The 57,671-nt window shown below is 59.8% G+C and carries 51 protein-coding genes and 2 pseudogenes (2 of these 53 only partly in view); 5 read left to right on the top strand and 48 right to left on the bottom strand.

Annotated features, from left to right (window positions below; genetic code table 11):
- From MOTHE_RS01345 to MOTHE_RS01330, 4 genes are all read right to left on the bottom strand, one after another.
- Positions 1-209 carry the 5' end (the start) of a Cof-type HAD-IIB family hydrolase gene (locus MOTHE_RS01345; RefSeq protein ID WP_011391801.1) on the bottom strand. Its footprint begins 610 nt before the window's first position, so only the first 209 of its 819 coding nucleotides appear in the window; it begins with the start codon at positions 207-209; the stop codon falls past the left edge of the window.
- Positions 181-2,022 (bottom strand): excinuclease ABC subunit UvrC, encoded by a 1,842-nt coding sequence (gene uvrC / locus MOTHE_RS01340; RefSeq protein ID WP_011391800.1) that lies wholly within the window; start codon positions 2,020-2,022, stop codon positions 181-183. The genes MOTHE_RS01345 and uvrC overlap by 29 nt, the downstream gene beginning before the upstream one ends.
- 13 nt (positions 2,023-2,035) lie before the next feature.
- Positions 2,036-4,951 (bottom strand): excinuclease ABC subunit UvrA, encoded by a 2,916-nt coding sequence (uvrA, locus tag MOTHE_RS01335; protein ID WP_053094575.1) that lies wholly within the window; start codon positions 4,949-4,951, stop codon positions 2,036-2,038.
- A gap of 150 nt (positions 4,952-5,101) precedes the next feature.
- Positions 5,102-8,800, bottom strand: a complete 3,699-nt coding sequence (locus MOTHE_RS01330) for a UvrD-helicase domain-containing protein (protein WP_053094574.1) — start codon at positions 8,798-8,800, stop codon at positions 5,102-5,104.
- Positions 8,801-8,944: 144 nt separating this feature from the next.
- On the opposite strand from MOTHE_RS01330, the gene MOTHE_RS01325 reads away from it, so the two are divergent.
- Together MOTHE_RS01325 and MOTHE_RS01320 are read left to right on the top strand one after the other, a co-directional pair.
- Positions 8,945-9,202: an AbrB/MazE/SpoVT family DNA-binding domain-containing protein gene (locus tag MOTHE_RS01325; protein ID WP_011391797.1), complete on the top strand. Its 258-nt coding sequence runs from the start codon at positions 8,945-8,947 to the stop codon at positions 9,200-9,202.
- The gene (locus tag MOTHE_RS01320) at positions 9,181-9,648 is read left to right on the top strand and encodes a type II toxin-antitoxin system VapC family toxin (RefSeq protein ID WP_011391796.1); all 468 of its coding nucleotides are present in this window, start codon (positions 9,181-9,183) and stop codon (positions 9,646-9,648) included. The genes MOTHE_RS01325 and MOTHE_RS01320 overlap by 22 nt, the downstream gene beginning before the upstream one ends.
- A 59-nt stretch (positions 9,649-9,707) precedes the next feature.
- Here the strand turns inward: MOTHE_RS01320 and uvrB are convergent, their stop codons facing one another.
- The 15 genes and pseudogenes from uvrB to MOTHE_RS01255 form a co-directional block, all read right to left on the bottom strand.
- Positions 9,708-11,699 carry an excinuclease ABC subunit UvrB gene (gene uvrB, locus MOTHE_RS01315; protein ID WP_011391795.1) on the bottom strand — a complete coding sequence of 664 codons (1,992 nt, stop codon included), beginning with the start codon at positions 11,697-11,699 and terminating at the stop codon, positions 9,708-9,710.
- A 16-nt stretch (positions 11,700-11,715) separates the two neighbouring features.
- Positions 11,716-11,946 carry a type II toxin-antitoxin system HicA family toxin gene (locus tag MOTHE_RS14170; protein ID WP_011391794.1) on the bottom strand — a complete coding sequence of 77 codons (231 nt, stop codon included), beginning with the start codon at positions 11,944-11,946 and terminating at the stop codon, positions 11,716-11,718.
- Positions 11,943-12,158, bottom strand: a complete 216-nt coding sequence (locus MOTHE_RS01305) for a type II toxin-antitoxin system HicB family antitoxin (protein ID WP_011391793.1) — start codon at positions 12,156-12,158, stop codon at positions 11,943-11,945. The genes MOTHE_RS14170 and MOTHE_RS01305 overlap by 4 nt, the downstream gene beginning before the upstream one ends.
- A 62-nt stretch (positions 12,159-12,220) precedes the next feature.
- Positions 12,221-12,340 (bottom strand): RtcB family protein, encoded by a 120-nt coding sequence (locus MOTHE_RS13975; protein ID WP_139560384.1) that lies wholly within the window; start codon positions 12,338-12,340, stop codon positions 12,221-12,223.
- A gap of 46 nt (positions 12,341-12,386) precedes the next feature.
- Positions 12,387-12,944: a cysteine hydrolase family protein gene (locus MOTHE_RS01300; protein WP_011391792.1), complete on the bottom strand. Its 558-nt coding sequence runs from the start codon at positions 12,942-12,944 to the stop codon at positions 12,387-12,389.
- Between the two features lie 99 nt (positions 12,945-13,043).
- Complete coding sequence (locus tag MOTHE_RS01295; RefSeq protein ID WP_162490013.1) at positions 13,044-14,216, bottom strand: S41 family peptidase; 1,173 nt, start codon at positions 14,214-14,216, stop codon at positions 13,044-13,046.
- Positions 14,217-14,273: 57 nt separating this feature from the next.
- Positions 14,274-15,407 (bottom strand): murein hydrolase activator EnvC family protein, encoded by a 1,134-nt coding sequence (locus tag MOTHE_RS01290; RefSeq protein WP_011391790.1) that lies wholly within the window; start codon positions 15,405-15,407, stop codon positions 14,274-14,276.
- A 26-nt stretch (positions 15,408-15,433) separates the two neighbouring features.
- Positions 15,434-16,321 carry a permease-like cell division protein FtsX gene (gene ftsX / locus MOTHE_RS01285; protein ID WP_011391789.1) on the bottom strand — a complete coding sequence of 296 codons (888 nt, stop codon included), beginning with the start codon at positions 16,319-16,321 and terminating at the stop codon, positions 15,434-15,436.
- Entirely contained in the window at positions 16,311-17,003 is a 693-nt protein-coding gene (gene ftsE / locus MOTHE_RS01280) for a cell division ATP-binding protein FtsE (RefSeq protein WP_053094573.1), read from the bottom strand. Before ftsE ends, ftsX begins: the two co-directional genes overlap by 11 nt.
- A 181-nt stretch (positions 17,004-17,184) precedes the next feature.
- A pseudogene (locus tag MOTHE_RS12630) lies at positions 17,185-17,346 on the bottom strand (PD-(D/E)XK nuclease family transposase); the annotation flags it as partial.
- Positions 17,347-17,448: 102 nt separating this feature from the next.
- Positions 17,449-18,360 (bottom strand): S-layer homology domain-containing protein, encoded by a 912-nt coding sequence (locus MOTHE_RS13400; protein ID WP_053094572.1) that lies wholly within the window; start codon positions 18,358-18,360, stop codon positions 17,449-17,451.
- 62 nt (positions 18,361-18,422) lie between these two features.
- Positions 18,423-19,394: an Ig-like domain-containing domain gene (locus MOTHE_RS13395; RefSeq protein WP_053094571.1), complete on the bottom strand. Its 972-nt coding sequence runs from the start codon at positions 19,392-19,394 to the stop codon at positions 18,423-18,425.
- Positions 19,395-19,502: 108 nt separating this feature from the next.
- A complete protein-coding gene (locus MOTHE_RS01265) occupies positions 19,503-21,101 on the bottom strand; it encodes an Ig-like domain-containing protein (RefSeq protein WP_053094570.1) in 1,599 nt (532 codons plus the stop codon).
- Positions 21,102-21,137: 36 nt separating this feature from the next.
- Complete coding sequence (locus MOTHE_RS01260; protein ID WP_011391785.1) at positions 21,138-24,569, bottom strand: Ig-like domain-containing protein; 3,432 nt, start codon at positions 24,567-24,569, stop codon at positions 21,138-21,140.
- A 234-nt stretch (positions 24,570-24,803) separates the two neighbouring features.
- Positions 24,804-25,049, bottom strand: coding sequence for a helix-turn-helix transcriptional regulator (locus MOTHE_RS01255; RefSeq protein ID WP_053094569.1), 246 nt, complete (start codon positions 25,047-25,049; stop codon positions 24,804-24,806).
- A gap of 135 nt (positions 25,050-25,184) precedes the next feature.
- On the opposite strand from MOTHE_RS01255, the gene MOTHE_RS01250 reads away from it, so the two are divergent.
- Together MOTHE_RS01250 and MOTHE_RS01245 are read left to right on the top strand one after the other, a co-directional pair.
- Entirely contained in the window at positions 25,185-25,532 is a 348-nt protein-coding gene (locus MOTHE_RS01250; protein ID WP_011391783.1) for a helix-turn-helix transcriptional regulator, read from the top strand.
- A 430-nt stretch (positions 25,533-25,962) separates the two neighbouring features.
- On the top strand, positions 25,963-26,997 hold the full coding sequence (locus MOTHE_RS01245; RefSeq protein ID WP_011391782.1) for an Rpn family recombination-promoting nuclease/putative transposase: 1,035 nt from the start codon (positions 25,963-25,965) through the stop codon (positions 26,995-26,997).
- Between the two features lie 166 nt (positions 26,998-27,163).
- Here the strand turns inward: MOTHE_RS01245 and MOTHE_RS01240 are convergent, their stop codons facing one another.
- The 16 genes from MOTHE_RS01240 to MOTHE_RS01165 form a co-directional block, all read right to left on the bottom strand.
- The gene (locus MOTHE_RS01240) at positions 27,164-28,099 is read right to left on the bottom strand and encodes a transketolase family protein (protein ID WP_011391781.1); all 936 of its coding nucleotides are present in this window, start codon (positions 28,097-28,099) and stop codon (positions 27,164-27,166) included.
- 243 nt (positions 28,100-28,342) lie between these two features.
- On the bottom strand, positions 28,343-29,134 hold the full coding sequence (locus MOTHE_RS01235; protein ID WP_162490111.1) for a transketolase: 792 nt from the start codon (positions 29,132-29,134) through the stop codon (positions 28,343-28,345).
- Positions 29,135-29,178: 44 nt separating this feature from the next.
- Positions 29,179-30,024, bottom strand: coding sequence for a YitT family protein (locus MOTHE_RS01230; RefSeq protein ID WP_011391779.1), 846 nt, complete (start codon positions 30,022-30,024; stop codon positions 29,179-29,181).
- Between the two features lie 95 nt (positions 30,025-30,119).
- Positions 30,120-30,377, bottom strand: coding sequence for a 4Fe-4S dicluster domain-containing protein (locus tag MOTHE_RS01225; RefSeq protein ID WP_011391778.1), 258 nt, complete (start codon positions 30,375-30,377; stop codon positions 30,120-30,122).
- 86 nt (positions 30,378-30,463) lie between these two features.
- The gene (locus tag MOTHE_RS01220) at positions 30,464-32,128 is read right to left on the bottom strand and encodes an ABC1 kinase family protein (protein ID WP_011391777.1); all 1,665 of its coding nucleotides are present in this window, start codon (positions 32,126-32,128) and stop codon (positions 30,464-30,466) included.
- Between the two features lie 64 nt (positions 32,129-32,192).
- Positions 32,193-32,885 (bottom strand): LexA family transcriptional regulator, encoded by a 693-nt coding sequence (locus tag MOTHE_RS01215; protein WP_011391776.1) that lies wholly within the window; start codon positions 32,883-32,885, stop codon positions 32,193-32,195.
- Between the two features lie 41 nt (positions 32,886-32,926).
- Positions 32,927-34,315: a radical SAM protein gene (locus MOTHE_RS01210; RefSeq protein WP_025773753.1), complete on the bottom strand. Its 1,389-nt coding sequence runs from the start codon at positions 34,313-34,315 to the stop codon at positions 32,927-32,929.
- 144 nt (positions 34,316-34,459) lie between these two features.
- A protein-coding gene (gene prfB / locus MOTHE_RS01205) for a peptide chain release factor 2 (protein WP_139560383.1) occupies positions 34,460-35,567 on the bottom strand; the annotation gives its coding sequence in 2 pieces (ribosomal slippage) (positions 34,460-35,497 and positions 35,499-35,567; 1,107 coding nt in all).
- A gap of 372 nt (positions 35,568-35,939) precedes the next feature.
- Positions 35,940-38,630 (bottom strand): preprotein translocase subunit SecA, encoded by a 2,691-nt coding sequence (gene secA / locus MOTHE_RS01200; protein WP_080997155.1) that lies wholly within the window; start codon positions 38,628-38,630, stop codon positions 35,940-35,942.
- A gap of 219 nt (positions 38,631-38,849) precedes the next feature.
- Positions 38,850-39,533 (bottom strand): hypothetical protein, encoded by a 684-nt coding sequence (locus tag MOTHE_RS01195; RefSeq protein WP_011391772.1) that lies wholly within the window; start codon positions 39,531-39,533, stop codon positions 38,850-38,852.
- 149 nt (positions 39,534-39,682) lie between these two features.
- Positions 39,683-40,210: a ribosome hibernation-promoting factor, HPF/YfiA family gene (hpf, locus tag MOTHE_RS01190; protein WP_053094567.1), complete on the bottom strand. Its 528-nt coding sequence runs from the start codon at positions 40,208-40,210 to the stop codon at positions 39,683-39,685.
- A 189-nt stretch (positions 40,211-40,399) separates the two neighbouring features.
- Positions 40,400-40,597, bottom strand: a complete 198-nt coding sequence (locus tag MOTHE_RS01185) for a cold shock domain-containing protein (protein WP_011391770.1) — start codon at positions 40,595-40,597, stop codon at positions 40,400-40,402.
- A 379-nt stretch (positions 40,598-40,976) separates the two neighbouring features.
- Positions 40,977-41,708 carry a ComFC family protein gene (locus MOTHE_RS01180; protein ID WP_053094566.1) on the bottom strand — a complete coding sequence of 244 codons (732 nt, stop codon included), beginning with the start codon at positions 41,706-41,708 and terminating at the stop codon, positions 40,977-40,979.
- Between the two features lie 114 nt (positions 41,709-41,822).
- On the bottom strand, positions 41,823-43,625 hold the full coding sequence (locus MOTHE_RS01175) for a helicase-related protein (protein ID WP_053094565.1): 1,803 nt from the start codon (positions 43,623-43,625) through the stop codon (positions 41,823-41,825).
- Positions 43,618-44,691: a GGDEF domain-containing protein gene (locus tag MOTHE_RS01170; RefSeq protein WP_011391767.1), complete on the bottom strand. Its 1,074-nt coding sequence runs from the start codon at positions 44,689-44,691 to the stop codon at positions 43,618-43,620. The genes MOTHE_RS01175 and MOTHE_RS01170 overlap by 8 nt, the downstream gene beginning before the upstream one ends.
- Positions 44,692-44,755: 64 nt before the next feature.
- A complete protein-coding gene (locus MOTHE_RS01165; protein ID WP_071522574.1) occupies positions 44,756-45,253 on the bottom strand; it encodes a hypothetical protein in 498 nt (165 codons plus the stop codon).
- Between the two features lie 2 nt (positions 45,254-45,255).
- Here MOTHE_RS01165 and MOTHE_RS13210 point away from each other — a divergent pair, with 2 nt between their 5' ends.
- A complete protein-coding gene (locus tag MOTHE_RS13210) occupies positions 45,256-45,420 on the top strand; it encodes a hypothetical protein (protein ID WP_155767714.1) in 165 nt (54 codons plus the stop codon).
- On the opposite strand, the gene MOTHE_RS01160 is transcribed toward MOTHE_RS13210, so the two are convergent.
- The 13 genes and pseudogenes from MOTHE_RS01160 to MOTHE_RS01105 form a co-directional block, all read right to left on the bottom strand.
- Complete coding sequence (locus MOTHE_RS01160) at positions 45,410-46,825, bottom strand: phosphoglucomutase/phosphomannomutase family protein (RefSeq protein WP_011391765.1); 1,416 nt, start codon at positions 46,823-46,825, stop codon at positions 45,410-45,412. The genes MOTHE_RS13210 and MOTHE_RS01160 overlap by 11 nt on opposite strands.
- A gap of 23 nt (positions 46,826-46,848) precedes the next feature.
- Positions 46,849-47,004 (bottom strand): hypothetical protein, encoded by a 156-nt coding sequence (locus MOTHE_RS14165; protein WP_422879653.1) that lies wholly within the window; start codon positions 47,002-47,004, stop codon positions 46,849-46,851.
- A gap of 9 nt (positions 47,005-47,013) precedes the next feature.
- Positions 47,014-47,610 carry a DUF421 domain-containing protein gene (locus MOTHE_RS01155; RefSeq protein WP_236683259.1) on the bottom strand — a complete coding sequence of 199 codons (597 nt, stop codon included), beginning with the start codon at positions 47,608-47,610 and terminating at the stop codon, positions 47,014-47,016.
- Between the two features lie 596 nt (positions 47,611-48,206).
- A complete protein-coding gene (locus MOTHE_RS01150; RefSeq protein WP_011391763.1) occupies positions 48,207-48,449 on the bottom strand; it encodes a hypothetical protein in 243 nt (80 codons plus the stop codon).
- A gap of 5 nt (positions 48,450-48,454) precedes the next feature.
- Complete coding sequence (locus MOTHE_RS01145) at positions 48,455-49,504, bottom strand: glycosyltransferase family 4 protein (RefSeq protein ID WP_053094564.1); 1,050 nt, start codon at positions 49,502-49,504, stop codon at positions 48,455-48,457.
- A gap of 15 nt (positions 49,505-49,519) precedes the next feature.
- Positions 49,520-49,951 (bottom strand): 3-hydroxyacyl-ACP dehydratase FabZ, encoded by a 432-nt coding sequence (gene fabZ / locus MOTHE_RS01140; protein WP_011391761.1) that lies wholly within the window; start codon positions 49,949-49,951, stop codon positions 49,520-49,522.
- 82 nt (positions 49,952-50,033) lie between these two features.
- On the bottom strand, positions 50,034-51,635 hold the full coding sequence (murJ, locus tag MOTHE_RS01135; RefSeq protein ID WP_011391760.1) for a murein biosynthesis integral membrane protein MurJ: 1,602 nt from the start codon (positions 51,633-51,635) through the stop codon (positions 50,034-50,036).
- A 16-nt stretch (positions 51,636-51,651) separates the two neighbouring features.
- On the bottom strand, positions 51,652-52,752 hold the full coding sequence (gene csaB / locus MOTHE_RS01130; protein ID WP_011391759.1) for a polysaccharide pyruvyl transferase CsaB: 1,101 nt from the start codon (positions 52,750-52,752) through the stop codon (positions 51,652-51,654).
- Positions 52,740-54,650 (bottom strand): DUF5693 family protein, encoded by a 1,911-nt coding sequence (locus tag MOTHE_RS01125; RefSeq protein ID WP_011391758.1) that lies wholly within the window; start codon positions 54,648-54,650, stop codon positions 52,740-52,742. Before MOTHE_RS01125 ends, csaB begins: the two co-directional genes overlap by 13 nt.
- Before the next feature lie 155 nt (positions 54,651-54,805).
- Entirely contained in the window at positions 54,806-55,753 is a 948-nt protein-coding gene (locus MOTHE_RS01120) for an aminopeptidase (RefSeq protein WP_011391757.1), read from the bottom strand.
- A 16-nt stretch (positions 55,754-55,769) separates the two neighbouring features.
- Entirely contained in the window at positions 55,770-56,441 is a 672-nt protein-coding gene (locus MOTHE_RS01115; protein ID WP_011391756.1) for an AroM family protein, read from the bottom strand.
- A 64-nt stretch (positions 56,442-56,505) separates the two neighbouring features.
- Positions 56,506-57,443: pseudogene (locus tag MOTHE_RS01110) on the bottom strand (DUF1177 domain-containing protein).
- A gap of 49 nt (positions 57,444-57,492) precedes the next feature.
- Positions 57,493-57,671: the end of an S-methyl thiohydantoin desulfurase family protein gene (locus MOTHE_RS01105; RefSeq protein WP_053095198.1), read on the bottom strand. It continues 913 nt past the right edge of the window; only the last 179 of its 1,092 coding nucleotides appear in the window; the start codon falls outside the window, past its right edge — the gene reads right to left on this strand; its stop codon occupies positions 57,493-57,495.

Below are 57,671 nucleotides of genomic sequence, written 5' to 3'. Positions count from 1 at the left end.
GCGCCGTGATAAACGATCAGGGGCAATTCCAACCCCAATTCAACGGCATAGGGCCGGGCCGAACTAAACATGCGCCCGGTTGCCAGGGTCACGGTTATACCTTTCTCCTTAACCTTCCTGATGGCCTCCCTGGCCCGGGGCTCGATGACGATATCGTCGGTCAGAAGAGTCCCGTCCAGGTCAAGGGCTACCAGTCGAATCTTCCCCATCACTTCTCCTCCCCAGGCCGGCCAGGATGCGGGCCGCCACGGTCCGGTTCATCCCCTCTACGGCCAGTAAATCTTCCAGCGTCGCTTTGCTGATGGCTGCTACGGAACCAAAATGACGTAATAATGCCTTCTTACGCTTGGGGCCTACGCCGGGAATGTCGTCCAGGACCGAGCGATAGGCTGTCTTTTCCCGCTTTTGCCGGTGATAGGTGATGGCAAAGCGGTGCACCTCATCCCGGAGGTGTTGCAGGATTTGCAGGGCCTTGCTCTCACGGGGCAGGCGGATGGGCTCGGAGGTGCCCACCCGGAATAACAGTTCCTCCTCCTTGGCCAGGCCAAAGGTGGGAATATACCCTACCCCCATGGCTTCCATGGTCTCCCGGGCGGCGTGGAGCTGGCCCAGGCCGCCGTCAATCAGGACGAAATCCGGCAAATCGGCAAAATGGGGGTCCTGTTCGGCAGCCCGCCGGAAACGACGGCTCAAAACCTCCTGCAGGGAAGCGAAGTCGTTGGGCCCCCGGACAGTCTTAATCTGAAACCGGCGGTACGCCGAAGGCAGCGGCCGGCCGTCAACAAAGACGGCCATAGCTCCCACCTGGGAGCTCCCCTGGAAGTTAGAGATATCGTAGGCCTCCATCCGCCGCGGCAAGCGCGGTAACTCCAGGATTTCCTGGAGTTCCAGGAGGGCCGCCCTGCTGCCCTCCTCCTGGCGCCGGCGGGTCAGCAGGTGCTCCTGGAGGAGGCTTACGGCGTTCTCGTGAACCAGCCGGAGGAGTTTTAATTTCGTACCCCTTTTGGGCACCCGCAGGTTAACCCTGCCGCCACGGAGCCGGCTCAACCAGCTGGCGATGGTGGCGGCATCCTCCGGTTCGTCGTGGAGGAGGATCTCCGGCGGTATCTCTACTCCCCGGCTATAATACTCTTTTAGCAGGGCCGCCATAACCTCCCCCCGGGATAACCCTTCGCTCCCTGTTAGGAAGAAGTGATCCCGGCCGATTACCTTGCCGCCCCGGCTAAAAAAGATGAGCCCCAGGGCAGCCTCCCCTTCCCGGGCGAAGGCGATGGCGTCGGCGTCTTCCCCGCTGGCGGCGGCCAGTTTCTGCTTTTCACAGACCTCCTGTACCGCCCGGAGCTGGTCCCGGAGCCTGGCCGCCTTTTCAAACTCCAGTCTCGCGGCGGCGGCTTCCATTTGCTCCTTCAGCTCCTTAACCAGGGCCGTATGCCTGCCTTCCAGGAACATAATGACATTATCGACCGCCTCCCGGTAGGTCTCCCGGTCGACCTGGCCGGCACAGGGGGCCAGGCAGCGGCCGATATGGGCGTTGAGGCAGGGACGGCTGCGGGGTTGCAGGGGGGTATCCCTGCAGGTCCGGATGGGAAAAAGGCCGCGCAGGAGCTTCAGGGTTTCTTTCAGGGAACCGGCGCTGGTATAAGGTCCGAAGTAACGGGAACCGTCACGGGTCACGGAACGCGTAATCTGGATCCGGGGAAAATCCTCCTGGGTGGTTATCTTGATATAGGGGTAACTCTTGTCGTCCTTCAGGCTGACGTTATACCGCGGCCGGTGTTGTTTGATCAGGTTGCACTCCAGGATCAGGGCCTCGACTTCGTTGTCCGTCAAGATATACTCAAAGTCGGCAACGTGGCTGACCATGGCTTGCGTCCGCGGCTGGTGCTGGCCGCGGAAGTAGGAACGCACCCGATTCCTCAGGGAAGCCGCCTTGCCGACATAGATTATTGCCCCGTTGGCATCGTGCATTATATATACGCCGGGGTGGTCCGGCAGGCGCGCCAGTTTCTCCTCCAGGTCCATGGTATCCCTTCCCCTACTCCTGCCCAACTACCAGGGGTAGCTCCCGGCGGCCGCGGGGTTCTTCCTCCGGCAGGCCTGCCGTCCGGGGTTCCAGGGCCGGCAGGCCCCGGTCCCGCTCCAGTACAGGAGCCAGGAAGCGGCCGGTATAGGAGGCTGCTACCCGGCAGACCTCTTCCGGCGTGCCGGTGGCCACCACCCGGCCGCCGCCCTCACCGCCTTCGGGCCCCAGATCGATGATATAATCTACCGATTTAATTACATCCAGATTATGCTCGATGACCACCACTGTATTCCCGGCGTCCACCAGACGCTGCAGGACGTTCAGCAGCCGCTCGATGTCGGCCATATGCAAACCCGTGGTGGGCTCGTCCAGGATATACATGGTCCGGCCCGTACTGCGCCGGGCCAGCTCCGTGGCCAGCTTCACCCGCTGGGCCTCGCCCCCAGACAGGGTGGTAGCCGGCTGGCCGAGGGTGATATAGCCCAAACCCACGTCCTGGAGGGTCGTCAGGCGCCGGTGCAGCCGGGGAATGGGGGCGAAAAACTCCGCCGCTTCGTCCACGGTCATGGCCAGGACATCGGCGATTGACTTGCCCTTATATTTTACGGCCAGGGTCTCCCGGTTATAGCGTTTGCCCTGGCAGACCTCGCAGGGCACATACACATCGGGCAGGAAGTGCATCTCGATCTTGATAATGCCGTCGCCGCCGCAGGCCTCGCAGCGGCCGCCCTTGACGTTGAAGCTGAAGCGCCCCGGCTTGTAGCCCCGGGCCCGGGCCTCGGGGGTGGCGGCGAAAAGGGCGCGGATATCGTCAAAAACGCCGGTATAGGTGGCCGGGTTGGAGCGTGGCGTCCGGCCGATGGGTGACTGGTCGACCTCGATTACCTTGTCCAGGTATTCGGTGCCGGTAAGGCCCGCAAAAGCACCGGGATTGGTACGGGCGCCGTTCAAGCGCTGGGCCAGGGCGCGGTAGAGGATCTCGTTTACCAGGGTGCTCTTACCGGAACCGGAAACCCCGGTGACGCCGATAAAGAGCCCCAGGGGAAAGCTAACATCGATACCCTTCAGGTTGTGTTCCCTGGCTCCTTTAATGGTCAGCCATTTGTCCCCCGGCCGGCGCCGCTCTGCCGGTACCGGGATACGCCGCCTGCCGCTCAGGTACTGGCCCGTCAGGGAGTTGGGGTTGGCCATAACCTCCGGGACCGTCCCGGCGGCCACCACCCGGCCGCCCTGTTCCCCCGCTCCGGGGCCGATGTCGATGATATAATCGGCGGCACGCATGGTATCCTCATCATGCTCGACGACGATGACCGTATTACCCAGGTCCCGCAGGTGCTTCAGGGTGGCGATGAGACGCTCGTTATCCCGCTGGTGCAGGCCGATGCTGGGCTCGTCCAGGATATACAGGACGCCCATCAACTGGGAGCCAATCTGGGTGGCCAGGCGGATACGCTGGGCCTCGCCCCCGGACAGGGTAGACGCCGTCCGATCCAGGGTCAGGTAATCCAGGCCCACGTCCAGCAAAAACTGCAGCCGGGCCAGGATCTCCTTTAAAATCTGGCGGGAGATGACCTTCTCGCGCTCGCTCAGGTTGAGGTTCCTTAAAAATTCAGCTGCCGCCCGGACATCCAGGGCCGCGAGTTCGCAGATATTGAGGCCCCCCACTTTGACGGCCAGGGCCTCGGGTTTCAGGCGCGCTCCCCGGCAGGCCGGGCAGGGCTGCTGGCTCATATAATTCTCAATTTCCGCCCGTGACCATTCCGACTGGGTTTCCTGGTAACGGCGTTCCAGGTTGGGAATAACCCCCTCGAAGGGAGCCTCATAGGCCCGCCGGTCGCCGAAACGGTTGGTATAACGAAATTTAATACGCTCCTCCCCGGAGCCGTAGAGGATTACCTGGAGGTGCTCCGGCTTGAGTTCCCGCACCGGCACATCCAGGCTGAAACCGTAGTGGTCCGCCAGGCATTCCAGCATCTGCTGGTAACCGTTATTACCGCGGCTCCAGGGCGCGATGGCCCCTTCCCGCAGGGTAAGGCTTTTATCCAGGATGACCAGGCCCGGGTCTACCTTCATGGTTACGCCCAGACCGGTGCAGGCCGGACAGGCCCCGTAGGGGTTATTAAAAGAAAAAAGGCGGGGCGTCACCTCCGGCAGGCTGACGCCACACTCCACGCAGGCAAATTTTTCACTTAAAAGGAGTTCCTCCTGGCCGACGATATCAATCAGGACAACGCCGTCGGCCAGTTTCAGCGCCGTTTCCAGGGATTCCGCCAGGCGGCTGGCTACGCCGGGCCGCACCTGGAGGCGATCTACGATTACCTCGATGGTATGCTTTTTATTCTTGGCCAGGCTGATATTGTCACTGGTTTCCCGAATCTCCCCGTCCACCCGGACACGGACGTAACCCTGCCGGCGAATCTCTTCCAGAACGTTACGATACTCCCCCTTGCGGCCCCGAACAATGGGGGCCATGACCTGGAGACGGGTACCCTCCGGATAGGTCAGCAGGCGATCCACCATCTGGGAGATCGTCTGGGGAGTGATGGGCCGGCCGCAACGGGGACAATGGGCGCGGCCGATATGGGCAAAGAGGAGGCGCAGGTAGTCATAGATCTCCGTCACCGTCCCCACGGTGGAGCGGGGGTTATGGCTGGCCGTCTTCTGGTCAATGGAGATGGCCGGGGACAACCCCTCGATAACGTCGACATCGGGTTTATCCATCTGCCCCAGGAATTGCCGGGCGTAGGAGGAAAGGGACTCGACGTAACGCCGCTGGCCCTCGGCATAAATGGTGTCAAAGGCCAGGGACGACTTGCCCGAGCCGGACAGGCCGGTAATGACCACCAGCTGGTCCCGGGGAATGGTAACATCGATATTTTTCAGGTTGTGGGCCCGTGCTCCCTTGATGACGATTTTATCCCTGGCCATATTGCACCTCCTGTTTTCTGCTTAAGGCTATAATTCCCGGCAGTATTATACCATAAATGCCCGGGGAAACATACCGCCGCCGGCAGCGCTCTCCCCCTCCACCTAGTTCGGGTAGGGGCGAGGTCTTCGCCTGTTATGCCAACCAGGACTTTAAAACAGGCTCAGTTGCTGATACTTCTCCTCATCTTTCCCGTTTTTCTTCTTACCCCTGGCATCCCACGTCTCCCTTACCAGGCAGTCTGCAGGTATCTCCCCCAGGAAGGGAGAAGGCTCCGCCGGTACCACCGTGCCCCTTAGCTCCCTCCTACGGGACGAAACCAGGACCAGCAGCTCCCGCGCCCGGGTCATGCCCACATAGAAGAGGCGTCGTTCCTCAGCCATTTCCTCAGGGCTTAAGGTTACCCCCGGCCCCTCTTTCAGGGGCAGCAGCCCGTCTTCTACCCCGGCGATAAAGACCGCCGGGAACTCCAGCCCCTTGGCGGCGTGAAGGGTCATAAGGGTTACCACTTCCGGAGAAGCGCCATTGTTCCCCGGCCGTTCGTGGTCGGCCTCCCCGACCAGAACTACCCCGCGCAGGAAAGCAGATAAATCCGGGAAACGCTCCGCCACCCGCAACAACCGGCTGATAGAGGGCTCATCCAGCAGGCCATGTTCCCCGGCCCAGCGGGCCAGGAGTTCCGCCGGGGATTGCTTGTCCAGGGCAGCGCGGTAAGCCTCCAGGGAGTTTATAAAGTTTTGCAGTTCGCCCGCCAGTTCCCTGATAACCAGCCAGGCCGGGACTCCCCTCTTAAGGGCCATTTCCCTGACCTGTATAGCAACCTCCTCGCCGACTCCGGCAGATCCGGAACCGAGGTATTTAAGGAGGTGAAAATCGTCCTCCGGGTTCACCAGGCAGCGGCAGAAGGCCAGGGCCTCCCGCACCGGGCGTTCCTCCAGGAAACTCTCCCGGCCTACGATGCGGTAGGGCAGTCCCTCTTTTAAAAAGCATTCCTCCAGGGCCTTTAGCTGGTGCCCGGTACGACAGAGGACGGCGATATCGCTGAAGCCATAGGCCCCATCGCTTCCGGTTTCCGGGCCTTCCCGCCAGGTGCCGCCGTCCTGCCCGTGGGCCTGCAACATGGTGGCTCCGCCGACCAGGCGCCCGATCTCCCGGACGATGGCAATACCCGCAGCCGTTTCCCCCGGGGCTTCCAGGTGGAGGATGGGTCCTCCCTCCGGGCGGGTGGCCACCAGCCCGCCCCCACCTGATATACCCGGGCCGGCTGCCGGGCTGGTGGTACTGGCGGTGGTAGCTGCCAGCTCACCCCCGGCAGCCGCCCTGAGATCGCCGCCCGGGTTATGGGCTACCACGGCGGCGGCTGCCCGGAGAATAACCGGCGTCGAGCGATAATTCCTGGTCAACCGGAAGACCCGGGCAGCGGGGAAGTCCTCCAACAGTTGTCCGAAAAAGCGATAATCGGCCCCGCGAAAGCCGTAGATGGCCTGATCGGGATCACCGATAACGAAAAGGTTCTTCCCGTCCCCGGTCCATTTCTTCACCAGCCGGTACTGGACGGCGTTGACATCCTGAAACTCGTCCACCAGGAGATGGGTGAAGGGAACGGGCCCCTGGAATGCGGGAGCACCTTCCGGCCTTAAGGCCGGAAGTTCCAGGGCCTTCAGGAGGATATCGTCGTAGTCGAGGACACCGTAGGCCGCCAGCTGCTCCTGGTAAGCCCGGTAGATTGGCCGGAGGTCGGCCGGCACTTCCGGAGAATCGGGCAGGAGGCCGCGGCTCTTCAAAAGGGAGATGCGCCGTTGTAGGCCGGGCAACCCCCGGCGCCCGGTTCCTTTCTCGGCCAGAACCCCGGCCAGGATCTCCCGGGCATCGGCTTCATCAACGACCGTCAGCCGCGGGGAAGCCGGAGTATCCGTCGTGCCCACTGGTTTTCCTTGAAGATCCGCTCCCGGTGACCCGGTGAGGGAAGATTGAAGGAGGTCCAGGCAGATGCTGTGAAAGGTCCCCACAGTCAGGGACTCCATACCGTCCCTGTCCCCCAGCAGGTCCGCCACCCGCTGGCGAATCTCAGCCGCGGCCTTGTTGGTGAAGGTGACGGCTGCGATCTCCCCCGGGGCGACGCCCCGCTCCTTTATCAGGTAAGCCAGCCGGTAAACCAGGGTGCGGGTTTTGCCCGTACCCGGGCCGGCTATGACCACCACCGGACCTGTCGCCGCCGTCACGGCTGACTGCTGCTCCGGGTTGAGGGCGCCGGTTAATCCGGGACCCCCGGACCCGGCAGGCACCGGGGCCGGGCGAATAACAGCGCTCGCGGCAGTCTCCGGGTGCCGGGTCCTCCGTCCCGCCGGTACCTGCGGGGCAAAGATTCCCCCCTGGCCTGCGCCAGCCTCCTCTAGAGTCGCGCCCGCCGGGCCTGTAGCGCCAATTTCCGGGTGTTTCTCCTCAATTGCCGCCACCGGGCCGGTTACGGCTTCCCCGGCAAACAGGCTGGGCTCCCCGGAGAAGAGCTGCCGCTCCTCCGGCCGGAGTAATAAAATCTTGCCGTACTCGCCGTCAAACCCCGGCTGGACATCAACCTCACCGGTCCGCATTCGCCGGACGGCCTCGGCCACCAGGGACCCGCCCACCCGGGCGATGGCCTCCAGGGGGGCCTCCCGTAGAACCGCCAGCTCCGGCCCCAGGCGGCCGATCAGGTCAAAATAAAGCCGGGTGACCCTTTTGGTAGCCACCCCCGAGCCCAGGGCGGCGGCGATCACCTCCGGCAGGGGGACCAGGCTTTCAAAGGGGCGGGCGGTGGCGGGCCGGAAACCCTCGCCACGGTCGGCCAGTTCCTCCACCCGGTGCAGGACGCCGACGGTAACCCTTTTACCGCAGACGGGGCAAACGCCGCCGGCCTCCCGGGTCTGAGCCGGCCGCCAGCGAACCCGGCAGTTCCGGTGACCGTCATAATGATACTTGCCCTCTTCGGGGAAAAACTCCAGGGTCCCCAGGAATTCCTTTCCGTCCCGGTCCCTGAGGGCCCGGCGGATGGACGGGTAGGAAAGCTCGGTATTGAAAAGGTTGGCCTCCCGGGCGAGATTACGGGGTGAATGGGCGTCGGAGTTGGAAACCAGGGTCAACCGGTCCAGGGCGGCCAGGCGCCAGTTCATGGGCGGGTCGGAGGAGAGCCCCGTTTCCACGGCGTAGATATACCCGGCCAGGTCCCCGAAGCACTCTTCCAGGCTGTCAAAACCCGACTTGGCGCCGAAGAGGGAGAAATGGGGGGTCCAGATATGGGCCGGGATGAAGACGGCTTCCGGGCAGGCCTCCAGGGTCATCTCCAGGAGCTGGCGGCTGTCCAGTCCCAGGATCGGCCGGCCGTCGGAGTGGAGGTTGCCGATCTCCTCCAGGCGGCGGCTGAGGGCTTCCGCCGCCTCAAGATCGGGCAGGAGGATGAGGTGGTGGATTTTCCGCACCCGCCCGTTTTTTTTGTATATGGTGCTGATTTCTCCCGAGATTATAAAGCGGACCGCGGGACGGCCGGAGGCCTCGCTGGGGATGCTTGAAAACCAACCGGCAGAGGTTCCCATGTCCGCTGGCCACCTCGCACCCTTCCCGGGCCCGGCCGGACCCGGTCCCGGCTCCTCATCTACCGGCCTGCTGAACTCTTCCTTGAGGCGGTAGAGGCCGTCTTCCGCCGGTTCAAGCTTATTTTTCAGTTCCTCCCGCCAGGCCGGATGGGTAAAATCGCCGCTGCCCACCAGGGTAACGCCTTTATAAAGGGCCCAGCGGTAAAGATTCTCCGGGGTGGCATCTTTGCTGGTAGCCCTGGAATAGCGGGAATGGATGTGAAGGTCCGCGATAAATTGCAACACTAATCACCCGTAATTATTTAAAAGTCTTTGTTCGCTACCTGACAGTCATAATTAGAAAATCTTCTTTTTCGTGTACGTCGTTGTCAAAACCACTTACTGATCTTATAATAGTAAGTAAGAAAAAGATTTGGAGGAAATGAAATGGATCAAGCTATCATAAAGGTTTCCAGTAAGCGCCAAATAACCATACCCGCCGCCATTTATAAAAAGCTTGGTATCCAGCCGGGCCAAAAATTATTTCTGGAAGTACATGGCGATAAGCTTATCATTTGGCCCAAAACTAAAAGTTACACTGAATTGCTGGCCGGATCACTAAAGGGTGTTTACGGCCAAACCAAAGAAGAGATAGACGTCTATGTCAGGAAGGAACGCGAAACATGGGAAAAGACGCCTTCTTAAACAAAATTGCCGGTTTCCAGCGCTTACTCCTCGATACAAATTCCGTCATCTATTTTTTACAGGGTATTAGCCCATACGACGCTATCTTAAATCCTCTATTCGGCCTTTTTGAACAACAAAATCTAGAAGCCGTCCTTTCTGTAATTACTGAGACAGAACTCCTGGTCGGGCCTCTAAAGAAAGATAATAAAGAAGCGTTGACTATGGTAAAATTATTCCTGAACGATTTTCCAGGCCTCAAGGTAATCCCTATTTCGCGCCAGATTGGCCAAATGGCTGCAGCCATCCGGGCCAGAACAAACTTGCGCCTTCCTGACGCCCTTATTATCGCCACGGCAAAACACACCGGGTGTGGGGCAATTATCGGCAATGATCTTGCCTGGTCAAAAATTGATACATCGGCAGCAGAACTACCGGAAGTAATTCTTCTGGACGCCTATGTCTAATGAAGTTTAAAACCGCAAGTACCAGCGTTTTTTGTTCGGCTTCCGGTAACCTGCTCCCATTACCCTGCTTGTAGCCGAAGCTCCAGGATGGCGTCCCGCAGCTCGGCGGCCCTTTCAAATTCCAGCCTTTTGGCCGCCGCCCGCATCTCTTTCTCCAGCTGACTGATAAGGGCCTTCAGTTCCCGTTTGCTCAATTTGGTCTTCTTCCTGGCGCCTTCGCCCGCGGTCTCGTATCGGGCCGGCTCCTCGGCCGCCCGGGTGGCCTCGATGACCTCCCGTACCGGCTTGCTGACGGTACGGGGGGTGATGCCGTGCCGGCGGTTGTACTCCATCTGGATCTGACGGCGGCGGTTGGTCTCATCTATAGCCCGCCGCATGGAGTCGGTGATGGTATCGGCATACATGATAACCTGGCCCTCGGCGTTGCGGGCCGCCCGGCCGATAGTCTGGATGAGGGAGCGCTCCGAGCGCAGGAAGCCCTCTTTATCGGCGTCCAGGATGGCCACCAGGGAGACCTCCGGCAGGTCCAGGCCCTCGCGCAACAGGTTAATACCTACCAGGACATCAAAGACTCCCAGCCGCAGGTCGCGGATGATCTCCATCCTCTCGATGGCGCCGATGTCGGAGTGCATATAGCGCACCTTGAGGCCGGCTTCCCGCAGGTAGTCCGTCAGGTCCTCCGCCATGCGCTTGGTCAGGGTGGTCACCAGGACGCGCTGGTTTTTAGCCACCCGCTTCTGGATTTCCGCCAGGAGGTCGTCAATCTGACCCTTTACCGGCCGCACCAGGACCTCCGGGTCCACCAGCCCGGTGGGCCGGATGATCTGCTCCACCACCTGCTGGGAGTGCTCCAGCTCATAGGGGCCCGGCGTGGCCGAGACGTAAATTACCTGGTTGATATGCCGGCAGAACTCCTCAAAGGTCAGGGGCCGATTGTCCAGGGCCGAAGGCAGGCGAAAACCGTATTCCACCAGGGTCTCTTTCCGGGAACGGTCGCCCTCGTACATGCCCCCTATCTGGGGCACGGTGATATGGGACTCATCGATCATCATAAGGAAGTCATCGGGAAAATAATCCAGCAGGGTGTAGGGGGGCTCCCCTGGCGCCCGGCCCGTCAGGTGACGGGAGTAATTCTCGATTCCCTTGCAGAAGCCGACCTCCCGCATCATCTCCAGGTCGAAATTGGTCCGCTGCTCCAGGCGCTGGGCCTCCAGGAGTTTGCCCTGGGCCCGCAGCTCGCGCAAGCGCTCCTCCAGTTCGGCCTGGATGCTCTCCAGGGCCCTTTCCATCTTGGCCTCTTCCACCACATAATGGCTGGCCGGGAAGACGGCTACATGGCTGCGCCGGCCGAGGATCTCGCCGGTGAGGGTGTCGATCTCCAGGAGGCGCTCGATCTCGTCACCGAACATCTCCACTCGGATAGCCTTCTCTGTAAAGGAGGCCGGGAAGATCTCGATAACGTCGCCGCGGACGCGGAAGGTGCCCCGCTTGAAGTCGTAGTCATTGCGGCTGTACTGGATGTCCACCAGTTTGCGTAAAATGGCGTCCCGGTCATACTCCTGGCCCTCCCGCAGGGAGAGCATCAGGGTGCTGTAGTCCTCCGGCGAGCCCAGGCCGTAGATACAGGAGACGCTGGCCACGATGATCACATCCCGCCGTTCAAAAAGGGCGGCAGTGGCCGAGTGGCGCAGCTTGTCGATCTCGTCGTTGATGGAGCTGTCCTTTTCGATATAGGTATCTGTCTGGGGCACATAGGCCTCCGGTTGGTAGTAGTCGTAGTAGCTTACGAAGTACTCCACGGCGTTGTCGGGGAAAAACTCCTTAAATTCGCCGCAGAGCTGGGCCGCCAGGGTCTTGTTGGGAGCCAGGACCAGGGTCGGCCGCTGTACGGCCTGAATGACCTGGGCCATGGTATAGGTCTTGCCGGTACCGGTGGCTCCGAGTAAGGTCTGGTGCCGGTAACCTTTTTTTAGCCCCTCCACCAGGGCGGCTATGGCCCGGGGCTGGTCGCCCCGGGGCTGGTAGTCGGATTTTAAAATAAAGGGCGGCATGGCGCTCCCCCTTACACTAACAATTCAATAAGTTCTTCAGTTCTTTTACCGTCAACCCACTTTGCCTTAAAATCGATTTTAAAGTACCGGGAGCAAGTTCCTCATGTAATGGTACTATCACTGTTCTAATATTTTCTTCCGATTTCCTTAGTTTTACATGACTACCCTTTTGGCTTACCTTGACAAAACCGCCTTTCTGCAAAGCACGAACGACTTCTTGGCCTGAAATAACTAGAAATATACTCATATGGCCATATTTACCTCTACAGGAGCAATAATCGGGCTGGCATTTATCCTCGGGTGCTCTTCATCCTCAAAATACAGCTCCAAAGCCTCTTTAAGATTAGATATAGCCTCTTCAATAGAGTGTCCCTGCGAAGTAACTTCTACCTCTAAACAGCGAGCGACATACCATTTACCTTCCTGGGTTATGGCTGCTGTTAAACGCTTTATTTCCATGGTGATAGTACTCCTTTCGTAAAACATTATCGCTCTATGGTTTTATTTTATTATATCATTGTTTAGCGGGCGATTAAAAACATATGTGGTGAGGGCTGTAGCCTGACCACCGGCCTGGTCAGGCCGGCCTCCGCCAGGGTGGCGACAACTGCATCGATATCTATAGGCCAAGGGCGCTTCATTTTCGTGTGCAGGCCGGGCCCTTAACCGGCTAACCCCGGCATGGTCTTATTCGGCCACCTGGAGCCCCAAAACCCGCCGTATCTGGTCCAGGGCCCAGCGATGGGCTCCGGGGTCAAAAGAGGCCATGCCTTGCGCCAGGATGCGGACGGGAATGTCGCGGTTGGCCAGCTCTTCAGCTGTAAAAAAACAGCAAATGTTGGTGCACACGCCCACCATTTCTACCTGGCTCACCCTTTCCCCAGGGCTGCCCGGAGTCAGCCCCAGCCAGGCATCTAAATCCGTATTGTAGAAAGCGCTGTAGCGGTTCTTTTTGCAAAATTTTATCTGCCCTGTTCCCTCATAAGGGGCAATTATCGCCTGCAACTCGGGGATTAGGGCCTGCCCCGGGGTTCCTTCTAAACAATGGGGCGGGAATTTTTGAAATTCAGCGTCACCGGGAATATGAGTGTCCAGGGTGAGAAGCACTTCCATTCCCCGAGACAGGGCTTGTTTTACTTTACTGCTTACAAAAGGTATTATCTCCCGCGCCGCTGGAAAACTTAAGGCTCCCCCTTCAGCCACAAAATCATTTTGCATATCGATGACAAAGAGAATATGGCGCATAATTTCCCCTCCTGCTGGCCGAAATTAATTTCAGGCCCCCGGGGACAGGGTCCTCCTGTCCCCGGGGGCCTGTACTACCTGCCTGCCCTCCCGGGCTCGCTATTTCCCCAGCACCTCCAGGGCCTTCTGCAACTGGACGTCCCGCTCCAGATCCGGGGCGTGGGCCAGGACCTGCTGCTCCAGCTGGGGGTCCATGGGAACGACATAGTCGGGGGTGATCCCCTTTTTGTTTATATCGTGCTTGCCCGGAGTCAGGTATTTTTGGGTGGTGATCTTCACCGCCGCATCGCCGGGCAAGGGAAAGATGGTCTGGACGATGCCCTTGCCGAAGGTCGTCTCGCCTACCAGGGTGCCGCTCTTCGTATCCTTGATGGCCCCGGCCACAATCTCCGCCGCGCTGGCGCTGCCTTTATTCACCAGGACAACCAGGGGAAGGGGTTGAGCATACCCCCGGGCCATGAGGGGCTCGCTGGTTTTCTGGTCGGCGATATAGACTACCGGCCCCTGGGGTACAAAGTAACTGGCCACATCCACCGCCGCCGGGAGGGCGCCGCCGGGGTTGTTGCGCAGATCCAGAATTAACTTCTGCATACCCTGCTGGCGCAGGTCGTTTAACTCCCGCCCCAGGTCGGCTCCTGTCTGTTCATTAAACATGGTCACGCTGATATATCCGACCCCCGGATGCCCGGGGAGCATCCTGCCGTCCACCGTCGGTACCTTGATAATCTCCCGGGTGAGGGCGACTTTCCTGGGGTTGCTGTCGCCCGCAGACAGGATGGTCAGCTCCACCCTGGTACCCGGCTCGCCCTGCATAAGGTTCGAGGCCGTCTCCAGGTCCATGCCGGTGGTATCGCGGCCGTCGATGGCCGTGATATAATCCCCGCTTTTAATCCCGGCCCGCTGGGCCGGCGTTCCTTTAAAGGGAGAAACGACCACCACCCGCTTGTCCTTTTCATCCAGGGTAATCAGCAGGCCGACCCCGCCGTAACTGCCGGTGACGCTCTCCTGCAATTTGCGGTAGGTTTCAGCGTCCAGGTAAGTAGAATAAGGGTCATCAAGGGCTTCAACCATACCCCTGATGGCCCCTTCCATGAGTTTATCAGTGCTGATAGGCTGCAAGGCCTGGAAGCGCAGCAGGGCGTAGGTCTTAACACCCTGCTCCACTTCCCGGAAGTGGGTAGCCACCCCCACTCCCACGGCCAGGGTCACCAACACGCAGAGGGCTAGAAGCCCGCGGCCGATCTGACGCCAGATCCTCGGCAAACCAACCACCGCCTAGTATATAGCATTCTCCCGACCCTACCCAATTATATGTAGCGGGTCCGGTTATTAGTAATAATTCATGGGATTAGTTGGCTCGCCCTGAAGCAGGACCATGAAGTGCAGGTGCGGGCCCGTACTCCAACCCGTAGATCCCACGCGGCCGATCACCTGGCCCTTTTTAACCTCCTGGCCATTCTGGACCAGGATGGCCGACAGGTGAGCGTACATGGTGGAAAGCCCGCCGCCGTGGTCGATGACGATATGGTTGCCGTATCCCCCCAGATAGCCGGTGGAAATAACCTGCCCATCCAGAGGAGCAATTATCTCTGTTCCCGCAGGTGCCGGCAGGTCGACGCCGTCGTGGAAGCGGTTGGTTTTCAGAAGGGGATGGATGCGCCACCCGAAGGGTGAGGAGATCTGGGTGTACCCCGGCAGCGGCCAGAGCATGCCCTTCGTCCCACTGGGCGAAAGCTTGCGGTTGCTTTTAGCCTGCTCGGCCCGGATCTTGGCGGCTATCTGCCGGGCCGTGGCTTCCATCTCGTCCAGGGCCGCGGCCACCCGTTTTTTCTCCTGCTCCACCTGGGCCAGGAGCTGGCGCTGGTTCTCCTGCCGGGAAGCGAGCTGCACCCTCTCGTTGTCTGCCTGGCGCCGGAGCTGGGCGATGTGATCCCGCTCGGCCTCCAGCTCGGCCTTCTGGGCGGCGATCTTCGCCTTTTCCGCCTTGATCTCGTCGATCAGGTTGATGTCGCCCCGGGCTATCTTGGTCAGGAGTTCCAGGCGCACCAGGAAATCCTCCAGGCTGGTGGACTGCAAGAGCACCTCCAGGTAGTTTACCCGCCCCACCTGGTAGATGTCCTTGAGCCTGGACCTGAGAATGCTCATTCGCGTCTCCTGGGCGGCTTCAGCCTTCTGCAGTTCGGCAGCGACCTGCTGGACCCGTCCCTGGGCCGCTGCCAGCTGCTGGTCCAGGCTGGCTATCTGGGCCTGTTTCTGCCGGATATCCTCCTCGATCTGCTGTAGTTGCTGCAGCAGGGCCTCTCCTTCGTCGTTTTTCTGCTGCAGGAGTTTCTGCTGTTCCTGGATGTTCTGCTGCAGTTGCTGCTGCTGTCGCTGCAGGTCATCTACACTGGCGCCGTGGGCCGGCACGGTGCCCAGGGCAAGGGCAGCCATCAGGAGCAGCGCTGTGGCTTTGCGACGCAAGCGTTCTCACCTCCTTTTAAGCTTCCTTATACCTTCAGGAAACGCCTGATAGAGAAGAGGCTTCCCAGGGCTCCTACCAGGGAGCCGCCGGCAACTAGACCCAGGGTGCTCCGCAGCAGCAACCCCTGATCACGGATGAGGGGCACGAAAACTGCCGCCGGGCCCACCATATTCAAAACCACACGGTAGCCCAGGTAAACCGCCACGGCGGCTACCCCCGAGCCGAGCAACCCCAGCCAGAGGCCCTCCAGGAAGAAAGGCCAGCGGATAAACCAGTCGGTGGCCCCGACGTACTTCATGATATTGATCTCCCGCCGGCGCGAGTAGACTGCCAGGCGAATGGTGAGGACGATCAGGGAAAGGGCCCCCAGGCCCAGCATCACGATAATGCCGACGCCCAGCCACCGCAGCCAGCGTACCACGGCAAAGAGGCGTTCCACCACCTCCTGGCCGTAGTTTACCTTTTCCACGCCTGGTATGGCCTTAATGGCCCCGGCTACACTTTGGATGGTCTGGGGATCAGCCACCCGCACCCGCAGGTAATCCGGGAGAGGGTTTACGCCGCCGGTCGCCGCCAGCAGGTCCTGTTCACTGCCGAACTGCTGGCTCAACTGCTTCAACCCCTCTTCCTTGGGCACCAGGGTGACCTCGGTCACCCCGGGCAGGGCGCGTACCTGGTCCTGGATGTGCAGGCTCACCTGGCGGGGGACGTCAACCTGGAGAAAAGCGGCGATCTCGACGTTGGACTGGAGATTGGCGGCGATGTGATTGACGTTAAAAACCAGGAGCAGGAAAGCCCCCAGGAGAAACATGGAGATGGCCACGCTGGCCGCGGCCGCCAGGCTCATCCAGATATTACGCCACAGTGAAAGGGCCGCCTGGCGAAAAAAGTAGCCGGCCGTCCTAAGCTTCATAACCGTAGGCCCCCTCCCGGTCGTCCCGCACCAGCCGGCCGTGCTGGAGAGCGATAACCCGCTTCCGCATGCTGTTGACGATGTCCCAGGCGTGGGTGGCCATGATGACGGTCGTCCCCAGGCGGTTGATCTCCTCCAGGAGTTTCATTATCTCCCCGGAAGTCACCGGGTCCAGGTTGCCGGTGGGCTCATCGGCGACCAGAATGCGGGGATTATTGACAATCGCCCGGGCTATGGCCGCCCGCTGCTGTTCCCCGCCGGAAAGCTGGTGGGGAAACATCCGCGCCCTGTTGCTCAAACCTACCTGGGCCAGGGCCATTTCCACCCGGGGCTTAATCTCCCGCGGGTGGGCTTCTACCACCCTGAGGGCGAAGGCTACGTTTTCAAACACCGTCCGGTCAGGCAGGAGACGAAAATCCTGAAAGACTATGCCGATATTGCACCTTAAAAGGGGGACCTCTTTCCTTTTCAGGCGGCTGATGCTCCGCCCGCCGATGATGATCTGCCCCCTGTTGGGCACCTCCTCCCGAAATAGCAGCCGGATAAAGGTCGTTTTCCCGGCCCCGCTGGGTCCTACCAGAAAGACAAACTCGCCTTTATCTATTTTCACGCTGACATCATCAAGGGCGGTGATATTCGGGGGATACTGCTTGGTCACATTGAAAAACTGGATTAAACTCAAACCATCACCTCCAGGACAAAAGAAAAAAAACAACTCTATGGGTTGTTTTCGACACAACCGGCAAAAATCCTTTTGGTTGACGGTTATTGCTAAAATTTGTCTGGCATTACAGACCCTAAAAACGCAAAAGGACCAGCTCCTCCTTTACCGTTAACCGGTCCTTTGGGAATTCCCCCGCAGTTCAATTTGGGGCGGCGTCATTCAGGTACATCATCCACGCCTCCAGGGCGTTCTTCGGCCTGCGTTTGATCGCCTTTATCTTCTCCAGCTCCAGGAAGTGGATCTCCAGGTCGTCGCACAGCAGCTCCGCGGTCTCGTCGTCCCGCATGTGAAAGGACCGGTGGTACCGCCCGTCGCCCTGAAACCAGTCAAAAGGCGGGGCATTTAATGCCCCGCCCTTTGCCTTTCTTTATAACGGCGATCTTCGGTTTGCTTATTGTTACCTTTACTGGCCTCCCTGGGTTCCAATCTTATCCAAGAGGCGCAGGATCATGGCCGCGGCTTCCGCCCGGGTGACGGGCCGCTCGGCCTGGAAGGTGTTGTCGGGATAGCCGGCGACGATGCCGCTGGCCACGGCCTGGGCCACGCTCTGGCGCGCCCAGTCAGGGATGCTGGCCGTGTCGGCGAACTTCAGCTCGGCCGGCGCCGGGGCGCCCGACTTCATGGCCAGGATGCGGACCACTATGGCGGCCAGTTCCGCCCGGGAGATGGAGCGGCCGGGCACGAAGGTGACGCTGCCGTCAGGCTGCGGATAACCTTTAATCAGCCCTTCCCTTGCCGCCGCGGCGACGACACCCCGGGCCCATTCGGGGATGGCGGCGTTGTCTTTAAACTTCAAGTCCTGTTCGCTGCCCGGAGCCAGCTTCAGCGCCCGCGCCAGGATGGCGGTGGCTTCCGCCCGGGTGATCTGGTTGTCGGGCTTAAAGGTGCCGTCGGGATAACCGGAAATGATGTCCATGCTCGCGAGGCGGCTGACCGTCTCGGCGGCCCAGTGGCCCTGCATATCCTTGAAGGTCACCGGCGGCGTTACTTCCTTAGCCGCGGCGAAGACGGCAAAAGTGGTGAGGTGGTCTACAGTGACCGCCACCGTGCCGGCGTTTTCGTCCACGCTACCTTCAAGGCGCACCCACTGCCCCTGGCTGGCGTCGTAATAGCAGGCCACAGGCTGCTGATCGGCGGCGAGCTTGCTTTTATCGTAGTAGAGGGTGATGGTTAGCTGCCCGTTCAGGGTACCGTTGTTCAGGGTCACGTCGACGACTTTGCTGATGAGGGTCATACCGGCCTGGGCGGCCAGGGAGTCGTCTTTTACCTCGGCGGCGATGGTCGCGCCCGTGCCGGAAACCGCCCCGGCCGGCACGTCAACGCGGGCGACGCCGGCGAGTTCAGCTACCGTAGCTGCGCCGGCCTGGATGGGCTGCTCTACCCGGTTGGTGGAAGGGGTGGTCGAGCCGCCGCCGCCGCCGGGAGGCTCACGGTGTAAATGGTGCTATAGGCCAGGTTGGCGGACGGCGTGATAGTAAGGACGCTGCCGCTTATGCTCTTGGTGAAGGCCACGCTGTTGCCGGAGCCGTCTTTCAAAGCGATGCTGTCGTAAGCCGCGCCGGCCTGGATATTTTCGCTGAAGGTGATGGCTACAGCTTTGGTTACAGCAACGCCCGTGGCTCCGTTAGCCGGATCGGTAGTGGTAACTGCCGGCGGTACTTGATCGCCCGCAGGCGGCTGCTGGGCCGTAATGCTCAGGTCGACCTGCCGCACGTCGCCCGGCTCCCACGTTACCGGGGAGGCGGGGGTGGCGTCGTAAGCCTGGCCGTTGATGACGACTTTGAAGGTAACGGTTTTACCTTTATCAGCATCGGTCCCGCTGGCGACCAGCTTGGGGTCGAGGCCGCCGGAACCTCCGTAGAAGCCGTTCTGGAAGTCCAGGGAGCCGACCTTCTGGCCGTCGATATAGGCCTCGACGCTGCCGGCGGCGACGTTTGAGCCGCCGGAGTTTTTAACGCTGCCGTAGTAAGCCGCGGGCAGGGGGGGAATCTCGACAACCTGCTGGGCTATCGCCCCGGCCGCAGCGGCCACCAGGGTGGCGCTCCCGCTGTTAGTGCCCGCAGGCAGGGGCAGGGGCTCGCTGAAGGAGCCTGAGCTGTCGGTCGCCACCTGGTCGGCGGCCAGGAGCTGGCCGTCGGCGCCGCTCAGGCGTAGGGCCACGGGCACGCCCACCGCTGGCTGGCCGTCAGCCTGGACCGAGCCTCCAGCCGTCACGGTGGCGTAGGGCGGGGCGCTGGTGCTGACTACCGGCTCGTTTAAATTGATGGTGTAGGCGGCGTAGGCCGATGTCGCGCCCAGGAGCAGCATCATCACCGCCGCCACTACCAGCACAAGCCTTTTAAAGGTCAATCCATATCCCTCCTCGCTCACAATAAAGACCGGCGGGCGGGCATCGCGCTACCGCCCGCCGGGGCAGCCGGGTCGCTCATGCCCCAGGTGCGCCTATTCGCGCCTTAGTTACTGGGCTGTGAATTGCGCTTGCGACGCCGGCACGATGGGGTTCATGGTCTGCCAGCCGTCCCAGACATAGGCTTTCACGGTGTAGTTGCCGGCCTTGCCCGGCAGGTTGAAGCTGGCGGAGTATTTCAGCGGGGTGTTGGCCGGTAGCGGACCCTCTACCGAAGCGTAAAGCGGCTTTCCGTCAGGGTCGTCTACCCTGATGATCACCAGCGCATTTGGATAGATCTGACTTACCAGGACGGGGACCTCTACCCGCACGCCGCCGCCGGCCTGCACCTGGCCCGGCTGGGTGCCCTGGACGCCGGGATAGACGTTCATCGCCGGTTTCGGGCCGGCGTAAAGGACCAGGGCTACGGCGTCAGCGGACTGCTGGCCGTCGGGGTTGCGTACGGCGACGGTGTAAACACCTGGCGGCACGCTGACGGGGAGGGTAAATGTTACCCGGCTGGAATCGCTGTAGACCGCGTTTACAGCAGATACTTCCTGCCCGTTCTGCAGCAGGACCACCTGGGCACCGTCCTGGAAGTTCTGGCCGGTGACGGTGATGGTCTGTCCGCTCTGGCCCGCCACGGCATTAGTCGGATCGACAGCCGTAACTGTGGGCGCGGGACCTGCAGGAGACACCTGTACAATCACTGCAACCTGGGCCTCTTTATCGCCGTAGGTGGCCGTTATCACCGTCTCGCCTGCGCTCGCCGCGGTGATCAAGCCTGTGGCACTTATCCTGGCCACGTTCTCATTCGCCGAAGCGTAGGTCGCCTCATCCGTCACGTCCGCCTCGCTGCCGTCGGAGTAAACCGCCTTCACCACGAGCTGCTTGGTCTCGCCCACGGTAAGGGTGAAGCTGGACGGCTCGACCTTCAGTGCCTGAAGCGTCACGGGCGCCGCTTCGGTTGTGAAGTTGAAGATGTAATCCTGCGCCAGGGCTTTGCCCGCCAGGTCAGCCACCGCTCCGGCTGGAATGACCACGGTGTAAGTGGTGCTGTTGGTAAGGTTAGCGTTCGGCTTAATGGTCAGGACTTTGCCGACAATGTTCCTGGTCACGGCAACGGGGTAACCTCCAGCGTCTTTGAGGGTAATGCCGTCGTAGGCAGCACCAGCCTTCACATCCTCGCTGAAGGTCACCGTGATGGTCTTGTCAACCGCAACGCTGGTCGCGTTGTTCGCCGGGTCAGTTATGCTCACAGTCGGCGCGGTGGTGTCCGGCAGTGCTGCTATGGAGAGGTCAAGCTTCGTCACGCCGCCAACTTCAAATTGATAGCTTCCGGCCAGGACACCAGCCACGTAGAATTCAATGAGATCCCCCCTGCGCCCTCCCTCTATGGCGGGGGTATCGGGATTGTCAGCCGGAACGTAGAACACAGGATCGTAGCCGTACCGGCCCAGGGCGTCGGTAACAGTGGCCGCGTACTGGACGCCATCAATTTTGGCCACTACTTCAATGCCCTGCGGCGCTGGCTCTCCTCCTACAGTCACCTGACCGTAGAACTGGTGCGGCTGCGCAGGCACGGCCAGGGCATAACCAGGTAATCCGAATATCAAAATCAAGGCCAGCAGGAGCCCGAAGGCTCCCGCCGGCTTTTTCAAAGCGAACATTCTACTAAACATTCAACCACCAGCCTCTCGCGCTGCTTACGGATAGATGCGGCCGGAGTCGGTCACCGCAACCCAATAACCTTTACCGGGCTGCAGGTTGTCGTCGGCCAGCACCTGTTGGAACCGCTGCGTGGCAGCGTCGAAGCCATAGATAACAGTGTACTTGCCCGCCATTGCCGCCAGGTACTCGCTGGCCTTCTTCGGCACCGTGGACTTGAAGCCGATCAGGTTCCAGCCCGGCACCAGCTCGTAGCTCGGCGGTACCTGGGGTGGCATGGGCAGCACCACACCGTCAACGGCAAAAGAGCAGTCATTGTTAACCTTCACCCAGTAGCCGCGGCCGTCTCGCATCTGCGTCAGGGTGCTCGGCGCGCCCGGCGCGTAGGAGGACCAGGTGCCGGTTGTTGTGTCGTAACCCCAGACCGTATCGAGATTGCCGTAGACGCCAGCCAGGACGGTGTCAATGGCCGGCTCCTTCGGGATGAGAGGCAGCGATACCAGGTTCCAGCCGGCCTTAAGCGCTACCGTGTTAACTTCTGCTGGCGGGGTCGCGGGGGCGTTGATGCTGAAAGTGCGGTCGCTAATATCATATCCCACGTTGCCCACGGCGTCCCGGGCCTCCACTTTCACCAGGCAATTGCTGCTGCTAACGCTGGGCACCGTCCAGGCGTAGGCACCGTCGTTGGCCTCGTTGGTAGCGATGGCAGTCCAGGTCGCGCCGCCGTCGGTGGAGTAGTAGAGGTCCACCTTAAGGTCAGCCCGTGGCGTGGTGTCGTCGGCAGCCGTCCAGGTGATCACCACGGACGATCCGGGCGTGTAGCTCTCGCCGCCGTTCGGGCTGTTGACGGTCACATCAGGCGCGCTCTGCTCCACCGCGTAGATGGTGAAGTCGGCATCGCTGATGTCGCTGGCCACGTTGCCCGCCTGGTCGCGCACCTCGATCTTGACGCGGCACTTATCGCTGATCACCGCGGGGACGACCCAGTCGTACGTGCCGTCGTTGGTCTCGTCGGCCGCGATGGGCGTCCAGTTAGCGCCGCCGTCGGTGGAATAGTACAGGCTGACCGGGGTCGCACCCAGGTGGTTATCAGTAATATCACCGCTCGTCCAGGTTATAGACTGCTTCGAACCCCTGGCCCAGCGCTCGTTTCCGTTGGGCGAGGCCAGTGTGTTGGTCTTGATCGAAGGTGGCGTCTTGTCCACTGTCAGGCCGGTCGCGGTTGATGGAGCAGATTCTAGGCCTACACCGTTAACAGCCGTGGCTCTCACCTGCACGCCGGTGGTGCCGTCCGCCAGAGGCACATTCCAGGTTACATGATAGTAGCCCTCGGCGTTCGGCGCGGTCGCCGTTCCAATGTCACTCCAGGTGTTGCCGTTGTCGGTGGAGTACTGGAACTTCACGCTGGCGATGCCGGACTCGTTATCGCTGGCATCGGCCTTGATGGTGCAAGTGGCGCCAATCAGATTGTTGGGTATTTGCTGTAGAGTCACGCTTGGTGGAGAGTTGTCCACCAGAATGCCCGTCCTGACATCGGCAACCTCAGCCCCAACACCGTTCGTGGCCACCGCGCGTACCATCACCGTAGTGCCGTTGGCAATGCCGCTGGTGGTGTCCCAGTTCACGGAGTAGGGGGAAGAAGTATCCGTGCCGATGTTAGTCCAGTTGCTGCCGTTGTCGGTGGAGTACTCGAACTTCACCCTGGCGATGCCAGACTCAGAGTCGCTGGCCGTGGCGTTCAGGGTAACAGTGCCCTTTACTTTATCGTTGTTGTTCACTCCCGACAGCGCCACCGTCGGGCCGCTGGTATCCTGGCCCCAGATGGTGAATTCATCGCTCACCGCTTCACCGGTGTTCCCGGCGGTGTCGGTAGCCTCAATCTTTATCTTGCAATTTTGCGAAGGAACCCCTGACACGACCCAGGTATAAGTTCCGTCGTTGGCCTCGTTCGCGGCGATGGTGGTCCAATTAGTCCCGCCGTCCGTGGAGAGCTTTATCGTAATCGGGTTCGGCAACAGGTTGTTCTTGGCGTCAGTGAATGGATTCCACTTGATCTCCTGCGTTGTGCCGATCTTCCACACGGCGCCAGCCGCGGGGGCGGTCACGCCCGTGCTAGAAGGTGCCGAGTTGTCCACCGTGACGGTCCTGGTGTCGCTGGCCTCGACACCGGCATTGTTGGTAGCCGTGGCCCGCACCAGCACCGTGGTACCGTCGGCAATGCTGGCGGTGCTCCAGCTCACGGAGTAGGGGGAAGAAGTAGCTGTTCCGATGGTGGTCCAGTTGCTGCCGTTGTCGGTGGAATACTCGAACCTCACGCTGGCGATGCCAGACTCAGAGTCGCTGGCGTCAGCGGTGACGGTATAGGTCCCACCGACCCACGCATTATTCGCGGGCGCAGTCAGACTGACAGTCGGAGCGGAATTGTCGATCCGGACGGTCACCGGGTCGCTGGTCTTGGTAACGCCAACACCGTTAGTAGCCGTGGCCCGCACCAACACCGTGGCACCGTCGGCAATGCTGGCGGTGCTCCAGCTCACGGAGTAGGGAGAAGAAGTAGCTGTTCCGATGGTGGTCCAGTTGCTGCCGTTGTCGGTGGAGTACTCGAACCTCACGCTGGCGATGCCAGACTCAGAGTCGCTGGCATTAGCGGTGACGGAGTAGGTCCCACCGACCCACGCGTTATTCGCGGGCGCAGTCAGGCTGACAGTCGGGGCGGAATTGTCGACACCGTAGATGGTGAAAGTGCCGTCGCTGACGTCCGAGACCTTGTTGCCGGCCATGTCCTCGGCCTCGATCTTCACCTTACAGTTAGTGCTTATGGCGCCCGGCACAGTCCAGGAGTAGGTTCCATCATTGGTTTTATTGCCCTCGATGAGCGTCCAGTTAGCGCCGCCGTCGGTGGAGTAGTAGAGGTTGATGCCTTTCAAATTATCATCGGATATATCGGTGGAGCGCCAGGTTATGTTTTGCGACGTACCAACCTTCCAATTTTCGCCGCCGTTGGGGCTGGTTAGGGTGCTTGCCGTAATGCTCGGGGGTGTGCTGTCCACTATAACGGCGCCATTCACAGTCGTGGGGTACCAGTTGGCCTGATATTGCTCCCTGGCCTCGACTTTCAGGTCATACGTTCCATCCGCCATGTCCGCTGGAACGGTGAGAACCTTGGAGCCGCTGGTCACAGGAAACGTGACCTGATCAACGGCCAACTCCCTTGTTCCTGTTGCATTCACTAAAGAGAACCGTACATAGCCGGTCCCCTGGCCATCAGTAGTGTATTGGACAGTAAAAGTCTCCCCGGCCTTGACGTATTTGGGCGACGTAGACGTTGGATTGCTTATGTTGATCGTAGTCACGTCCGCCGCCCACGCCGGTACGGCCGGCAAAAGCGCCGCGAGCAGGGCGAGGACCGCCACTACGGCTACGGCCCTGCGCGCCTTTTTAAAACTTTTAGTCAAAGATTGCGCACTCACTCTTTTCAATACCCTCCTCGCTGAGATTTAGCTGCCTCGATATGGATGTCACCGGTGCACCCGTATCTGCCCTCTCTTTGCTACTCCCACCTCCTCCGGGAAACGCCGCCGGTACCGTCACCCGGCCCGCCCCGGCCGGCACATCAGTTTTCCCGGACCGGATCACGGCCTGTGCATAATTCGCGGCAGAAATGGCAATATTTACTTCCGGCGGTTAGCCGCACGTGGAGCCGCTCAACCTCCCTTCCGCATCGCCCTCCCTTCGCTCTTAACGTCCTGGACGGCAGGAGACTCGTCGGCGAAGAGCTCCTCCACCGGCCGGTTGAGGGCCCGGGCGATGCGAAGGGCGGTACCCACGGAAGGGTTTTTGTGCCCCTTCTCGATGTTCGTGTAGGAAGTGCGGGTCAACCCCACCAGGCGGGCCAGTTCGGATTGCGTCAGGCCGGCCTGGAGCCGGACCCTGCGCAGGGCAGTGCGCATTGGCTGCCTCCTTTTCTCTCGTACTGCTCGTCCCCTGATGTGCCGTCTGGAAACATTATATGTAATCTGTTGGAAACTTGTCAATAGGATTCCAAACATATAAGGTTTCTATTAGAAACTACGGAGGTGATAATCATGCTGAGGTTCGGCGAGTCTCTAAAGGAGCTGCGCCAGCGGAAGGGCCTGAGGCAGGAAGACGTCGCCAGGATGGTCGGCGTCGAGCGTCCCACAGTCGCCAACTGGGAGCGTGGGACGAAGCAGCCCGGCCTGGAGACGCTGGTCAGGCTGAGTCGACTCTTTGGTGTTTCCCTGGACGAACTGGTGGGCGTCGAAAGAGCCGCCACGCCGTTACCCCTGGCCAGCTATCGTTCCCTGGCCGCCGACCCGCTGGTAAAGCTCTTAGCCGAGCGGACCGGCGTCCCGGCCAAAAACATCGCCGCCTTTATCGCCGCCCTCCAGATCCCGGACGATGTTTTACCGTAACCTTTTAAGCCTTCCCTTTCCATTCCCGTCCAGGCATTGACAGCTATTCCCCCGGCCCCGGTTCGCCGGCGTTCCCTCCCGGAAGCGCGGCATGTCGATCAAACGAAAAACAGACCTCTCCGCATTATTTGCCGCTCCATGCCAGCCCCTGCACCTGATATTTCCCAAATTATCAATATTATTTCAGCGCTCCTACCAATTCCCGAATCGTCACCCCGGCTCGCCGGCGTCATGGCACCGCCCCGGTCCCGGCATCCACGCGGGCGCTTCGTCCCCACGCTAAAAGTAAAAACCGCCCCTTTAGGGGCGGTTTCTTTAACATGACAGCCCTGGCGGCAGGGCCTGGTTTGCAAACAAATGCTTTAGCGGTTCTCCCCGTCTTCATCCCACCAAAATATGCTATAATAAAATCCAAAAAGAAGGTGATCCCTTGCCGGAAAATGAAGGGCAGCCCCGGCCTCCCCACCACCCCTACGACAAGGGTTACCGGCAGCTTCTGGCCGACAAAAGGGTGTTCCTGGAGCTGTTAAAAACCTTCGTCCGGGAAGCCTGGGTGGAAGCCATCGACGCAGACGACCTCATCCTGGTTAATAAATCTTACGTCCTTCAGGATTTCAGCGAGAAAGAAGCCGATGTCGTCTATCGGCTTAAGACCAGAAATAGAAACGTCATCTTTTACGTCCTGCTGGAGTTACAGTCAACAGTAGACTACCTGATGCCCTTTCGCCTTTTACTCTATATGGTCGAGATCTGGCGGGAAATATACAACAACACTCCCCAGGGCGAGCGGGAGAGCAAGCATTTCCGCCTGCCGCCCATCATACCGGCGGTGCTCTACAACGGGGCTGGCTCCTGGACGGCGGCCCTTTCCTTCAAAGAAATGCTAAACAGTTACCAGGATTTCAGCGGGCATCTCCTCGACTTCCGCTACCTGTTGTTTGATGTGAACCGTTACAGCGAAGAAGAGCTTATCAGGGCGGCCAATCTAATCGCCGGCATCTTTCTATTGGACCAGAAGATGCAACCTGAAGACCTGGCGGGACGTCTGCAGAAACTGGCTGGGGTCTTAAGGCGGCTCACGCCTGATGAATTTCGCCATTTCACCACCTGGCTGAAGAACGTCGTCCAACCCAGAATGCCCGGAGATTTTAGCGAAAAAATCGATGGCATCCTGAACGCAAGCAATCCCTGGGAGGTGGAACGGATGATTTACAACCTGGAGCTAACCCTGGAAGAGATGCAACGGCAGGCTTTGTTAAAAGGCTTAAAGGAAGGCGAACAGAAAGGGAAACTGGAAGGCAAATTGGAAGGGAAACTGGAAGGCAAATTGGAAGGCAAACTGGAGGGCAAACGGGAAGTGGCCCGGAACCTCCTTTTGCTGAACGTTGACATTGAAACCATCATCAAAGCCACGGGACTTGCCCTGGAAGAGATAAACGCGCTGAAGAAACAGATGGAGCAGTGATTTTTGACGGCACCGCCCCGGTCCCGGCATCCACGCGGGCGCTTCGTCCCTACGCTAAAAGTAAAAACCGCCCCTTTAGGGGCGGTTTTATGTCGATGCGCATGTTTTTCACAAATCAGTTTATCCTTAGCGACGGCGGTGGGAGGCTTCCAGGAAGACTTTGCCTTTAATCCTTTTTTCCCTTCAACCTTTTCACCGCAGCCACGATATCCCGTGCCGTCAGGCCGTATTTGGCCATCAGCTCGTCGGGCTTGCCTGACTCGCCGAAGGTGTCGCGGATGCCCACCATGGCCAGGGGTACCGGTCTCTCCGTGGCCAGGACCTCGGCCACGGCGCTCCCCAGGCCGCCGATGACGGTGTGTTCTTCGGCTGTCACCACTGCCCCGGTGGCCGCCGCCGCCAGGACAGCCTCCCGGTCCAGGGGTTTGATGGTGCTCATGTTGACGACCATGACTTCCAGGCCCGCTGCCGCCAGTTCCTCCGCCGCCCGGAGGGCCTCATGGACCATGACGCCGCAAGCGATGATGGCCGCGTCCTTCCCCCGGCGCAGGGTATGGGCGCGCCCGATCTGGAATCTATAATCCTCATTGTAAATAACCGGAACAGCCGGGCGGCCCAGGCGGATATATACCGGCCCCTGATAGGCGGCGGCGGCAAAGACAGCCTGCCTGGTTTCCTCGCCGTCGGCCGGGACGATGACCGTCATGTTGGGGATGGCCCGCATCAGGGTCACGTCCTCGACAGCCTGGTGGGAGGCGCCGTCTTCGCCGACGGTAAGGCCGGCGTGGGTGGCGGCGATTTTTACGTTGACCTTCGGATAGGCGATGCCGTTGCGGACCTGGTCATAGGCCCGGCCGGTGGCAAAAACGGCGAAAGTGCTGGCAAAGGGGATCTTGCCGCTTAATCCCAGACCGGCGGCTGTAGCCATGAGGCTCTGCTCGGCGATACCCATATTGAAAAAGCGCTCGGGGAACTCCTGGGCAAAGTAGCGGGTCATGGTGGACTTGGACAGGTCGGCGTCCAGGACCACTACCTGGCTGTTCTGCCGCCCCAGCTCCACCAGGGCCTTGCCGTAGGCTTCCCGCGTTGCAATCTTGGTCATATATATCTTCCTCCGTAAAAATGCTATCAAAATAGCATTTCCAGGTTGATTTGTATTTGTTCTTTGGGCTGGAGGATGCTGCTCCAGGCTCAGATGGCGCTCGGCTGCCAGACTTGGCCTTCTATTTTGCCAGCCAGCAGGAGGTGGCTAGACGCCTAGTCGCCCTCCGCTTCTATCCCCCAGCCTTTTGCTTCAGCCTGCAATTTTCATAGTACGCCGGCAGGTGTTAGCACTGGGGCAGCGTTAGGCCAGCTCGGCCAGGGCCTTTTCCACTTCTTCCGGTTTCGGGGCTTTGCCGTGCCAGCCGGCCTGGTTTTCCATGAAGGACACGCCTTTGCCTTTGATGGTTTCCGCGATGATGACCGTGGGTTTGCCCTTTACCTCCCGGGCCCGCTCCAGGGCGTCCAGGATCTGGCCGAAGTCATGGCCGTCGATGGTCATGACTTCCCAGCCGAAGGCGCGGAACTTGTCGGCCACCGGCTCCGGGGACATGACCTCCTCCACCCGCCCGTCGATCTGCAGGTGGTTGTGGTCGACGATGGCCGTCAGGTTGTCCAGATGATAATGGGCCGCGGCCATGGCCCCTTCCCACACCATGCCTTCCTCCAGCTCGCCGTCCCCCAGGAGGACATAGACGTGGTAATCCCGGCCGTCCAGGCGCCCGGCCAGGGCCATGCCGTTGGCTACCGCCAGGCCGTGGCCCAGGGAACCGGTGGAAACCTCCACCCCCGGCAGGGATTTGCGGTCCGGGTGCCCCTGCAGGGGGCTGCCCAGCCGCCGCAGGGTATCCAGCTTATCCACGGCAAAGAAGCCCCTTTCCGCCAGGGCGGCGTAAAGAACCGGGGCCGCGTGGCCCTTGGAAAGAACGAAGCGGTCCCGCTCCGGCCAGTCCGGCCGCTCCGGGTCCAGGCGCATGACCTTAAAATAAAGGGCTGTCATGATCTCCACCGCCGACAGGGACCCGCCGGGGTGGCCGGAGCCGGCCGCCCCCACCATCCTGACGATGTCCCGGCGAATCCGCCTGGCCGTAGCCATAAGGCTCTGTAAATCCTTCTCCAATTAACCGTTCCCTCCTAAACTCAAAGTCTGTTAAAATAGCCAAAGCCCTCACCCAAGACTTCATGGACGTTGCTGACGATGACGAAGGCTTCCGGGTCGATACTAGCCACCAGGTCCTTCAGGCGGCTGACCTCGGCCCGCTGGACTACAACCAGCAGCACTTCCCGTTCCTGGCGGGTATAGTAGCCGCGGCCCGCCAGTCCCGTCACGCCGCGGTCCAGCTCCACCAGGACCCGGCGGGCGATTTCTTCGGCTTTATCTGAAATTATCAGGGCCGCCCGGGCGTAACCGCCGCCCTCCTGGATGGCGTCGATGGCCCGGCTGGTAAGAAAAAGGGCTACCAGGGCATACAGGGCCAGTTCCACATTAAATACCAGGTCGGCCAGGCTGATTACCAGGGCGTCCACCATCAACAACCCCATGCCGGCGCTGATATGCAGGTAGTGGCGAAAGAGGAGGGCTGCCAGATCGGTGCCCCCTGTACTGCCGCCGGAACGGAAAACTATACCCATGCCGACGCCGCTCAAGAGGCCGCCGTAAAGGGAAGCCAGGAGGGTGTTGCTGGTAGGCGCGTGCAGCCACAGGGCCAGGGTATCGGTAAAAACGGACAGGATGATGGTCCCGTAGAGGGTTTTAAGGCCGAACTCCAGGCCCAGGACCTTCAAACCGGCCAGAAAGAGGGGTATGTTGAGGACCAGCATGGTCAGGCCCACCGGCCAGCCGAAGACATAATGAAGGACCGTGGCCAGGCCGCTGACGCCACCGGCGGCGATCCTGTTGGGCACCAGGAAGAGTACCAGCCCCAGGGCCGTAACCAGGGTGCCGGCGGTAATCCCCAGGTAGTCTGCCCACGCTTTCCTGTGCAAAGCACCTACCCCCCTGGAACATTGTTCCTTTTCGACAGGGAAAACCTTTTTCCTGCCTGAGCGGTAGCACCGGGCAGTATTTTTACTGCCGGCGGCTAATCTTCCCAGATAATGGCCCCTGCCGGGCAGACCTCCCGGCAGCAGCCGCAGTTATTGCAACCGGCAGTGATGCGGTAAAAGGCCACCAGTTTCTCCGGCGGTTCATCCATGGCCCCGTCGCGGACGACATCCGTGGTCGAGTTGATATCCCCCACGGTGTTATAGGTGGAGCCCTCCAAAACGATGGCCTTCCGGGGGCAGACCACCGTACAATCGCCACAGGCAATACAATCATTGGTTATCCGGTAAGGCACTTTTATCCCCCGCTTTTTATGCTCATTCTTCGCCCGGACCGGAAAGTTTATTCAGGCGCGGTTCGCTTGCGCCACCAGGAGATTATTCAGTCGCGGCCGCCCCGCCAGATGGTCACCAGTAACCACAGGAGCATCATGCCGGCCGCCCCGAAGCCGACCTCCAGGGTGGGCAGGCGGAAGAAAAGGCTGTTGGTCGGGGCCCCCAGGGCCGTGCTGATGATCAGGCTGGCCATAATGATACTGAAGGCGAGCAAAACTACGCTCATCGTCAGCTTATTGATAATCCGGTCTATTTGCCGCACCAGGCCCCGCAGGTGCAGGGGTTCCACCCTGAGGGTCAGTTCGCCCCGTTCCGCCAGGTCCAGGAGGTGCTGGAACTGCCGGGGGAGGCTCTGCATAACCTCCCAGCCGGAAGCCAGGTTTTCCGTCAACGCCCGCCACAGGAAACGAACGCTGAAGCGACGCCGCAAGAGCTCCCGGCCATAGGGTTCGGCCAGTTCGGCCAGTTCCAGCTCCGGGTCAAGTTTCCTGACCAGGCCCTCCAGGGTCAAGAGGGTTTTTCCCAGCAGGGTTAATTCCGGGGGCATGCGCAGGTGATACCTGAAGGCCAGCTGGAGGAGTTCCTCAATAGCCTGGCCCAGGCTGATCTGGCGAAAGGAAAGGTGGTAGTATTTATCCCGCAGGGCTTCAATTTCCCGCCGCAGGGCACCCCGGTCCACTTCGGCCGGCACCATGCCCATGGCTATGATGGTCCTGAGGACGTCCTGGCTGCGGCGGCGGATAATCCCCAGGACCAGGTTGACAAACTGCTCCTTAAGTTCCTCCGTCAAAGTCCCCGTGAGACCGAAATCCATAAAGACAATAACTTCCCCTGGCAGGACGGCCAGGTTTCCCGGGTGGGGGTCGCCATGGAAAAAGCCGTCCACCAGAACCTGCTGGTAAACGGCCCGGGCGAGGTTAACGGCTATCCGGCGGCGGCTATAACCCCGGCGGTCAATCTCTTCCAGGTTATTGAGTTTTACCGCCTCTACATACTCCTGGGTCAGCACTCCCCTGGTGGTATAGTCCCAGTAAACGGCCGGAAAATAGACGCTTGCGTCCCCCGCGAAGTTTTCCCGGAAGCGGTCGGCGTTGCGGCCTTCCCGGGTATAATCCAGTTCTTCGGTCAGGGCCCGGGCAAACTCGGCGGCCATCTGGTTGAAATCGTATATCTTGCCGTAGGGAGTGTGGCGCTGGGCCAGGCGGGCCAGGTCGAAGAGGATCTCCAGATCCACCCGAACCTGCCTGGCAATTCCGGGTCGCTGGACCTTGACGATTACCTGGCTGCCGTCCGGGAGGGTAGCCAGGTGGACCTGGCCGATGGATGCCACCGCCAGGGGCTCGGGGTCAAAGGAGGCGAAGAGTTCCTCCAGGGGCTGGCCCAGTTCCTCCTCCACCGCTTTTCGGACGTCAGCGAAGGGAAAGGGAGGCACCCGGTCCTGAAGGCGGGTCAGTTCGCTGATGATATCCGCCGGCAACAGATCAGGCCTGGTGCTCAGCAGCTGTCCCAGCTTGATAAAGGTAGGTCCGAGTTCCTCCAGGGCCAGGCGGAGGCGCTGTCCCAGGGACAGAGGTGCTTCTTCCCGTGACCGCCGGAGAATTAATTCTCCCAGCCCCACCTGATCCAGGAGATAACCAAAACCATAGCGGGCCAGGACATTGACCACCTGGCGATAACGGTTCAAATGAATGTAGCGACGCCGCAGGGACATCCTCCAGCAGGGGCCTCCTTTTAAAAAAGCCCGGGCTTAAAACAGCACCGGGCTTTTCATTCTTTTAAACGACCCTTTCCAGGGCTTCGTGCAGAAAATCCAGCAGCAGTTTATGCTCGCGGCCGGTTAGATTCTCTATGTGTTCCTGGAGACGGTTCAAATACCCGGCCAGCTGCCCGGCCAGGGGGTTCTGGGACAGCATATTGACCGCCAGTCCCAGGCCGGTGCCGGTGGCCAGGAAAAGGCCGGCCTCCGGGCGAGAAGCCTTATCCAGGGCGCTGCGTACCACCTGCAGGGCCCTTTCACCCAGGGACTTCAAGTATACCAGCAGGATGGTCAGGGTGTAGGCGCTGGTAATTACAGGGTTGGTCTTGCCCGGCATCTCCTGCAATAACTCCCCGGCCACCTGTCCCGCTTCCCGGGGCAAGAGATTCGCCAGGGCATCCAGCAGCCTGGCCCTGGCCTGTTGCCAGTCCAGGACAAAAGAGGAGGTGTTACCCCCGCTTCCCTCCAGGCTGGCCGCCAGGGATGAAGGAACAAACATAACCATCGACCGGCCCGGTGTCTTTTCATTGCTGTTAACTATATACTGCCGCTCCAGGAAGCCTTCTTTCTCCAGTTCCAGCAAAACATCGTAAGCCGTCCACTTGCTCACTTTGAGGGCTTCGGCCACCGCAATATAGTGGACCGGTTTGCCGGTTTCCTGGTATATTTTTTTAATTTTATCCAGGAACTGGCGCCGTCGCCTGGTTAACATGGCATTCCTCTCCCGCTAGGTGATACCTCCAGCATATACCCTTACTTCCCGGCTGTCAATTCTTTTTGGGGCTCCGGGTGACGTTCCCGCCAGATCCTGTCAGCCACCTCGCCCCAGCGGGCGGCGTTGGCGTCCAGATAGGCGCCGATAGAACCTTTCAGGGCTGTATCTGCGCCCGGGTGGGTTGGTTTAGCCCCGGTTTCGGCTACGATCTGCCGCAGGCCCTCAGGGACATCGATGAGGGGGCAGGGCCTGAGCAGGTTATCGCTAAACGGCTGGCGGCGCTGATAGGCCCGGAAGAGGGGCGACTGGAGAACCTCCAGCAGGCTCTTCTCTTTGATGTTGTCCATGGAGAAGTGAATGAAGGCGCAGGGCTCCACTGCCCCGCTGGCGGTGATGTGGAAGTAGCGCCGGCCGCCGGCGATGCATCCCAGGGTCAGCTCGCCGTCATTCCAGAAATCGGCAATCTGCAGCCCCTTGTGGTTACGAATATAGGGAATGCGCTCAGCCAGGTAGGCCCGCTGCTCGGGAGTGACCATGAGTTCGGGATTGGGATCCCGGCCGATGGGTATATAATGGAAACTCCAGCCGTAGACTACACCCTTCTCCAACAGGAAGTCGATGAACTCATCGCTGGTGACCTCCTCCGCGTTTTCCCTGGTAATGGTGATGGAAACCCCGAAGACCAGACCCCGCTCCCGCAGGCGGTCCATGGCGGCCATTACCCGGTCAAAGACACCCCGGCCCCGGCGGGCGTCGGTGCGTTCCCGCCAGCCTTCCAGGCTAATGGCCGGCGTGATGTTGCCGACCTCCACCATGCGGTCGGCCACGGCGTCATCGATGAGCGTGCCGTTGGTATAGAGCATAAAGGCCATATCGGGATGGCGCTCGGCCAGTTCAAAGAGATGGGGCCAGCGGAAGGGCTCGCCGCCGGACATGGCCAGCCAGTAAATGCCGACCGCCTTGGCCTCGCGGCAGAGGCGGTCCACCAGATCCAGTTCCAGGGTGTCGTGGTGGGCATACTCCCCGGCCCAGCAGCCGTGACAGCGCAGGTTGCAGTCGCTGGTGGGGTCCAGAAGGAAGAAATTAGGTATATGAACCCCGGTTTCCTGGGAGACCTGGTGCTGGCGAGGTATACCGAGGAGCATGGCGTTGACGAACCAGTTGTAGATCAGGCGCTGTTTAACATTAGGATGCACTTTGAAGAGGCGATTCACGTAGGCGTGGATGCTGGGGTTGGTCCGGTAGGCCTCCAGCACTTTGGCGATCTGTTGCTTATGTACCTCCTCCCTGGCCAATAACCGGGCGGTATTCAGGATGCGGGGAAAATTCTCCTCTGGGTTTTTTTCCATATAGCTGAAGGCTTCCTGGAGGACCTTTTCGGTTACATACTTTTTGGCCAGCTCTAAATGGGCACGGGCGTTAATCAAGGCTATCCTCTCCTTCCCTGGTTTGGCTTGGTTTATTAGTCCCCAATTCAAGCCAGCGCTATACCCAAAAGACCAAAAAAGATCAATTCCATCCTATACCAAGCCCCGAAAAAAGTCAAGGCTAAAGCCCGGCGAAGCCTGGCTTTAGCCTTGCTTTCTACGCTGCCAGTGTAAATAAGCCTGGATAAAGGGGTCGATCTGGCCGTCCATAACGGCCTGGATATTACCTGTTTCCACCCCGGTGCGGTGATCTTTAACCAGGCTGTAGGGATGAAAGACATAGGAACGGATCTGGCTCCCCCAGGCGATCTCCCGCTGTTCACCCCGGATCTGGGCCAGCTCCGCCTCCTGTTCCTGGCGCTTTAGAGCCGCCAGCCTGGCCTGGAGGATCTTCATGGCGCTCAAACGGTTGGCGTGCTGGGAGCGCTCGTTCTGGCAGGTTACCACTATCCCCGTGGGCAGGTGGGTGATCCGCACCGCCGAGTCCGTCTTGTTAACGTGCTGTCCCCCGGCTCCCTGGGAGCGGAAGGTGTCGATCTTTAAATCGTCGGGATTAATTTCGACTTCCTCGTCGGCCTCCACTTCCGGGATAACATCCACCGAGGCAAAGGAGGTATGGCGGCGACCGGCGGCGTCAAAGGGCGAGATCCGGACCAGACGGTGCACCCCCTTCTCCGCCTGGAGGTAGCCGTAGGCGTTCTCCCCTTTGACGAGGATGGTGGCGCTCTTTAGTCCGGCTTCTTCACCCTCCAGGTAATCCAGGAGTTCCACCTGGTAGCCGCGGTCTTCGCACCAGCGATTATACATGCGTAACAGCATGGCGGCCCAATCCTGGGACTCCGTTCCCCCGGCGCCTGGATGGAGGGAGAGGATGGCGTTATGGCGGTCATAGGGGCCGTTCAGCAGGGTCGCCAGGAGCTGACCCTCCACTTTGCCTTCGACAGCAGCCAGGTCCCTGGCTATTTCTTCTTCCAGGGAGTGGTCGTCTTCGGCCAGGGCCAGTTGCCATAGCTCCCGGACGTCGGCGCACTTGCTCTCTAACTCCCGGTAGCGGGCCAGCTTCTCCTTGAGGTAGGTGAGGCGCTTGCCTACGGCCTCGGCCCGGGCGCGGTCTTCCCAGAAACCCGGGGCCAGCATTTCCTTTTCCAGGCGCTCGATTTCTTCGCTGGTTGCCTCCAGGTCAAAGGGAGACCCTCAATTCTTCCAGCCGCCGGTCCAGTTCGTCCAGGCGGCCTTTATAGTCCTGTAACATGGTTTGGCTCACTCCTCCGAAAATAGGCTTCTACCAAAAATGGTTGCATCTTATAGTAACTGCTGCGGGTCTGGAACAGGCTTCAGGCTCCAGGTGCTAAAGCGAGCAAACTTCGCGCTCAGTTGCTTAAGCGGCGGGGGTGGCAGAACTCTGTTCTTTTGATCAAACATGACGGGGCGTGCTACTTCTCATTCCTGAAGCCACGTTACGATCCCCATCCCGTTCACCGCCACCTCGGTTCGGCTTCGCTGAGTTTGCTCTGCGCCTCGAACCCAGTCGCCTTCCGCCTGTACCCGCCAACCCCTGTCTCCACCTGCATTTTCATCTTTAGTGGGGGGGCATCAGCCACCACGGGCATTCCTGGCACGGGATCTACTTCCCGGCGCCGCAGCACTTCTTGTACTTCTTGCCGCTGCCGCAGGGACAGGGATCGTTGCGGCCTACCTTATGCTCCCGGCGCACCGGCTGCCGGGGACCGGAAGCCTCACCGGCATAGCGGTTCTCCACCACCTGGCGGGGACGCTCCGCTTGCGGCTGGACGACCTTCACCCGGTACAGATAGCGCACCACGTCTTCCTGGATGGAGGCGATCATATCGTTAAACATCTGGTAGGCCTCAAATTTATAGGCCACCAGGGGATCCTGCTGGCCGTAGGCCCGGAGGCCGATGCCCTGGCGCAGCTGATCCATGGCGTCCAGGTGGTCCATCCACTTGGTATCGACCACCCGGAGGAGAATCAGGCGTTCGATCTCCCTGAGGGTTTCGGGGCCCAGTTCTTCTTCTCGCTGCCGGTAGGCCTCCATAGCCTTTTCCCGCAGGAAGCCGTAGACCTCTTCCTTTTCCATCTCCTTGATGGCGTTGGCCAGGGCCTCGCGGTCGCACCCGGGCAGGAACAACTGCTCGGCATAATCGAGCAGCCCGGCCAGGTCCCACTCCTCCGGGTACTTGCTCTCACCGGCGAAGCGGTCCACCGTCTGGTCGACGACGGTTTTGATCATGTCTTCGATAGTCGGCCGGATGTCGGCCCCCGTAAGCACCTCCCGCCGCTGGCGGTAGATAATCTCCCGCTGCTTATTCATGACGTCGTCATATTCCAGGACGTGCTTGCGGATGTCAAAGTTATGGGCCTCGACCTTTTTCTGGGCCTGCTCCAGGGAACGGGACACCAGGGGATGGTCGATGGGGGTGCTGTCGTCCATACCCAGACGGTCCAGGATACCGGTCAGGTTGTCGGAGCCGAAGAGGCGCATCAAATCATCTTCCAGGGAGACATAGAAGCGGCTGGACCCCGGGTCTCCCTGGCGCCCGGCACGACCGCGAAGCTGGTTATCGATCCGCCGGCTCTCGTGGCGCTCGGTGCCGATGATATGCAGGCCGCCAAGTTCCACCACCCGCCGGTGCTCCTCTTCCGTCTCCCGCCGGGCGGCAGCCAGGAACTGCTGGTAGTCCTGGCGGGCGGCCATGACCTCCGGGTCCCCCTCGTCGACCTTGATCGCCGTAGCCGCGGCGATTATTTCCGGACTGTAGCCCTTCTGGCGCATCTTTTCTTTGGCCAGGGCCTCAGGGTTGCCTCCCAGGATAATATCCGTGCCGCGACCGGCCATGTTGGTGGCGATGGTCACCGCCCCGAGGCGGCCGGCCTGGGCGATAATCTCCGCTTCCTTTTCGTGGTATTTGGCGTTCAACACCTGGTGGGGGATCCCCCGTTTTTTAAGCATTTCACTCAGGCGCTCGGACTTTTCGATGGAGATGGTGCCCACCAGCACCGGCTGGCCCTTTGCATGGCGTTCCCGGATCTCCTCGACAACTGCCTCGAACTTACCCTTTTCCGTCCGGTAGACGACGTCAGGGTAATCCTTGCGGATCATGGGCTTATTGGTGGGGATAACCACCACATCCAGGTTGTAGATCTTGCGAAACTCTTCTTCCTCGGTAGCCGCCGTGCCGGTCATGCCGGCCAGCTTGTCATACATCCGGAAGAAGTTTTGGAAGGTGATGGTAGCCAGGGTCTGGGACTCCCGCTCAATCTTCACACCTTCCTTGGCCTCGATGGCCTGGTGCAACCCTTCGCTGTAGCGGCGGCCGAACATCAGGCGGCCGGTGAACTCGTCGACGATGATGACCTGGCCGTCTTTGACCACATAGTCCCGGTCGCGCTTCATCAGGGTATGGGCCTTCAAGGCCTGGTTAACGTGGTGGGCCAGTTCCATATTGGCGTCGTCGTAGAGGTTGTCGACCCCCAGCATCTTTTCCACCTTGGCTACCCCGGCCTCCGTCAGGGTCGCCACCTTGGCCTTTTCGTCGACATTATAATCAATGTTCGGCTGCAGGCGCGGGATAATGGCAGCCACCGTGTAATACATCTCCGTGGGTTTTTCGGCCATACCGGAGATAATGAGCGGCGTCCGGGCTTCATCGATTAGGATACTGTCGACCTCGTCGACGATGGCGTAGTTGAGCTCCCGCTGGACCATCTCCTCCGGGTGCAGGGCCATATTATCCCGCAGGTAATCGAAGCCGAACTCGTTGTTGGTGCCGTAGGTAACATCGGCGTTATACGCTTCCCGCCGCTCGGCGGCGTCCAGGCCGTGGACGATCAGGCCCACCTTCAGCCCCAGGAAACGGTAGATACGACCCATCCATTCGCTGTCCCGTCTGGCCAGGTAGTCATTGACGGTAACAATATGCACCCCTCTGCCCGTCAGGGCATTGAGGTAAGCCGGCAGGGTAGCCACCAGGGTTTTGCCTTCGCCGGTCTTCATCTCGGCGATGCGTCCCTGGTGGAGGACGATGCCGCCCATAAGCTGGACGTCAAAGTGGCGCATCCCCAGCACCCTCCGGGAGGCCTCCCGGACAACGGCAAAGGCCTCCGGCAGCAGCTCGTCCAAGGTCTCGCCCCTCTCCAGGCGGCGATGGAACTCCGGGGTTTTGGCCTGGAGGTCGCTGTCGCTTAGGGCCTGAATCTCCGGTTCCAGGGCGTTGATGGCCTCTACCTGGCGGCTCAATTTCTTTATATCCCGGGCATTATCGTCAAGGAGATTATGCAATATACCCAGCACCATTTCTCCCTCCTTCGAAAACAACCTCTTGCGAAATGCTTATACTTAGCACCCCATTGCTTTGCCGGGTGACAGTCACGGGCGGCTTTGCTTCTGCACACCCCCCGGCAACAAATGCCAGCCCGTAATTTCCAGCTCAAAATAACATAAAAGGAACCGTGCTGGTTCCTTAAGAGAAAAACCTGCCTTGTATATTTTAACACGAAGTAAGACGGGTGGCAATCAATCGTTAACATGATAGCAGCGAGAGGCCAGGGCCTTGAGTACGGCCCGGGCTGCTGCCTGGCGATCATCGCCATCCGCCAGGGCCGCCCCTACCAGGTACTCACTCCCCTGGTGCGTGACCAGGATAATAGCGCAGACGGCCGCCCGGTGATGGGCTACCTCTACCCATACCAGGTCTTCCAGGGCTATACTCCAGTTGCTGCCGCAGCACTTTTCCAGGGCATTCACTGTAGCCGCCGCCACCAGCCGCAGATTGTATTCGGGGGCATTGGGCCCGAACGCATGTCCCTGGTAAATGGTTCCCCCCGTTCCGGCTTCCACTTCGACGGTGGCCTCCGTCTCCAGACCGCGGGTAAAAAGGTTGATGCTTACCAACCGCAACCGGTCTCCCTGTGTATCGGAAAGCCGCTCTTCCGCCACCTCTCCCGGCAGCTGTGGAAGTTCGACCTGAACAATACTTATTTTTTTATGATCAACGGCTACCCCCAATTGCACCAGAATGGCCGATTCCACATCCCGGACTATCTGCTTGGGGTTACGCCCGCTAACGGCCATGATATGTATTTCACTGATGCTCCCGTCAGGCTCCGTTACCAGACGGGCGCCCAGCACTCCCTTGATCTGACAGATAACCCTCTCATAATCCCCCGACCCCGGTTCACCTTTTTTAGTTTCTGGCAAAGCTCCTCATCCTCGATTTCCTTTCCTTGCTATAGTTTATATTCGCGCCGCCCCATAAAATCCCTGCCTGTCAGCTTAAAAATGGTCAAAAAAAGAGAAATTGGCCCCCAAACGGCCAATTTCTCCCATAATCTCCAAATGTCTTTATATTAATACTCCGGTTCGATCAAGCCGTAATTACCGTCCCGGCGGCGGTAAAGGACGTTGACTTCCTCGGTTTCCGCATTGGAAAAGACAAAGAAGCTGTGGCCCAGGAGATTCATCTGCAGGATGGCTTCCTCCACCGGCATGGGCTTGATGGGAAAACGCTTGGTTCGGATCAAGCGCGGTTCAGGCCCGTTTTCTTCCTCCGGCTGGCCGGCAGCAAATTCTTTAATGGTCCCGTTCTTTATTTTTTTATTAAGCCGGGTTTTATATTTGGCGATCTGTTTCTCTAATTTTTCAACCACCAGGTCGACGGAACCATACATATCCCCCGTGGCTTCCTCGCCCCGCAGGATATACCCGTTCAGGGGAATAGTCACTTCGACCACGTGTTTATCCCTGGTCACGGCCAGGTTGACCTGGATCTCATCGACACCATCCAGGTAGCGTTTGATTTTACCCAACCTCTTAGCGATGTACTGCCGTAAAGCGTCGGTGACCGGAAGGTTTTTGCCGCGGATGATTAATTCCATCCTTGAAGCACTCCTTTCAGATCCCTTTTTTCTATTATTCCCCATTAAAGGCCAAATTCCTGCTACCACTCCAGAAAACTCCTGCCGTTCCGGACCCCCAACCAGGACGGTTCCAACCTCCAGGTCCCCGGCTGCAATAATTATCCCCTGGCACCAGAAAGGCCCCGGCTCATGCCGGGGCCCGGTAGGCTAGCATTTTATTACATTGGCTGCCTGGGGACCGCGAGGTCCTTCCACGATGTCAAACTCGACCTCCTGTCCCTCAGCCAGGGTTTTGAAACCCTCTTCCTGGATGGCGGAGAAGTGGACGAACACGTCCTTGCCGTCTTCCCTTTCAATAAAACCGTACCCCTTCTCCGGGTTAAACCATTTCACCTTACCCTGCATCTTGTAAAAATTCCTCCTAAAATATTCTCCCTTGGGGCCGGGAGCACCTCCAAGTGTACCTATTTTAGCATGGTTAAAGATGGCTGTCAAATCTGCTTCTGGTAAATAAACCCCATCGCACCGGACCGGTACAGGGTAAATGGTGCCGGTGTCAAATTAAATTTGCTCCTGGTAAATAAAACGGCAAATATCTCTCACGACCTTAATAAATGTTAAATTTTGGATGATAAAACCGGCTCTTAAGTCCCTGTTTCAATCCACCCAAACCTGTGGATAAAGTGGATAACCCTGTTAATAACTTGCAATCACTGCTTGATCCCTGTGGACGGGAATGTTTAAAGCTCAATATTTTGTCGAACAGAGGATTCGCTATGGTTATTCATGGTGAAATATTTGCAATTGAGTCGATACCCGTTGCCAGGGTAACCACCTCGACAACGGCGGCACCGGCAGCCAGGAGGGCACCGGTGCAGGCCGCAGCCGTAGCCCCGGTAGTCATAACGTCGTCAACCAGGAGGAGACGATGGCCCTTAACCAGGGCCGGCTCCTGAACTTGAAATGCCCCGGCCAAGTTCTGCCAGCGCTCCCGCCGGGAAAGACCGACCTGGGGGGCCGTTTCCCGCATCCGGGCCAGGGCCTGCCCGGAAACCGCCAATCCCAGTTCCCTGCCGAGGGCCCGGGCCAGGAGCTCCGCCTGGTTAAAGGTGCGCGCCTGCAGGCGGGCCGCAGTCAGGGGCACCGGTATTACCAGGTGGGGGCGGGCCGATCCCAGTTCCTTGACAACAACACCGGCCAGGAGCTGTCCCAGGGGCGCGGCCAGGGAGCGCCGTCCCTGGTACTTGAAGGCCCAGATCAACTCTTTTAAGATACCCCTGTAGGCTCCTACCGCCCGGGCCCGCCGGAAGGGAGGCAATTCCTCCCGGCACTGGCGGCAGACCGCCCCCCCGCCCGCCGCCAGGAGGCGCCCGCAATACCGGCATGGATGGTACTTCTCCTGCCAGGAATATAGTTCCTGGTGGCACTGCGGGCAAAATAGCCCCCGGTCCACCGGCCGTCCGCACCAGGCACAGGTTTTCCCCCGGGGAAAGAGGAGATTGATAAACGCCGGCATGTCTTCGGGCCATAAACCTCCTCCGATAATAGGGTTCCGGCAAAAATAGTTGCCGCTACAAACTCAAGTTGCCTCCAGGTTGAGGCCAGTTCCCTTCAGGCGCCGGTTGCACCCTTACCGCGTCAAGTAACCCCGCCGGCGGGCCAGGCGGTTGAATTCCCGGATCTGGCGGGCAGCCTCTGCAATGGCGGGGCTCAAGTGCCGGCCTATAAACCATACCCTCCCGGTGGGATAAGCCGCCGAACGCCCGGCCCGGCCGGCGATCTGCACCAGGGTGCTGGCCGTAAAGACCCTGCCCTCCTCAGCGTAAAGGACAAGGACGTTCAGGCGGGGAATGGTAACCCCCCGCTCCATAACGGTAGTGGTCACCAGAACCGGGAATTCTCCCCGGCGAAAGGCAGCGATAACTTCCTCCCGCCTGGGGTGGGCGGCATGACAGCCCCGGACCCAGGCCCCGCCGGGGGCCTGGCCGGGCCAGGAGTCCAGCAACCATGCAGCCACCCCCTCCACCAGGGAAACGGCCGGGACGAAGAGCAGGAGCTGGAGCCCCGCCCCCAGGGTAGTATTTATACAGTTAACCATGGAGCGAGGCAGGGGGCCTGTCCCCGGCGGCCTAAGAAATGGTTCCCGGACGAACTCGGGTTCCGGGAGGGGGTGGCCGTGGTACCGGGCTGGCAAGTAAATAACGGCCAGCTTGCCCTTCCTGACCCTGGCCACCATCTCCGGGGGCGGGGTGGCCGTTAACCACAGGATCTGACCATGTTCCCGGCGCGCCCGCTCGACGGCATAGTAGAGCATGGGGTCCCCCGCCAGGGGGAAGGCGTCCACTTCATCGAGGATCACCAGGTCAAAACGGCGGTAGAAACGTAAGGCCTGGTGGGTGGTGGCCAGGATGAGGTCGGCCTCGCCGTATTTGCCCTGGCTGCCACCATATAGAGCCTGGATCCGCAGGCCCGGCCAGACGGCTTGCAGGCGCGGGTGGAGTTCCCGGATAACCTCCTTCCGGGGGCAGGCATAAAGGACTTTACGCCCGCGGGCCAGGGCGGCAGCAATGGCGCCATAGGCCACCTCAGTTTTTCCGGCGCCACAGGCGGCCCAGAGGAGGCACTCCTTTTCCTTATCCTGGCTGGCAAACCCTTCCGCCTCCCGGTAGGCGTCCGCCTGGGCCAGCGTGAGGTCAAACCGGAGCAGGGGGCGCACCACTGCCGCCGGCCTGGCCGGAGAACCCGCGGCAAAGGGCCAGGGCCTGGCGTACAGAGGACGGCAGCGGCGGGACTGGCCCATAGCCAGGCACTCCTCGCAGAGCAGGCAATCCTCTCGGCTGCAGGCGGCGCAGTTGACCTTTAAAAGCCCGGTAGCCTGGCCGCAGCGCCGGCACCGGGGGCGACCGTCAGGGTCATAACCCACCCCGGGCAGAAGCTTTATTTCACCTTCCAAATAAAGCCAGTGACAGAGGTCCTCCAGGGGGGTGTGCACCCCCAGTCTCCTCTCCGCCAGGGCCCGGGCCAGTTCCTCCCGCCAGAGGACCCTCCCGGCCAGGGTGTGCCTTACCAGGGCCAGCTCCTCCGCCGGTGGCGGTGGCAGGGGTTGGGCAGCTACCTTTTCCACCGGGGTCCAGGGTTTAAGGCCCATCCTGGCCCTGCCCCGGGCCAGCATTTCCATTATCCCGCCCCTGGTCACACGTTGTCCTCCTGTCGCCAGGTATCCTGCCACCAGGTCATGTAAAAAAACCGCCGCCCCGAGGGGTAACGGCGGTGTCAGGACCTCAAACTGCCGGTAACCGCGCTGCAGCCAGAAGGTTTGGTCCAGGCCGGGATTGTGGCTCAAGCCTACCCGCCATCCCCCATCGCCTTCCACCAGGTAGAGGGGACCTTGCCAGCAAAAGATCGGCTGCCGGTAACTGCTTCCCTTATTCATGGACACCCCGTTCCTTTTTCAGGAACTGATAGGCGCAGACACTGTTACGCCCGGTTGTCTTGGCCTGGTAAAGGGCACGGTCGGCCCGGGCAATGATATCCTTTTTATCGGTCCCGTCTACCGGCCAGACCGCCACACCGGCACTTACAGTAACGTGGATGGCCGTTCCTTCAGCTTGGAAGGTATGCTCGGCGATGGCCTTGCGGATCCTTTCCGCCACCTGCAGGGCACCGTGATAATCTGTATCGGGCAAAATGAGAGCGAACTCCTCCCCGCCGAAACGGGTGACAACATCCTGTTCACGGGTGCACTCCTTCAGGATGGTGGCCAGTTCCGCCAGTACCCTGTTACCGGTGAGATGGCCGTAGGCATCATTTATCTCTTTAAAGTAATCGATATCCAGCATTAAAACTGCCAGGTAACGGGGCTGCTGCCGGGAGTTCAACAGGTTGCTAAAGGCCTGCACGAAGTAGCGGTAGTTATAAATCCCGGTTAAATCATCAGTAATGGCCGCCATCTCCATGGCGGCCAGCCGCTTGCAGGCTTCTTGATACTCGTGACGGGTATATTCCACCTCAGCCTGCAAAGAAGCAGCCTGCCTGGCCTTAACCACCAGACCCACCATGAGGTAATAAAAGAAGCCCGCGATTGCAACCCAACCACCCAGGATAGCCCATGAAGACGGATTAGCCAGATTTTCTTTTAAAGTGCTGTATCCTCCCAGTATCAGCCCCCCTACCAGGCCTGCAAGGATTTCCTTCCTTTGCTTCCGATAAAGGGGCACCAGGACCGGTAAGAAGAGAAGCAAGGGAAGTGACGTGGCTGACGGCCAGCCACTTGTTAACTGCCAGCCAGCTATCAGTATCAGGTTCAGTCCCAGGATCAAAACCCGGGTGATAAAACCCGTGCTAAGAATTCCGATAGCCAGGATGAGGCCGTTAAATATACTCCAGGTCAACCCCCAATAGACAGTCGGGCCCGGTGGCGCTGCCAGGGACAAAAAAACGCCCCCCACTGTAACCAGCATCGCTGCCAACCAGTCGGCCCGCCCGAGCTTTTCGCCCATGGGTTAATTCCCCTTAAATAAGAATATATGCTTTATTCGCCACCAGTTATAATTTCTCCTTCTATCAAGTTAGCATTTTTGAATAAACCTGGTATAATTTGGCCCCGGCGCGGAAAAAGTTTGTTTCTTCCCGCAGGTCCAGGACTTCACCGTCCCCGGCGGTCAAGGCCGGAACCGCACCTGTTACCGGTGAGTCCCGGGCTATACAAAGTACCCGGCAACAGGGATAGGGATAGAGGAAATGGTGCAAGATAGCTAGGGTTGCTTCACAGGGTGCTTCGACAACCACCCACAGCTCCAGAGGTAAACCATGCCAGTAGCGCCAGCTAAAAAACTGGCGCAAGAGCCCTTCCAGGTATTCTCCCTGGTTACGTACTAAAATAACCAGGCGGTAATAATTTAACCCCCAGGCTTGATAACGCCGCCAGAGCCAGCCGTAGGCCAGCGCCAGGGAAACGACAGATGCCAGCAGGGTTACAGGTGCCTGGTAGCCCATAATCTCTTCACCCCCCTGCTCCATCCTATGCCTGGCGACCAAATAGGGTGCGAAGGAGGTGGCCAAAAATGGTTGCAACCGGCGATGCCTGCCTGCGCTGCGGTGCTTCCCTGAGCCTGATGGAGCGCCTTAGCCTGGAAGACGCCGTCGAGGTTCCCGGTATGGGGTCCCTGTGCCCCAACTGTTACCGGGAACTCTCGGCCGAAGAATACGCCCGCTACTTTAAATCCTGAGGGCAGTGGTTATTTCTTTTTGCAACAGGCGGAGACGCCCGGCGTCGGGCGCCTCCGCATATAAACGCAGGAGGGGTTCCGTACCGGAAGGTCTAAGTAAAACCCAGCTGCCGTCGGCCAGGGTCAATTTTACCCCGTCTACCGTCAAACGCCCGGTTACCGGTATGCCCGCTACCTTGGCGGGGGCAAAATCCGGTAATTCCTGCAGCACCCTTTCTTTAGTAGCCGGGTCTACCTTGATATCCAGGCGCTGGTTGACCAGATGGCCATAACTGGAATGCAAATCCGCCAAAATCTCCCCCAGGCTCCGGCCCCGGACCGCCCGCAGTTCAGCCACCAGGGCCGTCGCCAGGATGCCGTCCTTCTCCGGAATATGCCCCCGGATGCTTAAGCCCCCGCTCTCTTCTCCCCCCAGGATACAGCCCTTTTCCCGCAGGGCCTCTCCTATATACTTGAAGCCGACCGGGGTTTCAATTATCTCCAGGTCGTGGGCCCTGGCCAGGCGGTCCAGGTTATGGGTGGTGGCTACCGTCCTGGCTACCGGACCACGGTAATGGCGGTCCATGATTAAATGGGCCAGGACCAGGTAGAGGACCTGGTTGGCCGTCAGGTAGGTACCGTCCCCGTCTACTACCCCGAAGCGGTCGGCATCGCCATCCAGGGCCAGCCCCAGATGGGCACCTGTCTCCCGGACCCGCCGGCTGAGTTCCTCCAGGCCCCGGGCGCTGGGATCCGGTAAGTCGCCACCAAACAGGGGATCCCGGTAATTATGTATGGCCTGCACCTGGCAGCCGGCCCCTCGCAGGAAATCCTCCAGGTAGCCTATACCAGCTCCATAGAGGGGGTCGACTACGACCTTCAAACCGGCCTTCCGGAGGGCCTCAACGTCAATGAGCCCGTGCAGGTACTCCCGGTAATCGGCCTCCGGTTCCAATTCCCGGACCAGGCCCCGGCCCCGGGCTTCATCCAGGTTAAGGGTCTTCACTTCTCCCCCATTTATGACGGCAGCAATTTCTTTTTCAATGGCGGAGGTAATGGCAGGCACCGCTGGCCCGGCATATTCGGGGATAAACTTCAAGCCGCAGTATTCCGGAGGATTATGACTGGCGGTAAGCATTAACGCACCCATGGCCTGGTAATGCTTAATGGCCCAGGCCGTTACCGGTGTGGGCACCGCCCGGGACGGCAGGTAGACGGTAAAACCGCTGGCAGTCAGGACCTCGGCCACAGCCCGGGCAAACTCCGGGGCCAGGAAACGGTTATCGTAACCGATAATGATCTTCCCGCTGCCGGCCTCCCGGAGCAGGTAATTGGCCGTGGCCTGGGTGACCAAGCGCACATTGGCGAAGGTGAACTCGTCGGCAATGACGGCGCGCCAGCCGTCGGTCCCAAATTTAATAGCCATAAGAGCTCTGTACCTCCTTTTAGTCAGGGGCGATCCTGCTCTTCCTTCTCTGTTTTCACCGGGCTTTCCGGGGCGTCGGTGATATCCACCGGGTTGATAATATCGTCCTCCTTGGTATTGACATAAAGGGTGCCGTTACTCCGGAGAACGGCATAGTCAACCTGGCTGATATCCTGTATCCCCTGGGCCTAGAGTTGCTGGATGAGCCACTTCTCGTCCAGGTGATTCTGCCGGAGATTCTGGAAGAGGATCTCCCCGTCTTCAATGAGCTCAGTGGGTACCCCTTCGTATTTGGTCGATAGCTTAAGGTCAGAAGGTGTCAGGGGTCGCTTCTGGGACTTGAGGAGCACGCTTAAGTCCCCGTCAGGCTCCATAATAGCATATTCAACATCGGCAATATCAAAGACATTTTTTTGCCGCAGCTGCATGGCCAGCTCATCAAAATTATAACGCATTTTCTTCATGTTTTCTTCCAATATTTTACCGTTATGGACGACCACTGTAGGCTCACCGGAGATCAATTTCCGGGCCGGCCTGCTCACCAGGACCGCATACCCGGCCAACCAGGTAAAAAAGGCAAAGAGGGTCAAACCCAGGAAGTGCATCCAGGTCTGGTTGGGGGCTGTATCGGTGGCCAGGACGGCGGCGATGCTGCCGAAGGTAATGCCGTTGATATACTCGAAAAAAGTTAACTGGCCTATCTGCTGCTTGCCCAGGATCCGAGTATAGATCAGGATGGCAAAGAAGGCCAGCAGGGTTTGCAGAAAAACCTCCACGAATTTCACGCTGATGTACCTCCTTCAAAATAGACTTCTGCCAAAAATGGTTACTATTGGCAGGCGCTTTACTACAGGCTGGCGGGTACAGCTACGGGCTCCGGTGGTTCTCAGCGAGCAAACTTGGCGCTCAGCCTTGCTCGGCGTCGGGGGTGGCTCGGCTTTATCTCTTTGATCATTCATAACGTGGCGTGGTACTTCTCGTTCCTGAAGCCACTTTGCGATCCCCATCCCGTTCACCGCCGCCTCGCTTCGGCTTCGCTGAGTTTGCTGACGCCTCGAACCAAGTCGCCCTCCGCCTGTACCCGCCAGCCCTTACCTGAACCCACATTTTTATGGTTTGTTGAGGGGGGGCGGCAGCCCCCCCATGAGGGGCTCCTCCGGAAAGGTCTTTACAACAACTCGCGTTTATGAAGGTAAAAGAGCAGGCCGGTACCGGCCACGATAAAGGCCAGGATTAAAAGGCCCTCAATAATCAGGTCGCGCAACCTTTTGCCCCCCGTTCCTGGAGATTTTCATTCCGTATTATTTCCCCAGGCGTGCCATAAATGCAAAAAGGACCGCAGTCAATGACTACGATCCTTCACATCTGCACCAGGAAATCCCTATTTCAAACTATCCAGGCGCTGCTGGAGGGCTGCCAGGCGCTTGCTGGCTGCATCAAGCTGTTGCCGGAGGGGTTCAAGGCGGTTATCTACCGCTTCCTGGACATAACTGCGGGTGACCACCGGGTCCTCCTGGGAGCCGGCAGCGGCCGCTCCCGCCCGGGCGCCACCAGCCAGCCCAAGCCCCAGGGTTAAAAGTAAAAGGGCTAGCAGAAGATAATTACGGCCATCCAGGGCTACCACCTCCCCTAGAACATGTGCAGGGTATTATGCCGGGTTTTAGCCCTGGCCAGGCCGCCCCTGCCAATAATCCCCAATTTATCGCAACCCACCAGGATAATTACCGCCAGCCCGATCAGGATCAGCACCCCCTGGTCCGTAGCCACCCGGCTAAGGAGGATGGCGCTGCCACCCAGGCAGGCATCAACGAGGTAAATAACCCCTACTGCCTGGCGCTGGCTCAAACCCTGGGCCAGCAAGCGGTGGTGCAGGTGCCCCTTATCCGGGGCAAAGATGGGCCGGTGATTGAGGAAGCGACGGACAATGGCAAACATGGTGTCCAGAATTGGCAGTCCAAGGATTACCACCGGGATAAAGAGGGATATTACCGTAGCGCTCTTGGTCAGGCCGATGGTAGCCAGGGCCGCCAGGTTAAAGCCCAGGAACATGGACCCGCTATCGCCCATAAAAATCCGCGCCGGGTGAAAGTTGAAGGGCAGGAAACCCAGGACTGCTGCCGCCAGAGCCAGGGAGAGAAAAGCTACTACCAGCTCGCCGTTGAACCAGGCGACAACGGCGATGGTTACGGCCGCTATCAAAGAGGTTCCTGCTGCCAGCCCGTCCAGTCCGTCGACAAGGTTCAAGGCGTTGGTAACGCCTACCAGCCAGAAAATAGTAACCGGGATAGCCAGTTTCCCCAGGATAAAAAGGCCATCGAAGGGGTTGGTCAGGAAATCCACCCGGACACTGAAGGCCACCAGGATGACGGCCGCTATGATCTGCCCCAGGAGCTTCAGCCGGGGGCTCAAGGAGCGGATATCATCAATTATACCCACAAGCATGATAAAGGTCCCGGCAAGGAAGAGCCCCAGGTATTCCTGATGGCGATACCCTCCCAGCCAGTAAGCCAGCATAAACCCCGCATAAATGGCCACCCCTCCCAGGCGGGGCATAAGGGTATGATGAATCTTGCGGGCGTTGGGTTTATCTACAGCCCCCAGGCGGGGTGCTATCCGGCAAAGCAAAGGTGTCAGTAAGAAACTGACTATCCCGGCTAGTGCCAAGGCCAGGATATCCACCTGCGGTTCCTCCTCTTACTCGATCTTTTCGCCCACGGCAAAGAGAAGCTCGCCCTCGGCGGCCAGCTCTTCGCCGACGAAGGCCCGGCCGTAGCCCTTACCGACCCGGCCCTTGAGCTTGATAATCTCCGTCTCCAGGCGCAAGACATCCCCCGGGACTACCTGGCGGCGGAAGCGGACCCGGTCCATACCGCCGAAAAGGGCCAGCCGGCCCTGAAATTCCGGCAGGCTCAGGAGAGCCACCGCCCCGACTTGAGCCAGGGCTTCCATTATCAGTACCCCGGGCATTACCGGTTGGCCGGGAAAATGACCGCTGAAATACCATTCGTTACCGCTCACGTTTTTCTGGCCCACTGCCCGCCGGCCCGCCTCTACCTCCAGGACCCTGTCGACCAGCAGGAAGGGGTAGCGATGGGGTAAAATCCCCTGGATAGCATTCCAGTCCACGTTGTCACTTCACTTTATACATATGGTTCTTGGACAATAGTAATAAATATATTCGCCACTTATCCCCTTATTCCTGCCGGCATTAGAAAACTCGCTCCAGGCGCCGCCGGATCATGGCGGTGATGAAGGTCACTTCCTCTACCTTCAGCCACCGGGCCAGAACCCAGAAAGCCAGGCCCCCGCCCCCCATTAACAACGTCATCCGCACGAGGAGCCCCAGGAGGGGCCGCGACCAGGTGAAAACATGCAGGCCTCTTCCGGCCAGCCAGACCAGGAGTCCCATGCCCATGGCCGCCAGGAAAATCCGCAACATGGTACTTAAGAGCAAGGTTACTTTTAACTCCGGCAGGCGCCGGTAGAGGGCCAGGTAAAGCATCAGGGCGTAGATGCTGGCCGCCAGGGAATTGGCCAGGGCCAGGCCGCCGTGCCCCAGGCGCGGGGCCAGGAAATAGCTAAGGAGGATGTTCAGGCCAACGGAAATAATACCTGTAACCACCGGGACAACCACATCCTGGAGGGCGTAAAAGGCCCGGGTAAGGATGGGATGCATGGCCTGAGCCAGGAGGCCAACAGAATAAAAGAGTACCGCCACAGCCGTCATGGCCGTAGCCCGGGGATCGAAGGCCCCGCGCTGGAAGACCAATTGCACCAGGGGCACCCGCAGGACAATCATCCCGACCGCCGCCGGCAAAATAGTCAGAGCCACCAGCCCCAGGCCGCGGTCCGTCAGGTGGGCCATTTCCCGGCGGTCATTAAGGGCCGCCTGCTCGGCCAGGGAGGGAAAGATGGCGGTGGTCACGCTGGCGACAAAGACCCCCAGGGGCAGGTTCACCAGGCGGTTGGCAAAGTCCAGGGCGGTAATACTCCCGGGCTCCAGCTGGGAAGCAAAAAAGCGGTTCGTCGCCAGGTAGAGCTGGACTACCGCCAAACTGAAACATACCGGCAGGAGGTGCCGGCCGATTCTCCGCACTGCCGGGTGACCTGCCATGAGGCTGCAGGTGTAGTGGAACTGCAGGCGCGGCAGGTCGGGAAGCTGGATTAACAGGTAAGCCACGAAGCTCAGGACAGTACCCACCGCCAGTCCGGTGATACCAAAGGCTGACCCGGCAAAGATCACCGTGGCAATAATCACCAGGTTGCTCACTGCCGGCGCCAGGGCCGGGGAAGTAAAGATATAACCGGCGTTTAAAATACCGCTGACCAGCATGCCTGTACCCATAAAGGCCAGGGAGAGGAACATAATCCGGGTCAGCTTGACAGCCAGATCGAAGACCGGCGCCGGAAAACCCGGCGCCATGAGCCGGACCAGCCAGGGCGCCACCCCAAGGCCCACAATGGTCAGCAATCCCAGGATCAGGGCCGTCCAGTTGCCCACGGCGCTGGCTACCGCCCACCCCTGGTCGCGGTCGCCCCGCACCAGGTAAGTAGTGACCACCGGCACCATCACCGTCACAAAGGCCATCCCCAGGATGGTTTGCAGGAAAAAGGGGATGGTGTAGGCCACCAGGTAAGCATCGGTGGCCGGCCCGGCGCCGAAGCGGGCGGCAATACTGGCATCCCGGACAAAGCCCAGCACCCGGCTCAAAAGGTTCAATACCAATACAACACTCGCCGCCCGGGCCATCCGGGCTACCGGCGTGCCCTCAGGACCCCGGGCTGGCTTGCCATCATTCGCGACTGCCATAGGTCAGGGCCGGTAATCAGCCCCTTGCTCCTTTCCGCAAATACTCTATTACCAGCCGGGCGGTGTCCAGGGCCAGAGGCCGCAGTTCGGCCACCGCGGCCTGTACCCGCCGGGCGTTTTCCTCACGTTCGGCCAGGGCCTGTTTGACGGCTGCTTCCAGGCCGGTATAACTGACACTCGCCAGAAAGCCGGCGACCGGCTGCTCCATCATCCTGGCCAGGGCCGTCACTTTGGGGTCATAGGGCAGGGCCAGGAAAGGAACCCCCATCAAAGAAGCCAGGATCAGGGCGTGGAGACGCATGCCGATCAAAAACTGCAACCGGCCCATCAGGCCCATCAGGGCCGGCAGGTCCAGGTTTTCCCGTAGAACAACTGCCGGACTGTGCATCAGGCGGGCTACCTGGCGGCAGGCGTCGACATCAGCGGGAAAGTGAAAAGGCAAAAATAAAACCTGCCACCCCCCGGCCACGAGCTCGTCAGCTACCCTGGCCAGGGACGGCCAGCACTCCTCATACCCCGGCCAGGAGCGCACTGAAATCCCGATCACCGGCCCGGAAAGCTCCAGTTGCTCCCATTTATCCTGGCCGGGCCGCAGGTCCATATTTTCAGGCTCCAGGCCCAGGACCGGGTCGGCCGTTACATAGACCGGCGGCCGGGTAACCCCCAGCTCTTCCAGCAGCCGCCGTGACTCGCTGTCCCGCAGGGAGATAAGCTGGACGCGGTTTAATACCCGGCCCGTCAGCCAACGGCTCCAGTGGCGTTTCAAAGGGCCCAGTCCCTGGGCATAGACGATTACCGGCTTCCGCAATAACCGGGCCAGCAACACTATACCCAGGTAATAGAGCAGGCTTTTAGGCCCGGTAACATCCTGGAACAAACTACCCCCACCGCTGATAACCAGGTCGGCCCGGCGGATAGCCCCGGCCACCCGGACCGGGTGCCAGCGGTCTACTGCCCGGACCTTTAAACAGGCCGCCGTTTGCTCCGGACGCCGGGAAAGGACAGTGATCTCTATGTCCGGTTCCAGGGAGCGCAAGGCTTTAACGATGCTGTAGAGGACCGCCTCGTCCCCGGCGTTCTGAAAACCGTAATAACCGGAGATTACTACCCTGGCCAAATTCCGTTCCTCCTCCAGAAATGCCCGGCCTGGCGGACTGCCAGAACCAACAGGACGCCGATCAGGAGGCCCAGCCAGAGGCCGTTGAAGGTCCTGAGCAGGGAAATAAGGAAGGGAATATGAAGGTGGCAGTAGGTGTTGACCAGGGATATCTGCCCTACCAGGCCCAGGAGCCACAGGAGCAGGTAACGGTGCTGGTAACCCAGGGTCAGGCTCAAGAGCAGGAAGGGGTAGCCCAGAAGAAACTCCTTGGTCCGCGGCCGGGCCAGCAAAGCATTGCCCAGGAAAGAACGCATCTGCCCTTCAAAGGGCAGGAGCCCCACTCCATCATTACCGCTGCGGCTGATATAAACCAGGCCGGCTGCAGCAACCACCACTGCCAGGATGACGAGTTTGACGGTCAGATCGGCATCAAGCCAACCCCTGAGGATAGTCCCCGTGCGTCGCCCCTCCCGGCGAATAATAACCGCCGCGGCAAAGATAACCAGGGGTACGATAAAAGCGATCTTGACGCCGCTAAATTGATTGATCTTAAGGATGAAGGTATTGTCAGCCAGGATGGCGGCGATGGCCACGGCCCCCAGCAGGGAGATGAGGGCCGTCCGGAGTAAAATGGCCACACTGGTTCGCAAACTACGGGGCTCCGGCGACCAGGCCGTGAGCAGTCCCAGGGTCGGGAAAATAATCGCCGCCCCCAGGGCCATAATCTTCCGGGCCAGCAATACCTGGTAGTTCAAGCCCAGGACTCCCGTCCAGGCCAGGAGTCCCAGGAGACCGAGGACCAGACCCGGACCTTCGAGGCCCAGCTCCGCTAGTAGCAGGACCCCGGCTGCCAGGATCCCCAGGCCGATTAAAAATACCCATAACCGCGAGTAAGGAAAGGCGGCGAAGGGCATGGCCCGGCCGGTGGTCAGGCCGTCGGCCGCCAGCATCTTACTTACTTTGCCCACAAAATTAAGGTTGTCCTCCAGCCAGCTGGCCGAACCCGGGGCAAACCTGAACCGGACAATGAGGAGACGCACGTTCCGCTCCCGGGCCGCCAGCTCAAGGCGTTCCAGGGCTGCTGCCGGAGACATAGTATTCATTTCCTCGGCGCTGATGCTGTGCACCCGGATGGCCCTTTTATCCAGGAGCATGACCAGCTGGTTGATTCCCGTCTGGGGGAAGAACTCCACCAACCCCACGGGTACCTGGAGCTGGTCTACCTGAGCCGCCAGGTTGACCAGATAGCGGGGGTAACCGGGCAGGTCTTTATCGGAAAAAAGCAGGGCGGCAAGATCATCCCTGTAGGCGGCCAGGGGCCGCAGGGTCGCCGCCAGGGTCGCCGGGTTGGCGCCGTACCAGTTCTTTACCTGGGGAACAATCAAGAGACCAAGCTGGCGGGCCATTTCCAGGTCTTTAACCGGGAACCCCAGGCCCAGATTCCCTAATTCCTGGACCGGCAGGGGTACCCCCAGGGCGGTAAAGCCCGGGCCGTCAAGTACCTGAAGCCGGCCCGGGACTTTATTCTCCAGCTGGAGCTCCAGTTGTCCGGCCAGCTCCCGGTCCCGGGTAAAGAGATAGGTATAGTCGTGCCTTACCTGCCCCTGGAGGGCCGCCGGGAAGAAGGCGAGCGCTTCATCCCCGGGTTTAACCCAGATTTCCTGCTGGAGATCGGCAATAGTCGGTTCTTTGAAAAGGACGGCATTTACTCCCTGCTGCTGCAGGCGGATGAGGGTTTCCCTGGTCGTCAAGCCGCTCCACCTGGCCAGCTCTTGCACCTGCTGGAAGTCCACCGCCACAGTTACGGCTTTATTGGCCTCCTCCAGGCGCACCCTGTTGACGACCACCACCCCGGCCGCCAAAGTCGCCAGAATAATCACGGCCCACAGCAACGGCCGGTAACGCCAACGTGACAAAACAAAATCCCTTCTTCCCCTGAAGGTTACAAAAAGGAGATATTCGCCACGCAGCGACTGAATCCTTCTTGGGGCGCCAGGTAACTTATAGTTAATGCAAAACTCCGCCAGGTTATGACCGGCGGAGTTTCACCAACCCTGTACGGCGGTTTCGATTACAGGATTATCTTCCCTCCGGAGAGGACCAGTTCGCCATCCAGGTATAAATCCGGGGCCGTAATCACGCCGTCAATATGCACCCCCGCCCTGGTCTCGCCGCCAAAGGTCGTGTTGTCGCCAAAGGCCAGGTGGACGGTGCCATAGACCTTTTCGTCTTCTAAAATATTGCCCGTAACCCGGGCCTTTTCATTGGTGCCTATACCCAGCTCGGCCAGGTTCCTGGCCGCAGGATCATCGCCGAGTAGCTTGAGGAGCTCTTCCCCTTCCGGTCCCTCGACGGCCGCCAGTCTCCCTCCGCGGATAGTGACCTTAATAGGCCCTCTCAGGCGACCCATACCAGCTACTGAGCCGTCAATAATGGTTTCTCCTTCGGCCCTCCCCTCCAGGGGGGCGATATAGGCCTCACCGGAAGGCAGGTTACCCGCTTCCCCGGGGTGACGGTACAGGCCGGTGCTGGCTACACCCTGGCGCCCGGCCAGAGAAAGGCGCAGCTTAAGGCCGTCTTTTACCAGCAGGGCCGTTTGGGCCGTCGAAAGGCGCCGGGCCAGCTCTGTGCTCAGCCGGGCCACTTCGTCATAATTGGCCGCCACCGCTCCGGCGAAAAACATATCCTCGCTGATGCCGGGCATGGTTGCCACCCGCGCCCCGACCTGGCAGGCCTGAATCCTGGCCCGGGTGTGGGTCAGGGAGTTCCTGGTCGGGCAGATAACCACCCTGGCCTTTTCCATAGCCGCCGCTACCGGCAGGGGGGGTTCGGCCCCTGGCCTGGCGGTAGGCGGCATTTTAATGATCGAGGCCACGGCACCGCTTTCTACGCCGGCCTGAAAGATGGCTTCCCCGATAGCTGCCGTCTCCGTGTCGGTAACAACCAGCAGGGTCTCGCCTTTCTCCAGGGCCATATTCACCCGCAAGAGCTCCCTGGCTACTTCTTTTAGGGTTGGCAAAGCAACCACCTCCCCGTCAGGATACCAGTTCTATAAGGGTACGCGCAGCCACCGCCCGCGGCAGTATAACCGGGATACCGGTGCGCCTGTTGATCTCCCTCTTCATGCTCATATTAAATCCTATACAGTCCAGGACAATTAATTCTGCCTGCCATGCCTGTAACCTGGCCGCCGCCTCCCAGATGGCGTCGACCGGCCCGTAGGGCGAAGCCGCCTCGACAGCCAGGTCGCTGCCGACCCCGGCCCAGCGTTTCCGGGTCTCCTCTACCTGGCCGGCATCGGGGACGATCACTCCCAGCCGCCTCCCGGTCGCCACAGCGGCGGTAAAATGATGCAGGATTAGCTGGGGTTTCAGAATTAACCTCCGGCAAGAAAAGGGCGGGAACTCTCCTGTACACAGGAGCAAAACAGCCTCCGCCCCCGCTGCTACCACCCCGTCGATCCGGGCCTGCATCAGCGGCAGGATCTTCTCCTCGGCAATCCTTACCGAACTGCCGTCCCGCAGCCTGGTAACCAGGACATAATCCCCGGGTCCCGGCGCCAGAGCCGCTATTTCCTCACGGGTCAAACCGTCCAGGGCGCCCGCCTCCAACACTTCTATACTGTCCCCGAGGATCTCCTTTATTTCCGGGACCACGTCAACCCGGGGCGACTGCCCGATGGTTATCGCGCCAACTTTCCTGGTCACTCGGATGTCCTCCCTTCCTTTTTTACCGGTACCGGTACGCGGGGACAGGTGTCCCCGGCAGGGCCTACTGTTCTTTCCCCAGGGTCTGGAGGTGGTTCATGGCGCCGTAAAGGGCCTTTAGGCGCTCAAATTCTTCCCCGTCATAGAAATGGCACTTACCCTGGCCGAAGGCCTTGGCCACTTCGATACAGAAACGCACCACCGCCTCTATATCTACCAGGTGGGTGGCCCCGGTGGCGCATCCCGGCACCGGCACCTCGGCGGTAATGGCTACCCCGACAACCGGCACCGCTGTAGCTACGCACGGCTGCAAAATGCTGTTCAGGTGATAAAGGCCGTTGCCATAGGGGGTAATATCCTGGGTGGTGAGGGGGAAGACCACCGGCAGTTTACCGGTGACAATCTGCATCAGGTCGAGGAGGTCCTCGCTGATCCGCAGGATATACCCCTCCTTAACCGTCGGCGAGATGGCAAAACCGCGATGGTTGATGACCCTGTTACCCTTGGTAGTGTCGACGGAAAGAATGGCGTCCATGGCCGGGTCGACCTCGTTGCGGTTCATTTCGGCGATATCTACCGGTGAATCCATAAAAGGTACCGGATCGTGGGGCCTGGTAGGCGCCTGGGGACAGATATGGGTGGCGATAATGACGTCCCCGGTTAAGGTGTCGCCGTTCTTTTGCATGGCCCCAGTTTCAAAGCCGTGGCTACAGCCGCCAGGGCGCCGTCACCGTCGGAGACAAAGCCGATCCTCTCCGGCCTGGCGCCGATGCCGCCGAGGCGGCCGATAATCCCCAGGGTGGGCGCCTCCCCGCCTCCCATTTTCCCGTTGCTCCCGGGAATCCTGACTTTGATGAAATCGGTGGAACCTTTGGGCCCGGTGATACGCTTGACTTCCACGTCTTCCAGGCCGGCTTCCTTCAGCAACCCGGCCACAGCCCAGCCATCGACACGGGCGCTGTCAAGGAGCTCATAGGCGGTGATAACTTGTTTGAAGGACACTGTCAATACACCCCTCGTCTGGAAATGGAAATAACTCTGGCGAAGATGCCTATGAGAAGATATACTTGATTACTTCTTTGCCGGTGGCCTTTTCGACCACCTGGAAGAGTTCGGGGGCCTTCATGCCCCGCCCCAGGATCAGCCGGTCGCGGTGAACGTGTAGAATGGCTATCTCCTGGCCGGCCTTGATCTCCGCCGAAGATAAGGGCAGGCCGGTGGTCAGGTCCA

It is taken from the genome of Moorella thermoacetica (assembly GCF_001267405.1).
Taxonomy (GTDB): Bacteria; Bacillota; DSM-521; order Neomoorellales; family Neomoorellaceae; genus Neomoorella; species Neomoorella thermoacetica.
The sequence above is the reverse complement of the archived record's forward strand: the minus strand, read 5'-3'. Positions and strand labels throughout refer to the sequence as shown.

Coding starts and splice junctions, on each gene's coding strand:
- MOTHE_RS01255 (WP_053094569.1), bottom strand. CDS start 25,049: ATGCGCACTGCCCTGCGCAGGGTCCGGCTCCAGGCCGGCCTGACGCAA.
- hpf (WP_053094567.1), bottom strand. CDS start 40,210: ATGGAATTAATCATCCGCGGCAAAAACCTTCCGGTCACCGACGCTTTA.
- MOTHE_RS01185 (WP_011391770.1), bottom strand. CDS start 40,597: ATGCAGGGTAAGGTGAAATGGTTTAACCCGGAGAAGGGGTACGGTTTT.
- MOTHE_RS01220 (WP_011391777.1), bottom strand. CDS start 32,128: ATGTCCCTGCGGCGTCGCTACATTCATTTGAACCGTTATCGCCAGGTG.
- MOTHE_RS01300 (WP_011391792.1), bottom strand. CDS start 12,944: ATGCGCCATATTCTCTTTGTCATCGATATGCAAAATGATTTTGTGGCT.
- MOTHE_RS01250 (WP_011391783.1), top strand. CDS start 25,185: ATGCTGAGGTTCGGCGAGTCTCTAAAGGAGCTGCGCCAGCGGAAGGGC.
- ftsX (WP_011391789.1), bottom strand. CDS start 16,321: ATGAAGCTTAGGACGGCCGGCTACTTTTTTCGCCAGGCGGCCCTTTCA.
- uvrB (WP_011391795.1), bottom strand. CDS start 11,699: ATGCCGCCCTTTATTTTAAAATCCGACTACCAGCCCCGGGGCGACCAG.
- MOTHE_RS01170 (WP_011391767.1), bottom strand. CDS start 44,691: ATGGGCGAAAAGCTCGGGCGGGCCGACTGGTTGGCAGCGATGCTGGTT.
- MOTHE_RS01235 (WP_162490111.1), bottom strand. CDS start 29,134: ATGGCTACGGCCAGGCGGATTCGCCGGGACATCGTCAGGATGGTGGGG.
- MOTHE_RS01180 (WP_053094566.1), bottom strand. CDS start 41,708: ATGCCGGCGTTTATCAATCTCCTCTTTCCCCGGGGGAAAACCTGTGCC.
- MOTHE_RS01175 (WP_053094565.1), bottom strand. CDS start 43,625: ATGAATAAGGGAAGCAGTTACCGGCAGCCGATCTTTTGCTGGCAAGGT.
- uvrC (WP_011391800.1), bottom strand. CDS start 2,022: ATGGACCTGGAGGAGAAACTGGCGCGCCTGCCGGACCACCCCGGCGTA.
- MOTHE_RS01240 (WP_011391781.1), bottom strand. CDS start 28,099: ATGACCAAGATTGCAACGCGGGAAGCCTACGGCAAGGCCCTGGTGGAG.
- MOTHE_RS14170 (WP_011391794.1), bottom strand. CDS start 11,946: ATGAGTATATTTCTAGTTATTTCAGGCCAAGAAGTCGTTCGTGCTTTG.
- MOTHE_RS01325 (WP_011391797.1), top strand. CDS start 8,945: ATGGATCAAGCTATCATAAAGGTTTCCAGTAAGCGCCAAATAACCATA.
- MOTHE_RS13210 (WP_155767714.1), top strand. CDS start 45,256: ATGGTTGCAACCGGCGATGCCTGCCTGCGCTGCGGTGCTTCCCTGAGC.
- MOTHE_RS01320 (WP_011391796.1), top strand. CDS start 9,181: ATGGGAAAAGACGCCTTCTTAAACAAAATTGCCGGTTTCCAGCGCTTA.
- MOTHE_RS13975 (WP_139560384.1), bottom strand. CDS start 12,340: ATGAAGCGCCCTTGGCCTATAGATATCGATGCAGTTGTCGCCACCCTG.
- MOTHE_RS01265 (WP_053094570.1), bottom strand. CDS start 21,101: ATGTTCGCTTTGAAAAAGCCGGCGGGAGCCTTCGGGCTCCTGCTGGCC.
- MOTHE_RS01215 (WP_011391776.1), bottom strand. CDS start 32,885: ATGTTAACCAGGCGACGGCGCCAGTTCCTGGATAAAATTAAAAAAATA.
- secA (WP_080997155.1), bottom strand. CDS start 38,630: ATGGTGCTGGGTATATTGCATAATCTCCTTGACGATAATGCCCGGGAT.
- murJ (WP_011391760.1), bottom strand. CDS start 51,635: ATGGCAGTCGCGAATGATGGCAAGCCAGCCCGGGGTCCTGAGGGCACG.
- MOTHE_RS01305 (WP_011391793.1), bottom strand. CDS start 12,158: ATGGAAATAAAGCGTTTAACAGCAGCCATAACCCAGGAAGGTAAATGG.
- MOTHE_RS01160 (WP_011391765.1), bottom strand. CDS start 46,825: ATGGCTATTAAATTTGGGACCGACGGCTGGCGCGCCGTCATTGCCGAC.
- uvrA (WP_053094575.1), bottom strand. CDS start 4,951: ATGGCCAGGGATAAAATCGTCATCAAGGGAGCACGGGCCCACAACCTG.